Genomic DNA, 46,570 nt, shown 5'->3' with positions numbered 1-46,570 from the left:
AGCGCGGCCGTGGCGTGGCGGATGGCCGTGCCCATGCGGGTGGACCACTGCCCCTGCATGCCCGCCAGCCGGGCCTTGGCCAGCGCGTCGTAGGGCTGGTGGAAGTCCTTGAACCGCCAGTAACGCACGTCGTGCCGGCCGTCGGAGCAAAAGCCGTGCAGTGCGAAGGGGTCGCCCACCTTCTGGATGGCGTCGGCCAGCAGCGCGCAGGCCGAGCGCGTCAGGTCCAGCACCGTGGGGGCCGGGCCCACGTCTCGCCCGCTCGGCCGCTGCGGAGCGGACTCGGTCGGCCTGAGGAGCGGTGACCCACCAGGGGCTTGCACGGGCTCGTTGGTCGATTGCGACAGGTCCAGCAGCACCAGCACCGCGATGTCGCGCGTCTGGCGCACGCTGCGCTGCAGGATGCGCGGGTCGGGCGGGTGGCCCAGGCGCAGGTCGGTCAGCGCGGCGACGGCGGCGTTGAGGTCGATCTCGTCGCCGTCCTCCAGCCGGCGCACCCGCTGCACCCCCTGCGGCTGCAGCGCGTCGAGCACGACCTTCATGCGGCCGATCAGCGGGCGGTGTTCGGTCAGGATGCCGTCGATCACCGCCGGGTCGCCGACCGGGGGGCGGCGCTCCTGCACCGTGGCCCAGGCCGGGCGTTCCAGCTGGATCGCGTGGTCCCACTCGCCGTAGTGCACCGGCGGCAGCACCGGCTCGCGGCCTTCGCTGTCGTTGAAGGACACGCCTTGGTCTTCGTAAGGAAACAGCTCGGTGCCCAGCACCCAGATTTCCTGCGCGTCGTCGCCGGCGCCTTCCACCTCCAGTTCGTTGACGAATGCCATGAGGTCCACCTGCTTGCGCACCTGCCGGGGCGGCGCGTCGCCGGCGGCCAGGCCGCGCTCAAAGTCGAAACCGTCGAAGGCCCAGAAGTAGCGGTTGTCGTCGCGGTAGGGGGCGGTCTGCCCGTCGGTGCGGGGCTGGAAGGCCGGGCCCTGCGTGAGTTCGCTGTAGCGGTGTGCGAGCTGCACACCGATTTCCCAGGACACCGTGTGGTCGTGCGGGTCGGCCTGCAGGCGTGGCAGGGCCTCGGCCCACAAGGCGCGGCCCTGTGCGATCCAGGGGTGGGCGTCCTCGTGGGCCGGGTCGAGCAGCGCGCGCGCGAGGCGGCCCATCCAGTCGCCCGCCGTGGCCTGCTGCGTGGCGGGCGCGGTGTGCAGCGGCGCCCAGAGGGCCCGCAGACCGGGAAAGCGCGCCTGCGCCAGCGCCTCGACCCGTGCGTCCTCCACCAGGCCGATCAGCGCCCTTTGCCAGGGGCTCAGCGACTCGCCCGAGATCGGCCGGCGGGTGTAGACCAGGTGCGCCGCGGCGTGCGCGGCGGCGGCGCGGTACAGCTGCGTCGCATCCACGGCGCCGGCGTTGCCCGCCACCGCGTCGTACGCGTCGGGCAGGTGGATGACGTGGTCCTCGATGAACGGCCGGTAACCCGCGCGCGATTCGAAGTCCCCCGCCGTGGGCCGCATGAAGAAGTCGCGCCCCCACAGCGCGCGCAGATACATGTTCAGGCGCCGCTGCACGTCCACCAACAGCGTGCCCTTGCGTTCCTGCTGCAGCATGGCCAGCGCTTCCTTGGACTGCAGACCGAAGTAGGCGATCTGTTCCACGTGGTGGGTGCGGTGCGCCTGCGCGCCCCAGGTGGCCCAGCGGCGCAAGCCGCCCAGGGTCAACTGGCCCAACAGGGTGTCGAGCTGGTCCAGCATCGGCCGCAGGCCGCGCGGGGCCTGCGCCACCAGCGTGTTCAGAAACTGCAGGTACTGCCCGAACAGCGCCCCATCGGCCAGGCGCCGGGCGGCCGTGGGCGCGGTGGCCAGCACCCGTTCGATCACCGCGCCCGAAGTTTTGGACGCCAGCGCCAGCGCCGTGGTGGCCAGTTCGCCCACCGCGTCCTCGCCCACTTCCCTGGCCACCTGGGGGACACTGTCCAGCCACGCATGGACGAGCGCCTCCCCTCGGCCCAGCCCTTGCAGCGCGGCCGCGCCTTTCACGTAGTGGTCCAGCCCCCGCGCCGACAGCACCTTGGCCGCTTCGGCCCAGCCGTGTTCCAGCCGTTGGCGCAAGGCTGGCTCCAGTGGCTCGATCCACGCGGCCCGGTCGTGCAGGTGGGCGCTCATCGCCGGTCGACCCCTCGCGGTTCAGAAAAACGTCGCGACCGCGGCGTCCAGCGCGTCGCGCATGTCCGGGTCGTCGGTGATGGGGCGCACCAGCGCCACGCGGCAGGCGGCGGGCGCGGCCACGCCTTGGGCAATGAGACGGCCCGCGTGGATGAGCATGCGGGTGGAAATGCCCTCGTCCAGCCCGTGGCCCTTGAGGTTGCGCGCCCGCTCGCCCACGCCCACCAGCCGTCCCGCCACGTCTTCGCCCACCCCGGTTTCGTGCACCACGATTTCGGTCTCCACCGCCGCCTCGGGGTAGTCGAAGTCCAGCGCGCCAAAACGCTGCTTGGTGGACGGCTTCAGGTCCTTCATCAGGCTCTGGTAGCCGGGGTTGTAGGAGATGACGATCTGGAAATCCGGGTGCGCCCGCACCAGCTCGCCCTTTTTTTCCAGCGGCAGCACGCGGCGGCTGTCGGTCAGCGGGTGGATGACCACGGTGGTGTCCTGCCGGGCCTCCACCACCTCGTCCAGGTAGCAGATGGCGCCGTGCCGCGCGGCCAGGGCCAACGGGCCGTCCTGCCAGCGGGTGCCACTGGCGTCCAGCAGGAAGCGGCCCACCAGGTCGGACGCGGTCATGTCCTCGTTGCAGGCCACGGTGATGAGCGGCCTGTGCAGCCGCCACGCCATGTGCTCCACAAAGCGCGTCTTGCCGCAGCCGGTGGGGCCCTTGAGCATCATGGGCATGCGCACCGAGTAGGCGGCCTCGAACAGCGCCACCTCGTCGGCCACGGGGCGGTAGTAAGGCGGTTCGGCGACGCGGTAGGCGGTCAAAGGGTCACTCATGGGGTCTCCTGTCTTCGGCGGCGGCGCGGGGCTTACACCGTCTGGCCGCGGTACACCACCATGCTGGCCCCCTGCGACTGGCTGGCGTTGTCGTAACCGATCAGGCGCACGTGGTTGTCGGGGTTGGCCCGGTGGCAGGCGGCGCATTCGGCCAGGATGCGGTCCACATCGGTTTCGCCGAACATGGGCAGCTTCCACATGTACCAGTACGAATCCATCAGGTACTGCGGCTCGGTGTGTTCCACGGCCGGGTTCCAGCCCCGGCCCACGATGTACTGCACCTGCTGGCGGATCTCGTCCTGCGTCATCGCAGGCAAGTAGGAAAAGGTCTCGAACTTGCGGCTGGCCGGGTCGGACAGGCGGCTGTGGTAGTCCTGCATGGTCATGGTGGGGTCTCCTGCTGGGTGTGTGTGGGGGGGGTCACTGGTGGGCCAGGTCGAGCTTGTCGACCGTGTCGAACTCGAACTTGATCTCTTTCCAGGTTTCCATGGCCATGGCCAGTTCGGGCGAATGTCGGGCGGCGGCCTGCAGCACGGCCTTGCCCTCTTTTTCCACGGCCACGCCTTCGTTGCGGGCCTTGACGCAGGCCTCCAGCGCCACGCGGTTGGCGGCGGCGCCGGCGGCGTTGCCCCAGGGGTGGCCCAACGTGCCGCCGCCGAACTGCAGCACCGAGTCGTCGCCGAAAATATTGACCAGCGCCGGCATGTGCCACACATGGATGCCGCCCGAGGCCACCGGCATCACGCCGGGCATGGAGCCGAAGTCCTGGTCGAAGAAAATGCCGCGGCTGCGGTCCTCGCGGATGAAGCGGTCGCGCATCAGGTCGATCCAGCCCAGGGTGGAGGCGCGGTCGCCTTCGAGCTTGCCCACCACGGTGCCCGAGTGCAGGTGGTCGCCGCCCGACAGGCGCAGCACCTTGGTCAGCACGCGGAAGTGGATGCCGTGGTGCGGATTGCGGTCCAGCACGGCGTGCATGGCGCGGTGGATGTGCAGCAGCATGCCGTTGTCACGGCACCAGTTGGCCAGCCCGGTGTTGGCGCACAGGCCGCCGGTCAGGTAGTCGTGCATGATGATGGGCGCGCCCAGTTCCTTGGCGTATTCGGCGCGCTGGTACATCTCTTCGGGCGTGGGCGCGGTCACGTTCAGGTAGTGGCCTTTGCGTTCACCGGTTTCGCGCTCGGCCTTTTGAATGGCTTCCATCACGAAATCGAAACGCTGGCGCCAGCGCATGAAGGGCTGGCTGTTGACGTTCTCGTCGTCCTTGGTGAAGTCCAGACCACCGCGCAGGCATTCGTACACCGCGCGACCGTAGTTCTTGCCCGACAGGCCCAGCTTGGGCTTGATGGTGCAGCCCAGCAGCGGCCGGCCGTACTTGTTCATGATGTCGCGCTCGACCTGGATGCCGTGGGGCGGGCCGCCGCAGGTCTTGACGTAGGCAATGGGAAAGCGCACATCTTCCAGCCGCAGGGCGCGCAGCGCCTTGAAGCCGAACACGTTGCCCACCAGCGAGGTCAGCACGTTGACCACCGAGCCCTCTTCGAACAGGTCGATCGGATAAGCCACGAAGGCGTAGAAGCAGGTGTCGTCGCCGGGCACGTCCTCGATGCGGTAGGCGCGGCCCTTGTAGTAGTCCAGGTCGGTCAGCAGGTCGGTCCAGACCGTGGTCCAGGTGCCGGTGGACGATTCGGCGGCCACGGCGGCGGCCACTTCCTCGCGGTCCACGCCGGGCTGCGGGGTGATCTTGAAACAGGCCAGGATGTCCGTGTCCTTCGGGGTGTAGTGGGGTTCCCAGTAGGTGCTGCGGTATTCCTTGACACCGGCGTTGTAGGTTTTGACGGCCATGGGGTCTCCTCGTGTGGGTGGGTCGGGTGTCGGTCCGTGGGCTCAGTGCCCGGGGGGCAGGTGCTGAACTGGGATCGATTCTGGGCGCACACACCATTAAGTAAAAGTAAAATGTTTTTACGGTTATGTTTTACTTGAATAAATCTTTTAACCCATGAACCTGCGCCACGTCACCCTGCACCAGCTGCGCATCTTTGGGGCGGTGGCCCAGCACGGCAGCTTCGCCCGCGCGGCCGAGGCGATGCACCTGTCGCCGCCCACGCTGTCGCTGCAGGTCAAGCAGCTGGCCGGCACGGTGGGCCAGCCCCTGTTCGAGCAGCTGGGCAAGAAGATCTACCTGACCGCCGCCGGCCAGACGCTGGCCGAGGCCTGCCAGGACCTGGACCAGCGGCTGGAACGCCTGTCGCAGGACCTGGACGCGCTGCACGGGGTGGAGCGCGGCAGCCTGCGCGTGGCCATCCTGACCACGGTGAAGTACACCGTGCCCAAGCTGCTGGGCAGCTTCTGCGTGGCGCACCCGGGCATCGAGGTGGCGATGCAGGTGGGCAACCGCGAAAACCTGCTGCAGCGCCTGGCCGCCAACCAGGACGACCTCTACATCATGGGCCAGCCGCCGGAGCACATGGACGTGGTGTGCGAGCCCTTCGCCGACAACCCGCTGGTGCTGGTCGCCCCCCCGGGCCACCCGCTGGCGGGCCAGGCCAACCTGCCGCCGCAACGGCTGGCGCACGAACCCTTCGTGGTGCGCGAGGCCGGCTCAGGCACCCGGCTCACGGCCGAACGGTTTTTTGCCCAGCACGGGCTGCAGCCGCCCACGCGGCTGGAGGTCAGCAGCCACGAAGCCATCAAGCAGACCGTGGCCGGCGGGCTGGGGCTGGCGGTGGTGTCGGCCTCCACGGTGGTGGCCGAACTGGCGCTGGGCGAACTGGTGCAGCTCGACGTGCGGGGTTTTCCGCTGCTGCGGCACTGGTACGTGGTGACGCCGCGCGGCAAGCGGCTGTCGCCGGCCGCGCAGGCCTTCAAGGCGTGGTTGTTCGATCACCGCCCGCCAGCGGCCCCGCCGGTGCGTCCGGTGGCGGCGCGACCGGCACGTCGCCGTGCGGCCCGTCCGGCGGGGCCAACCGGCGGATGACCACCTGATCGATGCGGCGGCCGTCCAGCGCCAGCACCTCGAAGCGCCAGCCGGCCACCTCCACCGAGTCACCCACCTCCAGCAGCTCCCCGGCCACCGTCTGCATCAGGCCGGCCACGGTGTTGTAGCGGTCGCGGTCCTCGTCGGGCAGGCTGTCGATGTCCAGCCGGGCCTTCAATTCGTGCGCGGGCATGGCGCCGTCGAGCCGCCAGGACCCGTCGGGCAGCGGCGTGGCCCAGGCCTCCTGCGGGGTTTCGGGCGACAGTTCGCCGGTGATCGCCTCCAGCAGGTCCAGCGGGGTCAGCAGGCCCTGCACCACCCCGTACTCGTCCACCACAAACACCATGCGGCTGGCCTGGGCGCGGAACTGCTCCAGCAACTCCATGCCGCTCAGGGTTTCGGGCACGAACACCGGCGCCACCGCGTTGCGGTACCAGCCGTCGGCCGCGCCACTGGCCTGCAGTTCCAGCAGGCGCGGCAGGTGGATCACCCCGACCACCTCGTCCAGCCCGCCGCGGCACACCGGGTACCACGAGTGCCCGCCCTGCTGCGCCTTGGCCAGGGCTTGGTCGAGCGGGTCGGCCACGTCCAGCCACAGCACATCGGAGCGCGGCAGCATGATGCTGGCGAGCTGCCGGTCGTCGAGCAGGAACACGTTGCGCACCATGCGGTGTTCGTGCGCCTCGATGATGCCGGCGCCCACGCCCTCCTCCAGGCTGGCGTTGATTTCTTCCTCGGTCACGTGCTGCACCGCGTTGTTGTCGATGCGCATCAGCTTGAGCACCCCGTGGGTGGTCATCGACAGCAGCATCACAAACGGCTTGGCGCCCTGGGCCACCCCCGCCATCGGGCGCGACACCCAACGCGACACGGTTTCCGGGTACATCTGGCCAATGCGCTTGGGCACCAGCTCGCCGAAGACAATGGTGACGAAGGTGATCACGACCACCACGATGGCCGTCGCGGTGACGTTGGCCGTGGTGTCCGACAGGCCCCAGCCGCCCAGCCAGGCGGCCAGCCCGGCGCTGAAAGCGGCCTCGCCGACGATGCCGTTGAGCATGCCGATGGAGGTGATGCCCACCTGGACGGAGGACAGAAACTGGGTTGGGTTGTCCAGCAGCTTCAGGGCAGCAGCGGCCCCCTTGTCGCCGCTTTCTGCCATGGCACTCAGGCGCGCTTTGCGGCTGCCGGCCAGGGCCAGTTCAGACATGGCAAAAGCGCCGTTGAGGAGGGTCAGAAAGACGATTAAAAGGATATCCATAATGCGTGGATGGCACTTTACTTCATTGGCGATGTGCAGGGCTGCCACGGCCCTCTCGAACACCTGCTCCAGACCCTGGATTTCTCGCCCAGCCGCGACACCCTCTGCCTGCTGGGCGACGCGGTCAACCGCGGCCCCGGCTCGCTGGCCGTGCTGCGCCGGCTGATGGCACTGGGGAGCTCGGCTCAGTGCCTGCTGGGCAACCACGACCTGCACCTGCTGGCGGTGGCGCACGGGGTGCGCAAGCCGCACCGTTCCGACACGCTGGACGACATCCTGGCCGCGCCCGACCGCCTTGCGCTGCTGGACTGGGTGCGCCAGCGCCCGCTGGCGCTGGAAGCCGGTGGCTGGCTGCTGGTGCACGCCGGGGTGCTGCCCGGCTGGGACCGGGCGCGCACGCTGGCGCTGGCCGAAGAGGTGTCGCAGCACCTGCGCGGCCCCGACGGCGCCGACTGGCTGCACACCATGTACGGCAACCACCCCGACCGCTGGGACGACAGTCTGGCCGGCGCCGACCGCTGGCGCGTGGTGGTCAACGCCCTGACGCGCCTGCGCTTTTGCAACGCCCAGGGGGTGATGGAGTTTTCGACCAAGGACAACGCGGGCGCGGCCCCACCGGGTTACCTGCCGTGGTTCGAGGTCCCGGGCCGCCGCACCGCCGGCACGCCGGTGGCGTTCGGGCACTGGTCCACACTGGGGCTGGTGCAGCGCGCCGACTTGCTGGCGCTGGACACCGGCTGCGTCTGGGGCGGTTGCCTGAGCGCGGCGCGCATCACGCCGGCAACACCCGGCCAGCCGGGTTCGGTCGAGGTGCTGCAAGTGCCGTGCCCACAGGCGCAACGCCCGGGCCGGCACTGACGGCGAGGGCGCCCGCGCTCAATCGACGGTTTCGGGCGGGGGCGCGGCCTTGAACAAGGCGGCGGTTTTCTTGCGCGGCTTGATGAAGGGCGACAAGCCGCGTCCGGCGGCCGGCTTGGCCTGGGCCTCCCAGGCGGGTGGGGCCTCGGGCGCCGCGCTGGGCTCGTAAGGCTTGCTGAAGAACGGGTCCGCCGAGGCCGGTGCGCGGCCGCTGCGCTGCGGCGGGCGTTCGCTGCGTTCGCGCCGCACCTCGTCGCGGGCGCGCTCGTCGTGCCAGTGGCGCTGGCCGTCGTTGATGCGCCCCGTCGGGCCACCAAAGCGGCGGCGGTCGGCTTCCAGTTCGATCGGTTCGACCTCGGCCTTCTTGCCGAGGAGCTTTTCAATGTCGGCCAGGTTGCGCGCGTCCTTGCCACTGACAAACGACACCGCCAGGCCCGAGGCGCCGGCGCGACCGGTGCGGCCGATGCGGTGCACGTAGTCTTCGGCGTTGAACGGGATGTCCAGGTTGAACACCGCCGGCACGTCCTTGATGTCGAGGCCGCGGGCGGCCACGTCGGTGCAGATCAACAACTCGACTTCGCCCTTCTTGAACGCTTCCAGCGCCTTGAGGCGTTCGTCCTGGCTCTTGTCGCCGTGCAAGGCGGCGGCGTTGAGGCCGTCGCGCTCCAGCGCGCGCGCCATGCGGGCACAGCCCAGCTTGCTGTTGAGGAACACGAAAGCCTGCTTGATGCCCTTCTCGCGCAGGATCTGCTTGAGCGCCTGGCGCTTGTCGTCTTCTTCGACCCGGTAAAAGCGCTGCTCGATGGTGGACGCGGTGGCGTTGGAGCGCGCCACCTCGATGGTGACCGGGTCTTGGAGGTAGCTGCCGGCCAGGCGCTTGATTTCGGGCGAGAAAGTGGCCGAAAACAGCAGCGTGGTGCGCTGCTTGGGCAGGTAGCTGAGGATGCGCTGCAGGTCGGGCAGGAAGCCGATGTCCAGCATGCGGTCGGCCTCGTCCAGCACCACGTACTCGACCTGGTTGAGCACGCAGTTCTTGGCTTCAATGTGGTCCAGCAGCCGGCCCGGGGTGGCCACCAGCACTTCCACGCCTTTTTTCAGCTCGGCGGTCTGCGGCTTCATGTCCATGCCGCCAAACACCACGGTGCTGCGCAGTTGGGTGTACTTGGCGTACAGCGCGATCTGCTGGGCCACCTGGTCGGCCAGTTCGCGGGTGGGCAGCAGCACCAGGGCGCGCACCGGGTGGCGGGCGGGCGAGGTGGACGCGTTCTCGTGCTTGAGCATGCGCTGCAGCAGCGGCAGCGAGAACGCAGCGGTTTTGCCGGTGCCGGTCTGGGCCGCGCCCATCACGTCACGGCCCTGCAGCACCACCGGGATCGCCTGCGCCTGGATCGGCGTCATGGCGGCAAAGCCCATTTCGGTGATGGCGCGCTGCAGGGGCGCGGACAGGTTCAGTTCAGAAAAAGCTTGTGTCATGTAGCCGGTTATTGTCGCACCTTGGCGTGAAATGCACAGCAAAACGCCTGGCGACGCCACGCCAGGCGTTGTTTTGACACCGATAGTCCGGCCCGCTCAGGCGTAGGACGGGGCCGGCTCGCTGGTGGCACGGCCCTGGAAATCGGTCCAGCAGCGGCGCGAGAAGTCGTACAGCTTGCAGCGGCGCGCGGTGTTGAAGTACCAGCGCCAGCTGAAGCGCTGCACGATGATGCGGCCGGGCAGCATGTCTTCCAGCAGCTGCTGCGCCTGTTTGAGCTTGTACAGCGGCACGCTCATGTCCACGTGGTGGGCGGTGTGCTCCATGATGTGGTGCACCAGCGCGCCGATGCGCAGCGGAAAAATCAGGTGCACGGTGGTGGAGACGAAGGGCGCGGCCTTGGCCCAGGCGGTCTTGTTGTCGTGCCACTGCGAACGCACGTGGGTGTGGTGCACGTACACCACAAAGCCGATCATGCAGTTCCACACGAAGAAAGGCAGCACCACCGCGGTCAGCACCAGCGTCCAGACGCTTTGCCCGGTCAGGCCCGCCAGGGCCACCACCGCCCCCAGCCACAGCAGGCCAAAGGCCGAGGCCAGCAGGCTGTCGAGGGTGAAGATGGCGCGGCGCGTGGGCATGTGGCGGCGGTTGGGGAAGAACTCCCGCTTCCACCAGATTTCGATCATGTAATAAAAGCCCGGCCCCCAACCGCTGCGGTACAGGCGCTGCAGGGCGCGCTGGAACGGCCCGAGTGCCTGGTATTCGGCCGCCGTCAGCGGCTCCCAGACGAAATCCACGCCCTTGAGGTTGGTGTAGCCGTGGTGCACCACGTTGTGGCCCACGTCCCACAGGCTGTAGGGGGTCAGCGACGGCAAAAAGGCGATGCGCCCCAGCCACTTGTTCAGGGTGCGGTGCTCGGTCAGACTCTGGTGGCAGGCGTCGTGGCCGATGATGAACAGCCGCCCGATCACCAGCCCGGCCACCACCCCGCACAGGGCCTTGAGCCAGACGGCCTCGGCCAGCACCGCCCCGGCGATCAGCGCCAGCCACAGGGCGTAGTCCAGCGCCAGCAGGGCAAAGGCGCGCCAGGTTTGGCGCTGCACGATGGGCACCAGCCAGCCACGGATCACCTTGCGGTGGGGCATGGCATCGCCCGGGGCGATCGGGGTTCCCGGCAGGTGCGGGGTGCGGGCCGGCGAGGCGGCAGAAGCGTTCACGGGATTCGGCATAAAACGGTCCAGGCAATCCATCCAGCGGCACCGCGCGGCGCCGCATCACGAATGCAGGGGATGCTAGCGCCGACGCCCACCCCCGTCCTTGACCCACGTCAAAGCTTGGGCCCGGGGCGCATTTGCGCGACCGGGGTCGTCGGCATATAATCTTTGGCTTTGCTGGCAACATCCACAAACCCTTAAGGAAATTCCATCATGGCAACCAAGCCGAAGAAAAAGAACCCCCGCCTGGCGTCTGGCCGCAAACGCGCCCGCCAAGACGTCAAACTGAACGCCGCCAACAGCTCGCTGCGTTCCAAGTACCGCACCGCCGTCAAGAACGTGGAAAAGGCCGTCGTCGCTGGCGACAAGTCCAAAGCCACCGAACTGTTTGCCAAGATGCAGGCCGTGGTCGACACCATCGCCGACAAGGGCATCTTCCACAAGAACAAGGCCGCTCGCGACAAGAGCCGCCTGTCCGCCAAGGTCAAGGCCCTGGCCGTTGCAGCCTAAGCTGTAACCTCAAGCCCGGGCCCGGGCATCGCCCAGGCCCGCCGTTTGTACCGGGTGCGCTGCCAGCACATCGGCCTCACGGCCAAGAAAAAACCCACCGAGCGATCGGTGGGTTTTTTCTTGGCATCTGAAAGCAAGGCTTCAGCGCGGTGGTGGGTCGGGCAGCAGGCAAGCTTCGGCCACCTGCAGGTCGTTGTCTTTGGCGAAGTTCATGACGAAGTCCCAGGCCATCACGTCGTAGTCGCGCAAGGCGCGGTTGACAACCACGCACTTGACGCCGTTGAGCACCTGCGGAATGCACCAGGGCGAGTAGCTCAGGTGTGCGCCGGGCACCTTGCCGGCCGGGTGGAACTGGGCCATGACGCCCGCCAGGCGCTCGGCCCAGTCGCTGGGTCGAAAGGTCTTGCCCGCGTGGGTGATGCCCTGGATGAAGACTTCTTTGGCGTTGGGAGAGACCATCTGGTGGAGGCCCTGGGTGGGGGTGAAAGGCACGGGCCCGGAGGATCGCTCCGGCCCGCCACGACTCTTCACTATTGTATCTTATATAAGACTTGAGGCTGGTGTTTACCCTAGCCTGACGCAGGCCGCTGGCGGTCACAGGACCGACCCGGGACTGCGCCTAAAATGCATGTTCAACGGCCCGACTTGCGTTGGGCCGCCGTTATTTTGGCCCTGTCACCAGGCTTTGTTTTTTCGGGAACCGCCCATGTCCAACACCTCTGCCCCGGTTGAACCCCACGTCATGACCACCTACGGCCGCGTGCCGATCGCGCTGTCGCATGGCCGAGGCAGCCGCGTCTGGGACGTGAACGGCAAGTCCTACCTGGACGCGCTGGGCGGCATCGCGGTCAACACCCTGGGCCACGCCCACCCCAAGCTGGTGCCGGCGCTTCAGGACCAGATCGCCAAGCTGATCCACACCAGCAACTACTACTACAACCCGGCCACCGAAACCTTGGCGCGCCAGCTGGTGGAGCGCTCGGGCATGAGCAACGTGTTCTTCTGTTCCAGCGGGCTGGAGGCGAACGAGGCCGCGCTCAAGCTGGCGCGCAAGTTCGGCCACGACAAGGGCATTGAGCGGCCCGAGGTGGTGGTGTACGAGAAGGCCTTCCACGGCCGCTCCATCGCCACGCTGAGCGCCACCGGCAACCCCAAGGTGCATGCTGGCTTCGGCCCACTGGTGGAGGGTTTCATCCGCGTGCCCGCCAACGACATCGAGGCCATCCGCCGGGCCACCGCCGGCAACCCCAACGTGGTGGCGGTGTTCTTTGAAGCCATCCAGGGCGAAGGCGGCGTCCACCCCATGACGCCCGACTACATGCAGCAGGTGCGCGCCCTGTGCGACGCCAACGACTGGCTGCTGATGATCGACGAGGTGCAGTGCGGCATGGGCCGCACCGGCAAGTGGTTCGCCCACCAGTGGGCCGGCATCACCCCCGACGTGATGCCGCTGGCCAAGGGCCTGGGCTCGGGCGTGCCCATTGGCGCGGTGGTGGCCGGCCCCAAGGCCGCGCACATTTTCCAGCCGGGCAACCACGGCACCACCTTTGGCGGCAACCCGCTGGCGGTGCGGGCCGGGCTGGAAACCATCCGCATCATGGAAGAAGACGGCCTGCTGGACAACGCGGCCCAGGTCGGCTTCCAGCTGCTGACCGCGCTGACCACCCAATTGATGCAGGTGCCGGGCGTGAAAGAGGTGCGCGGCAAGGGCCTGATGATCGGCATCGAGCTGGACCGCCCCTGCGGCGTGCTGGTGCAGCGCTGCGCCGACGCCGGCCTGCTGCTGAGCGTCACCGCCGACAGCGTGGTGCGCATGGTGCCGCCGCTGATCCTGACCGGCGCCGAGGCGGACGAGATCGTCGCCCTCCTGGTGCCGCAAATCAAAGCCTTTCTGGCCGAAACCACCGCCTGACGCCCGCCATGCACGCCTCCATCACCCCGCCGGTGCCGGTCCAGCACTACCTGCAGTTCAAAGACCTGTCGGCCGACGACTACGGCTACCTGCTGACGCGCGCGGCCTACATCAAGCGCCAGTTCAAGACCTACCAGAAGCACCACACGCTGACCGACCGCACCCTGGCCATGATCTTCGAGAAGGCCAGCACCCGCACCCGCGTCAGCTTCGAGGCCGGCATGTACCAGCTCGGCGGCAACGTGGTGCACCTGACCACCGGCGACAGCCAGCTCGGCCGCTCCGAGCCGATCGAGGACAGCGCGCGCGTCATCAGCCGCATGACCGACATCGTCATGATCCGCACCTTCGGGCAGGAAAAGATCGAGCGCTTTGCCGCGCATTCGCGGGTACCGGTCATCAACGGCCTGACCAACGAATTCCACCCCTGCCAGATCCTGGCCGACCTGTTCACCTGGCTGGAACACCGGGGCCAGCGCGCCGACGGCACGCTGGACGTGAGCGCCCTCAAGGGCATCACCGTGGCCTGGGTGGGCGACGGCAACAACATGGCCAACACCTGGCTGCAGGCGGCCGAGATCCTGGGCTTCAAGGTGCACGTGAGCACGCCCAGCGGTTACGAGATCAACCCCGAAGTGGCGGGCGTGACCTGCCCCGACTGCTGGCAGGTGTTCAGCGACCCGATGGCCGCCTGCCGCGGCGCCGACCTGGTGACCACCGATGTGTGGACCAGCATGGGCTACGAGGCCGAAAACGAAGCCCGCATGAAGGCCTTTGCCGCCTGGTGCGTGTCGGCCGAGATGATGGCGCAGGCCAAGCCCGATGCGCTGTTCATGCACTGCCTGCCCGCCCACCGCGGCGAAGAAGTGACGGCCGAGGTGATCGACGGCCCACAGAGCGTGGTGTGGGACGAGGCCGAAAACCGCATGCACGTGCAGAAGGCCCTGATGGAGTACCTGCTGCTGGGCCGCCTGGCCTGACCCCGCCGCCCGCCATGAGCCATTGCCAGACCTGTGGTGCCTGTTGCGCCAGCTTTCGCGTGGACTTCTCGGTGTTCGAGACGCAGTCCGAAGGCGGCAGCGTGCCCGACGGTCTGTGGGTGCCGGTGACCGACCACACCGCCCGGCTGCGCGGCACCGACCACGGCCGACCGCGCTGCGCGGCCCTGTCTGGACCGGTGGGTGAGAAAGCCACCTGCGGCATCTACGAATGGCGACCCAGCCCCTGCCGCGAGTTCGAGGAAGGCAGCGTTGCCTGCGCGTCGGCACGCCGCCGCCACGGGCTGCCACCCCTGGTGGGCCACTGACGCCATGTCCGCCTGCACCACCTGCGGCGCCTGCTGCCACAGCTACCGGGTCGAGTTTTCGGTGTACGAACTCGACAGCCTGGGTGGCACCGTGCCCGAGGCGCTGACCGAAACGGTCAACGGCGCCACCTGCCGCATGCAGGGCACGGGCACCGTGCCGATCCGCTGCGTTGCGCTGGAGGGCGCGCTGGGCGAACGCGCGCTGTGCCGCATTTACCCGCAACGCCCACGCCCCTGCGCCGAACTCGACGAGGGCAGCTACGGCTGCAACAAGGCGCGCGTGCGCCACGGCCTGCCCCCGCTGGGCGAATGGCTGGGCGTTTGAAAGACACCATGCAAGCCCTGCTCGAAGCCATCGCCTGTGCGCACATGCCAACCGACGCGCAACGCCTGTTCCACGGGCGAGGCGGCCGGTACCCGGGCAGCGAAGCCTGGACGCTGGACGCCTACCCGCCGGTGTGGCTGGTCACCAAATTCGGTGACGCCACGCCCGAAGAGCACGCCACACTCGACGCCGCCTTTCGGGCCCGGCACGGCCAGCTCGGCGGGGACGGGCAGCTCAACGCCGTGCTGCAGGCCCGTGCCGACGGCCGCAGCCAGACCACGGTGCTGGCCGGCGCCGTGCCCGAATCGCACACGGTGACCGAAGACGGGGCGCGCTACCGCGTCAACCTGCTGCGCGGGCAAAACCACGGCCTGTTTCTGGACATGGCCGAAGGCCGGCGCTGGGTGCGTGCCCACGCCCGGGAACAAAAGGTGCTCAACCTGTTCGCCTACACCTGCGCGTTTTCCGTCGCGGCGCTGCAGGGTGGTGCCCGCGAGGTCGTGAACCTGGACATGGCCCAAGGGGCACTCACCACCGGGCAGCAGAACCACCAACTCAACGGCCTGCACAGTGGGGCCAAGTTCCTGGCACACGACCTGTTCAGTTCCTGGGGCAAGGTCACCCGCCTGGGCCCGTACGGGCTGGTGGTGGTCGACCCGCCCAGCTACCAGAAGGGCAGTTTCGTGGCGAACAAGGACTACGCCCGCCTGCTGCGCCGCCTGCCCGACCTGCTGCGACCCGGCGGCCACGCGCTGCTGTGCCTGAACGCGCCCGAAATTCCCGAGCAGTTTCTGCGCGACCTGCTGGCCACCGAAGCGCCCGAGCTGGCGGTGCTGGGCCGCCTGGACAACCCGGCCACCTTCGCCGACGTGTCGCCCGACCGGGCGCTCAAGGTGATGGTTTGCCAGGCCCCACCCCTCCCGAACCCATGACACCCTGTTTCGACGCCATCGTCATCGGCGCCGGTGCCGCCGGCCTGTTTTGCGCCGGTGTGGCCGGCCAACGCGGCCTGCGGGTGCTGTTGATCGACCACTCGCCCAAGGTGGCGGAAAAAATCCGCATCTCGGGCGGCGGCCGCGCCAACTTCACCAACCGCGACCTGGACCCGCGCCAGCCGCACAAGCACTACCTGGGCGAGAACCCGCACTTCTGCCGCTCGGCCCTGTCGCGCTACACCCCGACCGACTTCACCGACCTGCTGCAGCGCCACGGCGTGCCCTTCCACGAGAAACACAAGGGCCAGCTGTTCTGCGACCGTTCGGCGCAAGACCTGATCGACGTGCTGCTGCGGGAATGCGACGCCGGCGGCGTGACCCGCTGGCAGCCCTGCGGCGTCCACGGCGTGGCGTTTTCCGACGCCGACCCCGCCATCCGCTACACCCTGCAGACCGACCGGGGCGCGGTGAGCGGCCACTCGCTCGTGGTGGCCACCGGCGGCCTGTCCATCCCGAAAATCGGGGCCACCGACTTCGGCTTCCGCCTGGCGCGCCAGTTCGGCCTGAAGGTGGTGGAGCCGCGCCCGGCGCTGGTGCCGCTGACCTTCGACCCGCAGGCCTGGGCGCCGTTCGCCGACCTGTCGGGCCTGGCGCTGCCGGTGCGCATCGAAACCGGCGAGAAAAAACAGCGCCAGGCCTTCGACGAAAACCTGCTGTTCACCCACCGCGGCCTGAGCGGCCCGGGCGTGCTGCAGATTTCGAGCTACTGGCAGCCGGGCACGCCGCTGCGCATCGACCTGCACCCCGGCGCCGCGCTGGAGCCGCTGCTGCAAGACGCCAAGGCCCGCTCGCGCAAATTGCTGCCCAACGAACTGGCCCACCTGCTGCCCAGCCGACTGGCCGACACCTGGACCGCGCCCCGCACCGACTGGCAGCGCCCGGTCAACGAAACGCCGGACAAAGCGCTGGCCCAGCTGGCCGACAGCCTGCACCGCTGGATGCTCACCCCCACCGGCACCGAAGGCTACGCCAAAGCGGAAGTGACGGCGGGCGGGGTGGACACCAAGCAAGTATCGTCGCAGACCATGGCATCGACGCAGCCCGGGCTGCACTTCATTGGCGAGGTGGTGGACGTGACCGGCTGGCTCGGCGGCTACAACTTCCAGTGGGCCTGGGCCAGCGGCTTTGCCTGCGCCCAGGCGCTGGCCCAAGCCCCGGCCTGAACCACGCAAGCCCCGCCGGCCAGTGCTTGCACCGGGCCCCGGTCAAGCACCGGCCGGGTGGCCCAGCGCCGCCTCCAACCGCTCGCACAGGGTACGCAGCACCTCGATGCGTGCCCACAGCTTGTCGTCCGACGCCACCACGTGCCACGGCGCCACCTGGGTCGAGGTGCGGTCGATCATGTCGCCCACCGCCGGTTCGTACTGCGGCCACTTGTCGCGGTTGCGCCAGTCCTCGTCGGTGATTTTGTAGTGCTTGTGCGGCGTGTCCTGGCGCTCCTGGAAGCGGCGCAGCTGCTCCTCGGGCGTGATGGCCAGCCAGAACTTGACGATGACCACGCCGGCCTCGGTCAGTTCTTCTTCGTACTCGTTGATCTCGCCGTACGCGCGGCCCCAATCGGCCTCGCTGCAAAAACCCTCCACCCGCTCCACCAGCACGCGGCCGTACCAGGAGCGGTCGAACACCACCGCCCGGCCGTGGCGCGGGATGTAGCGCCAAAAGCGCCACAGGTAAGGCTGGGCACGCTCGTTCTCGTTCGGCGCGGCCACCGGCACCACGCGGTAAAAACGCGCGTCCAGCGCCTGGGTGATGCGCCGGATGGTGCTGCCCTTACCGGCGGCGTCCATGCCTTCGAACACCACCACCAGGGAACGGTCCTGCATGCGCGGGTCGCGGCTGAGCAGGTTCAGCCGGCCCTGCAGGGTTTCCAGTTCGTCCTCGTAGGGCTTGCGCGACAGGCGCCGGGTGTAGTCCTGCGCCGCCAGCAGGCTGCGCCGGTCCAGTGGCGCGTCCAGGGGGGCGCTCAAAGGGGGGCGCGGTTTCCGCCGGTCCACCGGCTGCTCGAAGTGCTGCTCCAGCACCCGCAGCAGGTGGCGCCCGGCGGTCAGGTAGCGGTAGTGGGCGTCGCTGCCCTCGATCACCACCCACGGCGCCTCGCCCAGGCTGGTCTTGCGCAGCGCCTCGTCGCTGACGCGGATGAAATCGTCGTAGTGCTTGAGGTCCTCCTTCTCCTGTGGCGTCACGCGCCAGGCGGTTTTGGGGTCGGCCTCCAGCTCCTTCATGCGCGCCTTGGCGGCCTTTTTGGACAGGTGGAACCACAGCTTGACCAGCACCACGCCCTCGGCCGCCAGCATGCGCTCGAACTGGCGGATGCGCTCCAGCCGGTGCACGAAACGGTCGTGGCCGTCGCGGTCGTGGGCGTAGGCCACAATGGGGTCGGTGTACCAGGACCCGAACAAAATGCCGATGTGCCCCTTGGGCGGCAATACGTTCCAGAAGCGCCACATCTCCGGGTGCTTGCGCTCGGCCTCGGTCATCGGGCCAAACGCTTCGGTGCGGATGTGGCGCGGGTCCATCCATTCGTTGAGCACGTTCACGGTCTCGCCGCGGCCGGCACCGTCCACCCCGTTGACCAGGATCACCACCGCGGTCTTGGCCTCGTGCAGCAGGCGGTACTGGGCCTCCAGCAAGGCCGCGCGCAGCACCGGCGCCTCGCGCTTGAAGGTTTTTTTGTCGATCTGGTGGCCAATTTCGGCGGATTCAAACATGCGCACATCTCCTGCGTCCCGGCGGTGCTGCCACTGTAGCGGCAAAAACCCCTGGGCAACACCCCAAGACCGGTCTATAATGCTGGACTTTGCTGGCAAACCCCCGTCGGCCGTGATCACCTTGTAGACGGGGAAAACTTGCCGCGGCGCGGTTTTGGGGCCCGATCTTCCCTGGACACCGGCGCGGCGCAAACTGGAAACCATTAGCTAATGACCACCATCCGCGTTAAAGACAACGAACCCTTCGACGTCGCCCTGCGCCGTTTCAAGCGCACCATCGAAAAACTGGGCCTGCTCAACGACCTGCGCGCCCGCGAGTTCTACGAAAAGCCGACCGCCGAGCGCAAGCGCAAGAAGGCCGCCGCCGTCAAGCGCCACTACAAGCGTGTGCGCTCCATGCAGCTGCCCAAGCGCCTGTACTGAGCCGTGGCGGCTTCGCCGCCCACCGTGTTCAGCACACACCAGCCCGCTCGAGGACGCTCCAGCGGGCTTTGTTGTTTCTTGCCCCACCACCCCACCCACTCCACGGAGCACCCCATGTCCCTCAAAGCCCAGATCACCGAAGACATGAAGGCCGCCATGCGCGCCAAGGACAGTGGCCGCCTCGGCACCGTTCGCCTGCTGCTGGCCGCCATCAAGCAAAAAGAGGTGGACGAGCGCATCGAGCTGGACGATGCGGGCGTGGTCGCCGTGGTGGACAAGCTGCTGAAGCAGCGCAAGGACTCCATCGCCGCCTTCGAGCAGGCCGGCCGCACCGACCTGGCCGACGTGGAAAAGGCCGAAGCCGCGGTGCTGCAGGTCTACCTGCCGGCCCGCCTGAGCGCCGAGGCAGTGGGCGCTGCGGTGCAGGCCCTGGTGGCCACGCTGGCGGCCGAACTGGGCCGCGCGCCCGGCGCCGCCGACATGGGCAAGCTGATGGGCGCCGCCAAGGCCCAACTGGCCGGCCAAGCCGACATGGCCCAGGTCTCGGCCGCCGTCAAGGCCGCCCTGGCCGGCTGAAACGGCGCCACCCCTTCGGCCTTTTTCGCCCCTGCCCCGCATGACGGCCCCCGCTGCCCCCGCGTCCGCCACCCCGGCCGGCGCCCCCATCGGGGTGTTCGACTCCGGGGTGGGCGGCCTGTCGGTGCTGCGCGAGATCCGCGCCCTGCTGCCGGGCGAAACGCTGCACTACCTGGCCGATTCCGGCCACGCACCCTACGGCGACAAAACCCCAGCCTACGTGCAAGCCCGCGCCGAAGCCTTGGTGCAGGCCCTGCTGGCCCAAGGCTGCAAAGCGGTGGTGGTGGCGTGCAACACGGTCACCGGCCTGTCCATCCGGCACCTGCGGGAACGCTTCCCGAACGTGCCCATCGTGGCCATCGAACCCGCTGTGAAGCCGGCCGCCGCGCAGACGCGCAGTGGCGTGGTGGGCGTGCTGGCCACCCGCAACACGGTGCACAGCCCCGGGCTGGCCCGGCTGGTGGCGGAACACGCCCACGGCGTGCGCGTGCTGGCCCAGGCCTGCCCGGGCTGGGTGGAACGTGTGGAGCGCGGCGAACTGGATGGCCCCGACACCGAAGCCGCGGTGGCCGAACACCTGGCGCCGCTGCTGGCCCAGCACGCCGACACCCTGGTGCTCGGCTGCACCCATTACCCGTTTTTGCGGCCGGTCATCGAACGGGTGGCGGGCCCGGGCGTGGCGGTGCTGGACCCCTCGGCGGCGGTCGCGCGCGAACTGGCGCGCCGGCTCGAGGCCCTGCGGCTGCGCAACCCGGCCGGCAGCGGGAGCGAACGTTTCTGGAGCAGTGGCGACCTGGCGCGCGCGGCCCAGGTGATGGGCGTGCTGTGGCCCCAGCCAGTGGCGGTGGAACGCCTGGCCGAGCCGACCGAAGCCTGAGGCCCGACGCGGCCCGGCCACACAGCCCAGGCCGCCGGCCCACTCCGCCGCTCGGTCAAAAGCGGCCCGTGTGCTTCAACTGCCGGCCAGCTTCATGCGGTCGATCAGGATGGAACCGACGTTCTTGGCCCCATAACCGTACACATCGGCCCCGATCGCCTGGATGCCCTGGAACATGTCCTTCAGGTTGCCAGCGATGGTGATTTCCTGCACCGGGTAGGCGATCTGGCCGTTTTCCACCCAGTAGCCGGCGGCGCCGCGCGAGTAATCGCCGGTCACGTAGTTCACGCCTTGGCCCATCAGCTCGGTCACGAACAGGCCGGTGCCCAGCTTGCGCAGCATGGCGTCCAGGTCGTCGCCGGCCTGGGTCTGGCGGCTGGTCAGGTACAGGTTGTGCGAACCGCCCGCGTTGCCGGTGGTGCGCATGCCCAGCTTGCGCGCCGAGTAGGTGCTGAGGAAATAGCCCTTGATGCAGCCGGCGCTGACCACCTGGCGCGCCACGGTCTTGACGCCTTCGTCGTCGAACGGGCTGCTGCCTTTGGCGCCCAGGATCAACGGGTCCTCGAACAGGTCGATGTGCTTCGGGAACACCTGGCGGCCCAGGCTGTCGACCAGAAAACTGGTCTTGCGGTAGAGCGCGCCGCCGCTGATGGCCTGCACAAAAGCGCCCAGCAGGCCGGCGGCCAGCGGCGCCTCGAACAGCACCGGGCATTCGGTGGTGGCCACCTTGCGCGGGTTCAGGCGCGCCAGCGCACGCTCGGCGGCGTAGCGGCCCACCGCCTCGGGGCTGGCCAGGTCGGCCGGCGCGCGGGTGGAGCTGAACCAGTAATCGCGCTGCATGTTCGCGCCCTTGCCGGCGATGGGGGCCACCGAAAAGCTGTGGCGCGAACTGGCGTAGCCACCGCGGAAAATGCCGGCGCGGCCGCGTTCACCGCCGCGCAGGTGCTCGGTGAAAAAGTGCGACTGCTGGGCCGACACGCCGGCACCTTCGCTGTTGGTGATCTTCTTGCTGGTGGCCAGGGCCGCGGCCTCGCAGCGCAGGGCGATCTGCACCGCCTCCTCGGCGCCGATGGCCCAGGGGTGGAACAGGTCCAGGTCGGGGTAGTCGTTGGCGATGTCCTGCTCGTCGGGCAGGCCGGCCACCGGGTCTTCGGCGGTGAAACGCGCGATGTCGTAGGCCGCCTGCACCGTCTGGCGGATGGCCGCCGGGGAAAAATCGGAGGTGGCCGCGTTGCCGCGGCGCTGGCCCAGGTACACGGTGATGCCCAGCGACTTGTCGCGGTTGCGCTCGACGTTTTCCAGCGCGCCCTTGCGCACCGACACGCTCAGGCCCGCGCCTTCGGACACCTCGACGCCCGCGTCGGACGCGCCCAGTTGCCGGGCGTGCGTCAGGGCCAGGTCGGCCAGCTCCTCGAAACGGCCGCGGCTGTACTGGAAGCCGGGCAGCGGCGCATCGGGGGCGGCAGGGGTGGCGGGCGTGGCCGGGGCACGGCGGGACGGTGCGGCCGCGCGCGGGGCGGCCGGGGTCGGGGTCTTTTTCATGTCGACGGCTATGATACTTGGATGGCACGCAAACCCACCAAAGGCTATTTCGTCAAAGGCCATTTCGTTGCAGAAGGCAGCGAGCTGGACCTGGAACTCAAGCGCGAACTCAAAGGCGACGTCGAGGTCAGCAAGACCGACCTCAAAAAACACAGCGACCACCTGCAACACCTGGGCGAGCAACTGCTGACCCTGCGCCAGGGCCTGATGCTCAAACTCGACCTGCCCGACAAGCTGCTGGAGGCGGTGGCCGAGGCCAAGCGCATCACCAACTTCGAGGGCAAGCGGCGGCAGATGCAGTTCATCGGCAAGCTGATGCGCAAGCTGGACGAGGCCACGGTGCAGACGATCGAGGCCGCGCTGGCGGTGCAGCACCAGGGCAGCGCGGCCGACACGCTGCGCCTGCACCTGGCCGAGCAGTGGCGCGACCGGCTGATCGCCGACGACACGGCCCTGACCGAGTGGCTGGCGCTGGACGCGGCGGCCGACCTGCAGCGGCTGCGTTCGCTGATCCGCCAGGCGCGCAAGGACGCGCAGGAACAGGCCGCCGCCGAGCGCCCGGGCGAGGCCGTGCGCCACGGCAAGAGCTACCGCGAAATTTTCCAGCTGGTGCGCGAGCGGCTGGACGCACAGGCCCGTGCCGAGGCCGGCGACACCCCCGAAGACACCGCACACTGAGCCCCGCCATGAGCACTTACGACCCCGTCAAGATCGGCATCGTTTCCATCAGCGACCGCGCCAGCAGCGGCGTTTACGAAGACAAGGGCCTGCCCGCGCTGCAGGACTGGCTGGGCCGCGCGCTGCGCAACCCGATCAGCTTCGAGCCGCGCCTGATTCCCGACGAGCAGGCCGTCATCAGCCAGACGCTGATCGAACTGGTGGACGCCGGCTGTGCCCTGGTGCTGACCACCGGCGGCACCGGCCCGGCGCGGCGCGACGTGACGCCCGAGGCCACGCTGGCCGTCGCCCACAAGGAAATGCCCGGCTTTGGCGAACAAATGCGCCAGATCGGCCTGGCCTTCGTGCCCACGGCCATCCTGTCGCGCCAGGTGGCGGTGGTCCGCGACCGCACGCTCATCATCAACCTGCCGGGCCAGCCCAAGAGCATCGCCGAGACGCTGGAAGGCCTGAAGGACGCCGACGGCCGGCCACGGGTGCACGGCATTTTTGCCGCCGTGCCTTACTGCATCGACCTCATCGGCGGGCCTTACCTGGAAACGCACGAGGCCGTGTGCCCGGCCTTCCGGCCGAAGAGCGCCCTCCGCCCGCCGCGCGCTTGAGGGCCACGCCCCACCCGCCGGCCTCGGCGGGCCCACGGCTCACTTGCCGACCAGGTCGTTGAGCTTTTGCGCCTCGAAGTGTTCGGTGGTGGCGGCGTCGGCCGGCATTTCTTTGCGCGGGCAACTGAGCTTTTCCAGCGCCTGCCACAACAGCGCGATCTGGTGCTCGTGGCCGGCGGCGTTGTCGATCAGGCCGCGCAGGGCCTGGCTCAGCGGGTCGTCGTTCTGGGTCACGCCATAGGCGGAAAACCCCATTTTCTCGGCCGCTGCCTCGCGCTTGGCGTCGGCCTCGGCCTGGATGATGCGCGCCGGGTTGCCCACCGCGGTGGCGCCGGCCGGCACCGGCTTGGTCACCACCGCGTTGCTGCCGACCTTGGCGCCGTCGCCCACGGTGAAGCCGCCCAGCACCTTGGCGCCGGCCCCCACCACCACGTTCTGGCCCAGGGTGGGGTGGCGCTTGGTGCCCTTGTAAAGCGAGGTGCCACCCAGTGTGACGCCGTGGTAGATGGTGCAGCCGTCGCCGATTTCGGCGGTTTCACCGATGACCACGCCCATGCCGTGGTCGATGAAGACGCGCTGGCCGAGCCGCGCGCCGGGGTGGATTTCGATGCCGGTGAGCCAGCGGTTCCAGTGCGACACCCAGCGCCCCAGCCACTTGAAACCGCCGTGCCAGCAGGCGTGCGCCAGCCGGTGCAGGACCACCGCGTGCAAACCCGGGTAACACGTCAGCACCTCCCAGCGCGAACGGGCGGCAGGGTCGCGTTCGAGGATGCAGTCGATGTCGGACTTGAGGCGGGCGAACATGCGTGGTGTGTGTCGGAGTGGGCCAGACAGTCTAGCGCTTTGCCCGGCCCGCGGTCTGCTGCATGGCGCGCGCCACCCCGCGCAGGATGTGGACTTCCTCGGCCGTGGGCTGGGCCCGGTTGAACAGCTGGTTGAGCCGGGGCAGGAGTTTTTTCGGCGCGGCGGGGTCGAGGAAACCGACCGCGACCAGCGCCTCCTGCCAATGCGCCAGCAGGCCGGCGATGGCCTGGGCATCGGCCGGCGCCGCACCATCGGCCAGGGGCGCCGGGTTGGACGCAGGCACCGCCCCGTCGAACCCGCCCAGCGCCTGGCGCCATTCGTAGGCGATCAGTTGCACCGCGGCGGCGATGTTCAGGGAACCGTACCCGGCCGCGGTGGGGATGCGCAGGCAGGCGTGGCAGCGGTACACGTCTTCGTTTTTCATGCCATAGCGCTCGCTGCCGAACAGCAGGGCCAAGCCTTGGGCCGCGACCGGGGCAGCAGCACCCGGCGCCAGCCAGTCAGCCGCCAGGGCCCCGAGGTGTTCGCGCGGTGCCCGGGTCGGCGGGCCGAAGTCGCGCGGCGTCATCGCAGTGGCACACAGGTGGGTCATGCCATCCAGGGCGGCGTCCAGCGTGTCCACCACCCGGGCGCGGGCCAGCACGTCGGCCGCGCCGCTGGCGCGGTCCACCGCTTCGTCGCGCTGCAGCACATCGGGCCAGCGTGGGCGCACCAGCACCAGGTCGTCAAAGCCCATCACCTTCATGGCGCGCGCCACCGCGCCCACGTTGCCGGCGTGGCTGGTTTCGATCAGGACGAAGCGGGTGGCGGGAAAAACAGGGTTCACGTTGCGCTGGGGTGGTGCCCCAAGTAAAATGGCGCTATTGTCGCTGTCATCGCGCAGCCCTACCCCGTTCCTCGCACAATCCATGTCCTCCCATCTGCACCCCATGCTCAACGTGGCCATCAAGGCTGCGCGCACCGCTGGCAACATCATCAACCGCGCGGCGCTCGACGTCGAATCGGTCCGCGTCTCGGCCAAGCAAACCAACGATTTCGTCACCGAAATCGACCACGCGGCCGAGCGTGCCATCATCGACACGCTGCTGGGGGCTTACCCCGACCACGGCATCTGGGCCGAAGAGTCGGGCCGCCGGGAGGGCAAGGGCCAGGGCCGCAAGCACACCTGGATCATCGATCCGCTGGACGGCACCACCAATTTCATCCACGGCTTCCCGGTCTATTGCGTCAGCATCGCGCTGATGTACGACGGCAAGATCGAGCAGGCCGTGGTCTACGACCCCACCCGCAACGACCTGTTCTGCGCCACCAAGGGGCGCGGCGCCTACCTGAACGACCGCCGCATCCGCGTGGCCAAGCGCACCGTGCTGCGCGACTGCCTGGTCAGCACCGGCTTCCCCTTCCGCCCGGGCGACCAGTTCCAGACCTACATGCAGATGCTGCAGGACGTGATGCCCAAGGTGGCCGGCGTGCGCCGCCCCGGTGCCGCCGCGCTGGACCTGGCTTACATCGCCGCGGGCTTTGCCGACGGCTTTTTTGAAACCGGCCTGAGTCCCTGGGACGTGGCCGCCGGCTCGCTGCTGGTGACCGAGGCCGGCGGCCTGATCGGCAACTTCACCGGCGAGGCCGACTTCCTGGAACAGAAAGAGTGCCTGGCCGGCAACCCGCGCATTTATGGCCAGCTGGTGGGCCTGCTGGGCAAGTACAGCAAGTTCGCCAGCGCCGGCGACAAGGCCGCCGTGCGCCAGGCCACCGCACCGGCCGCCGCCGACGCCCCCGCGGCGGCCGAGGCCCCGGACGCCGCGGGCGACGACGCCCCGTTCTGAATGAGCGCGGGCGACCACCCCCTGCGCCTGCCGGGTGAGCACAGCCCTTTCTGGATACGCTACCCGCTGGACATCCGGCAACAACTGCGCGCCCTGGCCAAGCAGCGCGAACGGGTGCTGCTGTGGCACGGCCCGGAGGCGTCCATCGTCTCCAGCGTGCTGGCGGTGGGCAACCAGGGCGACCTGCTGCTGGACGTCGGGCCCGACGCGCGCACCAACGAACGCCTGCTGGGCCAGGCCGAAGTGCTGCTGACCGCCAACCTGGACGGGGTGGACCTGCAGGCGCCCATCGGCCCGCTGCAGCGGGCCACCCACGACGGCCTGCCGGCCTTCGCTTGTGCCGCGCCAGTGCGCCTGCACCGCCTGCAGCGGCGCGAGTTCCACCGCATGTCCCTGCCGGCCGGCCACAAGGTGCGCTGCACCCTGCCGGTGGGCACGCCGCCGCAGCCGGTGTCGGTTGAACTGATCGACCTGTCGCTGGGTGGCCTGTGCCTGGTCGATCCGGGTTGGCCCGGCCTGCTGCTGCACAATGGCGCTGTGGTGCACGGTTGCACCCTGACGCTGGACGCCTTGGGCGAGTTCACGACCGAGCTGGAAGTGCGCCACGTGGAAACCCAGACCAGCCGCAGCGGCCAGGTGCGGCACAAGGTGGGCTGCCGCTTTGGCCGGCTGACGGCACGCGCCGAACAGCTGCTGCAGCGCTGCATCACCCAACTGGAGCTGGACCGCCGCGCCCTGAGCGGCTGACCCCGCCCCTGGAACAGGAGCGAAGATGACGATGCGATGGAAAGCCGGCGGTGGGGTGCTGGCGCTGCTCGCGGCGCTGGCCCTGGCGCTGTGGCGGCCGTGGCTCGGGGTCGGCACGGACCACGGGCTGGTCAGCGGCAACGGCCGCATCGAGGCCACCGAGATTGCGGTGGCCGCCAAGTACGCCGGCCGGCTGCAGACCCTGCTGGTGCGCGAAGGCGACTTCGTGGAAGCCGGCCAGCCCCTGGCCCGGCTGCAGAGCGACAGCCTGCAGGCCCAGCACGACGAGGCCCGCGCACGGCTGCAACAGGCCGAGCAGGCCATCCAGACGGCGCAGGTGCAGGTGGCCCAGGCCGAGAGCAACCACCAGGCCGCGCTGGCGGTGGTGGCGCAGCGGGAAAGCGACCTGGACACCGCCCGGCGCCGCCTGCCGCGGTCGGAGCAACTGGCGCGCGATGGCTTTTTCTCGGAACAGTTGCTGGACGACGACCGCGCCAAGGTGCGCACCCTGACCGCCGCGCTCACCGCCGCGCAGGCGCAGGCGCGGGCGGCCCAGGCCGGCGTGGCCGCCGCCCGCACCCAGGTGCCGGCCGCCGAGGCCAACGTGCAGGCCCTGCAAGCCACGCTGCACCGCATCGAGGTGGAGCTGGCCGACAACCAGCTGACCGCCCCCCGCGCCGGCCGGGTGCAGTTCCTCATCGCCCACCCCGGTGAGATCGTGGCCAGCGGCGGGCGCGTGCTCAGCCTGGTGGACCTGAGCGACGTGTACATGACCTTCTTCCTGCCGGAAACCGTGGCCGGGCGCGTGGCGCTGGGCAGCGAGGTGCGCATCGTGCTCGACGCGGCCCCCGACTTCGTGGTGCCGGCCCGGGTCTCCTTCGTGGCCAGCACCGCGCAGTTCACGCCCAAAACCGTGGAAACCGCCAGCGAACGGCAGAAGCTGATGTTCCGGGTGCGCGCCCAGGTGGACCCCGAGTTGCTGCGCCGCCACCGCGACCAGGTGAAAACCGGCCTGCCCGGCGTGGCCTGGCTCCAGCTCGACCCGGCCGCGCCCTGGCCCGACCGCCTGACCCTGCCAGCCCCACCATGACGGCCGCACCGCCCGAGCCCGTGGCCCGGCTCCGGGGCGTGGGCTTGCGCTACAAAACCACCACCGCGCTGGACGGCATCACGCTGGACCTGCCCGCCGGCCGCATGGTCGGCCTGATCGGTCCCGACGGGGTGGGCAAGTCCAGCCTGCTGGCGCTGCTGGCGGGCGCGCGGGCGCTGCAAACCGGCCAGCTGACCGTGCTGGGCGGCGACATGGGGCAGTCCCGGCACCGTCGGGCGGTGTGTCCGCGCATCGCCTACATGCCGCAGGGCCTGGGCAAAAACCTCTACCCCACCCTGTCGGTGGAGGAAAACCTGCAGTTCTTCGCCCGCCTGTTCGGCCACGGCGCGGCGGAGCGGCGCCAGCGCATCGACCGGCTCACCGCCGCCACCGGGCTGCGGCCTTTTCTGGCGCGCCCGGCGGGGCAGCTGTCGGGCGGCATGAAGCAAAAACTCGGGCTGTGCTGCGCCCTGGTGCACGATCCGGACCTGCTGGTGCTGGACGAACCCACCACCGGGGTGGACCCGCTGGCCCGCGTGCAGTTCTGGCGCCTGATCGACGGGCTGCGTGCCCAGCACCCGCGCATGAGCGTGGTGGTGGCCACCGCCTACATGGACGAGGCCCAGCGCTTCGACTGGCTGGTGGCGATGGACGCCGGCCGCGTGCTGGCCGAGGGCGCGCCCGCCGACCTGCTGCGGCGCACCGGCACGGCCACGCTGGAGGCCGCCTTCATCGCCCTGCTGCCCGAGGCCCGGCGGCGCGACCACCGGCCGGTGGAGATCCCGCCGCTGCGGGGCAATGGCCAGGGCGACACCGCCATCGAGGCCGAGGGCCTGACCATGCGCTTTGGCGACTTCGTGGCGGTGGACGGGGTGAGCTTTCGCATCCAGCGCGGCGAGATTTTCGGCTTCCTCGGCTCCAACGGCTGCGGCAAATCCACCACCATGAAGATGCTGACCGGGCTGCTGCCCGCCAGCGAAGGGCAGGCCCGGCTGTTCGGCCACCCGGTGGACCCCCGGGACATGGCCACGCGCCAGCGGGTGGGCTACATGTCGCAGGGGTTTTCGCTCTACGGCGAACTGACGGTGGCGCAAAACCTGGTGCTGCACGCCCGCCTGTTCCAGGTGCCCGAGGCCGAGGTGCCGGCGCGCGTGGCCGAGATGGTGGCCCGCTTCGGCCTGGCCGACGCGGTGGACGAACTGCCCGAACGCCTGCCCCTGGGCCTGCGCCAGCGCCTGTCGCTGGCGGTGGCCATGGTGCACCGGCCGGAGCTGCTGATCCTGGACGAGCCGACCTCGGGCGTGGACCCGATCGCGCGCGACCAGTTCTGGCGCTTGATGATCGAGCTGGCGCGGCGCGACCGGGTCACGCTGTTCATCTCCACCCACTTCATGCACGAGGCCGAGCGCTGCGACCGCATCTCGCTGATGCACGCCGGGCGCGTGCTGGTGAGCGACACCCCGGCGGCCATCGCGGCGGCGTGCGGTGCCGCGACCCTGGAGGAGGCTTTCATCCACCACCTGGTGCAGGCGAGCGGCACCGGGGCAGCGGCCCCTGGAGAGGCTGGCGGGGCCATGTCGGCACCGGCGGCAACGGACGCGAACGCGGACGTGCACAGCCCGGCTGACGCAGCGCCAGCGCCCCGCGCGCCGGGCGGACCGCCTCCCCGAACGCCGCACGAACCCGCGCGCCCGGAGCTCGCCCGGCGCCTGCGCCAGAGCCTGCGCCGCATCTACAGCTACACCTGGCGCGAGGCGCTGGAGCTGCAGCGCGACCCGGTGCGCGGCGCCCTGGCCCTGCTCGGCTCGCTGCTGCTGATGTTCGTGATGGGCTACGGCATCAGCATGGACGTGGAGGACCTGCGCTACGCCGTGCTCGACCGCGACCAGACCACGCTCAGCCGCGACTACACGCTGCACCTGTCGGGCTCGGGCTATTTCGTCGAACGCCCGCCGCCGGCCGACCACGCCGAGATCGACCGCCGGCTGCGCAACGGCGACCTGGCGCTGGCACTGGAAATTCCCGCAGGCTTTGCCCGCGACCTGGCCCGGGGCCAGCCGGTGGAAATTGGTGCCTGGGTGGACGGTGCCATGCCGCAGCGCGCCGAAACCGTCAGCGGCTACCTGCAAGGCCTGCACGGGCACTGGCTGGCGCAGCAAAGCCGCCAGCGCACCGGCCAGGATGCCGTCGGCCTGGTGAACGTGGAAACCCGCTTCCGCTACAACCCCGATGTGAAAAGCCTGCCGGCCATGGTGCCGGCCGTCATCCCACTGCTGTTGCTGATGCTGCCGGCCATGCTCACCGCGCTGGCGGTGGTGCGCGAAAAAGAGCTGGGCTCCATCGTCAACCTCTACGTCACCCCCACCAGCCGCACCGAATTCCTGCTGGGCAAGCAACTGCCCTACGTCGCCCTGGCCCTGCTCAACTTTGGCCTGATGACGCTGGCCGCGGTCACCGTGCTCGGCGTGCCGCTGACCGGCAGCTTCCCCGCGCTGGCGCTGGCCGCCCTGCTCTACGCCTTCAGCGCCACCGGCATGGGGCTGCTGGCCTCCACCCTGGTGCGCAGCCAGATCGCGGCCATGTTCTTCGCCATGGTCGGCACGCTGATCCCGGCGGTGCAGTTCGCCGGCCTGATCCACCCGGTGTCGTCGCTGGAAGGCGTGGGCCGCTGGATCGGCGAGGTGCACCCGGCCAGCCACATGTTCGTCGTCAGCCGTGGCGTGTTCAACAAGGCGCTGGGCTTCCAGGACCTGGCGGCGGCCTTCTGGCCGCTGGCCGTGGCGGCGCCGGTCATCCTGGGCCTGGCGGTGCTGCTGCTGAAAAAGCAAGAGGCCTGAATGCGCCGCCACCTCGCCCACATCTACCGCCTCGGCGTCAAGGAGCTGTGGAGCCTGTGGCGCGACCCGACCATGCTGTTCCTCATCGTCTACACCTTCACGGTGGCGGTGTACACCGCGGGCACGGCCATGCCCGAAACGCTGCACCGCACGCCCATCGCCATCGTGGACGAAGACGACTCCGCGCTGTCCGCGCGCATCGCCAGCGCCTTTTACCCGCCGGCCTTCAAGGCGCCCGAGCGCATCGAACACCCGGCGGTGGACCCCGGGCTGGACGCCGGCCGCTACACCCTGGTGCTGGTGATTCCGCCGCACTTCCAGCGCGACGTGCTGGCCGGCCGCGCCCCGGCGCTGCAGCTCAACGTGGACGCCACCCGCATGAGCCAGGCCTTCGCCGGCAGCGGCTTTGCCCAGCAGATCGTGCAGGGCGAGGTAGCCGAGTTCGTGCAGCGCCACCGCGGCAGCGCCGCCCTACCGGTGGAACTGGTCACGCGCATGCGCTTCAACCCCACGCTGTCCAACGTCTGGTTCGGCTCGCTCATGGAACTGGTCAACCTGGTCACCATGCTGTCCATCATCCTGACCGGGGCGGCGCTGATCCGCGAACGCGAACACGGCACGGTGGAACACCTGCTGGTGATGCCGGTGACCCCGACCGAGATCATGTTGGCCAAGGTCTGGGCCATGGCGCTGGTGGTGCTGGTCGCGACGGCGCTGTCGCTACACGGCGTCATCCGCTGGGCGCTGCAGGTGCCCATCGAAGGCTCGCTGGCCCTGTTCTTCACCGGGGTGGCGCTGCACCTGTTCGCCACCACCTCCATGGGCATCTTCATGGCCACCGTGGCGCGCAGCATGCCGCAGTTCGGCCTGCTGATGGTGCTGGTGATGATGCCGCTGCAGATGCTCTCCGGCGGCGTCACCCCGCGCGAAAGCATGCCCGACTGGGTGCAGTGGCTCATGTCGCTGGCGCCCACCACCCACTTCACCGAGATGAGCCAGGCCATCCTCTACCGCGGCGCCGGACTGGCGGTGGTCTGGCCGTCCTTCGTGGCCCTGGCCCTGATTGGTGCGGCGTTGTTCGCCCTGTCGCTGCGGCGCTTCCGCCGCACCATCGCGCAACTGGCCTGACGCCCCCCGACCCGGTCCACGGCAGCGCGTGCAAGTGATCCTATGATCACGCCCTGGACGCCGCCCGCCCCTGGGCCGGTGCAACGCTTTGAGTGATCGATGACCCCCGACCGTTTGGCCCCCGGTGCGGCCCTTGCCGGCCACACCCCCATGATGCAGCAGTACCTCCAGCTCAAGGCGGGGCACCCGAACACCTTGCTGTTCTACCGCATGGGCGACTTTTACGAACTGTTCTGGGAAGACGCCGAAAAAGCCGCCCGCCTGCTCGACATCACCCTGACTCGCCGCGGCCAGTCCGCCGGCCAGCCGGTGGTGATGGCGGGCGTGCCCTTCCACTCCATGGAAACCTACCTGGCGCGGCTCATCAAGCTGGGCGAATCGGTCGCCATCTGCGAACAGGTGGGCGACCCGGCCACCAGCAAGGGGCCGGTGGAGCGCCAGGTGGTGCGGGTCGTCACCCCGGGCACCCTGACCGACAGCGAACTGCTGGGCGACAAGACCGAATCGCTGCTGCTGGCGGTGCACCCCGGTGCGCGCGCCACCTGCGGCCTGGCCTGGCTGAGCGTGACGCAGGGCGTGGTGCACCTGGCCCAGTGCCGCGCCGACGAGTTGCGCGCCTGGATCGTGCGCATCGGCCCGAGCGAGGTGCTGCACAGCGCCGAGGTCACGCCCGCCTTCGAGCAACAGCTGCAGGAACTGCAGCGCCAGTGGCCGGCGCTGGCGCCCGGCGCCGGCCAGCCGCGCCTGACACTGGCGGTGCGGCCCGCCTGGGCCTTCGACGCCACGCTGGGCGAACGCAAGCTGCGCGAGCAGTTGCAGAGCGCCAGCCTGGCCGGCTGGGGCGCGCAGGAACTGCCCGAAGCGCACGCCGCCGCCTCGGCCCTGCTGGACTACGCCGAACACACCCAGGGCCGGGCCCTCGCCCACGTGCGCCACCTGCAGGTGGCGCGGCCGAACGAGGTCATCGACCTGCCCGCCACCACCCGCCGCAACCTGGAGCTGACGCAGACCCTGCGCGGCGAGGCGGCGCCCACGCTGTTTTCCCTGCTGGATACCTGCCAGACCGGCATGGGCAGCCGCGAACTGAAACGCTGGCTGCTGGAGCCGCCACGCCAGCGCGACACGGTCACGCGCCGGCTGCAGGCGCTGGCCGCGCTGCGCGCCGGCCTGCTGGAGCCGCTGCGCCGCGCGCTCAAGGGCGCGACCGATGTGGAGCGCGTCACCGCCCGGGTGGCGCTGCGCCAGGTGCGTCCGCGCGAACTGGTGGGCCTGGGCGCCACCCTGCAGCAGGCGGCCGACCTGGCCGGTGGCCTGCAACAGGCCCTGGCCCAACAGATCGCCCCGGCCGAGTTGCTGCAGCACCTGGCCACCGACCTGCAACCGCCCGGCGAATGCCCCGCCCTGCTGCACCGCGCCCTGCTGCCCGAGCCGGCCGCGCTGGTGCGCGACGGCGGCGTCATCGCCCACGGTTTTGACGCCGAACTGGACGAACTGCGCGCCATCCAGACCAATTGCGACGGCTTTCTGCTCGACCTCGAAACGCGCGAACGCGCCCGCACGGGCATTGCCAACCTGCGGGTGCAGTTCAACAAGGTGCACGGCTTCTACATCGAAGTCACGCAGGGCCAGATCGACAAGGTGCCCGACGACTACCGCCGGCGCCAGACGCTGAAGAACGCCGAGCGCTACATCACGCCCGAGCTCAAGGCCTTCGAGGACAAGGCCCTGAGCGCCCAGGAACGCGCCCTGGCCCGCGAAAAGTGGCTGTACGAGGGCCTGCTGGACGCGCTGCAGCCCTTCGTGCCCGCGCTGGGCCGGGTGGCGCGCGCGCTGGCCAGCCTGGACGCGCTGTGCGCCCTGGCCGAACGCTCGCTCACGCTGGACTGGACCGCGCCCGAGTTCGTCAAGGAGCCGTGCATCGAAATCCGCGGCGGGCGGCACCCGGTGGTCGAGGCGCGGCTGAACGAAACCGGCGGCGGCCCCTTCGTGCCCAACGACACCGTGCTCGGCCCCAAGGCGCGGCTGCAGGTCATCACCGGCCCCAACATGGGCGGCAAATCGACCTACATGCGCCAGGTCGCGGTCATCGCGCTGCTGGCCAGCATCGGCAGTTACGTGCCGGCGCGCCACTGCCGCCTGGGCCCGCTGGACGCCATCCACACCCGCATCGGCGCGGCCGACGACCTGGCCAACGCCCAGTCCACCTTCATGCTGGAGATGACCGAGGCCGCGCAAATTTTGCACAGCGCCACGCCGCACAGCCTGGTGCTGATGGACGAGATCGGGCGCGGCACCTCCACCTTCGACGGGCTGGCGCTGGCCTCGGCCATTGCCACCCACCTGCACGACAAGGTCAAGGCCTTCACCCTGTTCGCCACCCACTACTTCGAGCTGACCGAATTCCCGGCCGCGCACCACGCCGCGCTGAACGTGCATGTGAGCGCGGTGGAAAGCCAGGGCCGCGACATCGTCTTCCTGCACCAGATCGAGCCCGGCCCCGCCAGCCGCAGCTACGGCGTGCAGGTGGCGCGCCTGGCGGGCGTGCCCGGCGCCGTGGTGCAGCACGCCCGCCACGCGCTGGAGGCGCTGGAGAGCCACAGCGCCCACGCCCAGGCGCAGGTGGACCTGTTCGCCCCGCCGCCCGCCGCGGCCACGCCCGAGCCGAGCGCGGTGGACCGGGCGCTGGCCCAGATCGACCCCGATGCCTTGAGCCCGCGCGAGGCGCTGGACGCACTGTACCGCCTGAAACAGTTGCAGGCCCCACACTGAGGCCCCGGGCGCGGGCTTGGGGTATAGTTAATAACCCATTGGTCAGTAATGCACGCCCCAAGCCTCCCCCCCACCGCCCCCAGGCGCAGCCGCCGCAAGGACGCCCGCCCGGGCGAACTGCTGGACGCCGCGCTCGACCTGTTCGTCGAGCACGGCTACGCCGCCACCCGGGTGGAGGCCGTGGCCCAGCGTGCCGGGGTGTCCAAAGGCACCCTGTTCCGCTACTTCCCCAGCAAGGAAGACCTGTTCAAGGCGGTGGTGCGCCAGCACCTGGCCGGGCGCATCCCCGAATGGCACGAGGAATTCGCCGCCTTCGAGGGCTCCAGCGCCGACATGGTGCGCCACTGCCTGCAACAGTGGTGGGCCCGGCTCGGGGCCACCCGCCTGTCGGGGCTGACCAAGCTGGTCATGACCGAGTCGGCGCACTTCCCCGAAATCGCCCGCTTCTACCAGGCCGAGGTGATCGCACCGGCCAACGCCCTGCTGCGCCAGATCCTGGAACGGGGCGTGGCCCGGGGCGAATTCCGCCCGATCGACCCCGACTACGGCATTTACAGCCTGATCGCCCCGATGATCTTCCTGCTACTGTGGAAGCACGCGATGGCCCCGTGCATCGGCCCCGACCAGCAGATCGACCCCGAAGCCTTTCTGCGCAGCCAGACCGACGCCCTGCTGCACGGCCTGCTGGCGCAACCGCCGGCGCCCGACAGCGCGGCGACAGCCGCCTTCGGTAAAATGGATCAGATTTAGCCAATATACCCCTTGGAGTATCAAATGAGCAGCGCGACCCCGGCCTTCGATTTCGAAAAAGCCCGCTTCAACATGATCGAGCAGCAAATCCGGCCTTGGGAGGTGCTCGACGCCCAGGTGCTGGACCTGCTGGGGCAGCTGCAGCGCGAGCAGTTCGTGCCCGCAGCGCACCAGGCGCTGGCCCTGGCCGACATGGAAATTCCGCTGGGCCACCCCGCCGTGGAAGGCGAATGCCTGCTGGCCCCCAAGGTGGAGGCCCGGGCGCTGCAGGACCTGGCCCTGCAACCGACCGACCGGGTGCTGGAAATCGGCACCGGCTCGGGCTACATGGCGGCCCTCCTGGGCAAGCTGTGCGCCCAGGTTCTGACGCTGGAAATCAACCCCACCCTGGCCGAGCAGGCCCGCGCCCGCCTGGCCCAGGCGGGCTTGACCAATGTGGACGTCAAAACCGCCGACGCCGCGGCCCAGGGCTTTGCCGCCTGCGCCAGCGGCGCGCCCTACGACGCCATCGTCCTCAGCGGCTCGGTGGCCGAGGTGCCCAGCGCCCTGCTCGACCTGCTCAAGGTCGGTGGCCGCCTGTTCGCTGTGGTCGGCCAGGAACCGGTGATGCGCGCCACCCTGGTGCGTCGCACCGGCCCCGCCGCCTTCCACACCGCCCAGCCCTGGGACACCGTGGCCCCGCGGCTCAAGCACTTCCCCGAGCCGTCGCGTTTCCAGTTCTGACGCCGGTGATCACCCACATCCGCCCCGCCCAGCTGGCCGATTGGCTGGCCGAGGTCACCCCCGACGGCGGCCCGCTGCCGCTGGTGCTGGACGTGCGCGAACCCTGGGAGGTGCAAACCGCCCGGGTCGCCGCCGCCGGCTTCGAGCTGCGGCACCTGCCCATGGCCAGCATCCCGCTGCGCCTGGCCGAACTGCCGGCCGACCGCCCCATCGCCTGCCTCTGCCACCACGGTGCGCGCAGCGCGCAGGTCGCGCATTTCCTGCTCAGCCGTGGCTACCCGGAGGTGGTCAACATCCAGGGCGGCATCGACCTGTGGAGCGACGAGCTGGACCCCACCGTGCCCCGTTACTGAGCACCCCCGCCGCCCGAAAGCCCCGCCGCATGAGCCCCATGACCCACCGCACCGCCCGTTCTGCTGCCTCGCTGCCCACCGCCCTGCGGCGCCACTGGCGCCCTGCGGTGGCCGGCGCCGGCCTGTTGTGGGCGCTCGCCAGCGGCCCGGCCCAGGCCCAGAACCTGCAGACCCTGTTCGAGGCCGCGCGCGGCTACGACGCGGTGTACCTGTCGGCGCTGTCGCAGTTCCAGGCCAGCCAGGCGCGGGCCGAACAGGCCAAGGCCGGGGTGCGGCCCAACGTCGGCCTGTCGGCCGGCGCCAGCTGGACGAACACCGACACCAACCTCCCCGGCGGCGACCGCACCACCAACGGCCAGACCGCCGCGCTGGCCGCCAGCCAACCGCTGTTCCGCCCGGTCAACCGGCTGGCGGTGGAGCAGGCCGAAGCGTCGCTGCGCGCCGCCGAAGCCCAGCTGCGCGCCGCGGAACAGGACCTGATCGTGCGCAGCGCGCAGGCCTACTTCGACGTGCTGGCGGCACAAGACACCCTGACCTTTGTGCGCGCCCAGAAAGCCGCCGTGGCCGAACAACTCGCCGCGGCCCAGCGCAACTTCGAGGTCGGCACCGCCACCATCACCGACACGCGCGAGGCCCAGGCCCGCTTCGACCTGGTCACCGCCCAGGAAATCGCTGCCGACAACGACCGCCGAGTCAAACACCTGGCGCTGGACCAGCTCGTCGGACAGGCCCAGACCACCCCCTGGCGGCTGGACACCCGCGCCCCGCTGCCGGCCCTGGCCCCGGCCGAACTGGCGCCCTGGGTGGAGCAGGCCGAAACCGGCCACCCGCAGGTGCAGCAGGCGCTGGCCGGGCAAACCGTAGCCCAGCTGGAAACCCGCAAGGCCGAGGCCACCCGCCTGCCCACGCTGGACGCCACCGCCCAGTACCAGGTGGGCCGTGGCCCCACCACCGGCGTGCCTTACAGTTACGTGCGCAGCCACAACGCCACCGTGGGCCTGCAGTTCAACCTGCCGCTGTACACCGGGGGCGCGGTGCAGAACCGCATCGCCGAAACCCTGGCCCTGGAAAACAAAGCCCGCACCGACCTGGACGCCGCCCGCCGGGGCGTGGCCCAGGCCACCCGGGCGGCCTACTTCGGCGTGGTGTCCGGCCAGGGGCAGGTGCGCGCCCTGGAGGCCGCCGAAGCCTCCAGCCAGAGCGCCCTGGAAGCCAACCAGCTCGGCTACCAGGTGGGGGTGCGCATCAACATCGACGTGCTCAACGCCCAAAGCCAGCTGTTCCAGACCAAAGCCAGCCTGGCCAAGGCGCGTTACGACGTGCTGGTGGGCGGGCTGCGCCTGCGCCAGGCCAGCGGCGGCCTGCAGCCCGGCGACCTGGCCCCGATCAACGCCCTGCTGGCGCCCTGAACCAGACCGACACCGCCTGCGCGCAGCGCTCGGCGGCGCCACTGCCCTGCGCGATCAGGGTCTGGCAAGCGGCCTCGGCCGCCAAGCGCGAGGACCCGTCGGCGACCCAGGCTTGCAGCTGGCGCAGGGCAGCCTCCAGGTCGGCCACCCGCACCGCCGCGCCCAGCCGCACCGCGGCCTCCGCCGCCTCGGCGAAATTGAAGGTGTGTGGCCCCAACACCAAAGGGCAGCCGCAGGCCGCGGCCTCGATCAGGTTCTGCCCGCCCAGGGGCAGGTAGCTGCCCCCCAGCAGGCCCATGTGGGCCAGGCCCAGGTAGAGCGGCATCTCGCCCAGCGTGTCGCCCAGCCACACGTCGGCGGCCAGGGCGGCCTCGGGCAGCGCCGCCGCCGGCGACGCCAGGGCGCTGCGGCGCCAGACCGCCCAGCCGTGGTCGGCCAGCAGCGCGGCCACGCCGTTGAAACGCTGCGGGTGGCGCGGCACCACCACCCACAGCGGCCGCTGCGGGCCGGTCCAGGGGTGCTGGCGCAGGGTCTCCAGCCACAACGCTTCCTCGCCCTCGCGGGCGCTGGCCCAGACGATGACCGGGCGCTCGGCCGGCAGCTGCGCCCGCCAGGCGCGCCCGGTGGCCCAAGGGTCGGGGTGCCAGGGCACGTCGAACTTGAGGTTGCCGTGCACCCCGCGCACCACCGCGCCCAGGCTGCGCAGCCGCGCCGCGTCGTCTTCGGTCTGGGCATAGACCCCGGTCAGGCCGCGGTAGGCCGGGCCCGACAGCCACGCCAGCCGCTGGGCCCGCCGCTGCGAACGCGCGTTCAGGCGGGCGTTCACCAGCAGCAGCGGCACGCCGGCGTGGCGCGCCCCACGGACCAGTTGGGGCCACACCTCAGTTTCCATCAACACCCCCACGCAGGGCCGGAAGTGGGCGTAAAAACGGCGCACCGCCCCCGGCGTGTCCCAGGGCAGCCAGACCTGGGTGTCGCCCGGGCGCAGCAGTTTTTCGCCTTCGGTGCGGCCGGTGGCGGTGCTGTGGGTCAGCAGCAGGCGCAGGTCCGGCCAGCGCTGGCGCAGGCGCTCCAGCAACAGGGCCGCGGCGCGGGTTTCGCCCAGCGACACCGCGTGCACCCACAGCCAGCCGACCTCGGGGGCCGGGGGCACGTGGTAGCGGCCAAAGCGCTCTTCCACCGCCACCCCGTAACCCGGCTCCTGCCGGGCACGGCGGCGCAGCTTGCGCCGCAGCAGCGGCTGCATGGCCCAGACGGCGGCGCTGTACAGCGCCAGGGCCAGGGTTTCCAGACAGGACACGCTCAGCCCGCGTCGAACAGCCGCTGGTACACGCGGCCGATGCCGGCGGCCTCCTGGGCCAGCGAGAAGTGGGCGGTCACCCGCGCCCGCGCCGCCTCGCCCATGCGCAGGGCGGCTTCTGGGTCGGCCAGCACCCGGCGCACCGCGTCGGCCAGCCCGACGGCGTCGCCGGTGTCCACCAGCTCGCCGTTCTCGCCGGGGCGCACCAGCTCTTCAAAAGCGCCGGTGCGGGAACACACCAGGGCGCAGCCGGTGGCGGCGGCCTCAAACGGGGTCAGGCCGAAAGGTTCGTAGCGTGGGCAAGCCACGCACAGCAGGCAGCGCTGGTACCAACGGTGCACCTCGCCGGCGGGCACCTCGCCCAAGAAGACGATGCGCTCGCTCAGGCCGGCGGCGGCGATCTTGTCTTTCAGCGCCTGCTGGTAGGCCTGGTGCTTGGGCTGCGCCAGCCCGGCGATCACCGCGGTGGCGCCGGGCAGGTGCGGCAGGGCCGCGATCATCGCGTCCACGAACACGTCGGTGCCCTTGTCGTCGCGCACCCGCCCGAACACGCCAATACCGTATTGGCCGGGCAAGCCGCTGTCGGCCCAGGCATGGCGCTTGTCGGGCGGCGGCGCAAAGCGCGACAGGTCGATGCCGTGCGGCACCACCGCGGTGGTGTTGGGCACGCAGCTGGCGGCCTTGGGCGTGGTGGCAATCACCGCGTCCATGCGGCTGATGAGCCAGCGCGGGAACCAGCCGTGGCGGTGCTGCGCCGCCGAGGTGAACACCAGCTTGATCGGCAGGCGCAGCACGTCGCGCGCCCACAGGCCGGCCACCATCTCGTGGTCGCGGCGCACGTGCCAGAGGCGAAACGGCCGGCCCGCCGCCGGCCGGCGAGACAGGCGGACCGCCTCTTTCAGGGTCATGCCCGGCACGCCGTTGGACAGCGGCGTGCCGCAGTAGCCCAGGCGCCACTGGCCCAGTTGCAGCGGCACCAGCGCGTTGACCGTGGCCGACACCCCGGTGTAGCGCTGCTTCAGGTTGAAAACGATGACTTCGGGATCGGCGCTGGGGGTCATGGGCGGGGGCGTGTGCGGTCGGGATTGATCGGATCAGTGCGCCGATTGTTCCAGATGTGCATCGGGCTTGACGCGTCGCAGCAGCGCCATCATGTCGGCGCGGATGCGTTCCAGCGCCTCGGGCGTCTGGCCCTCGAAGCGCAACACCAGCACCGGCGTGGTGTTGGAGGCGCGCACCAGGCCAAAACCGTCCGGCCAGTCCACCCGCACGCCGTCGATGGTGTGGACCTCGGCCGGGGCGTCGAAGCGCGCCAGGGCCTGCATCTCGGCCACCAGGCGGTGCGGCTCGCCCTCGGCACAGGGCACGTTGAGCTCGGGGGTGGAATGGCTGGTGGGCAAGCCTTCCAGCACCGCGCCGGGGTGGTCGTGGCGGCTCAGAATCTCCAGCAGCCGGGCGCCGGCGTAGCTGCCGTCGTCAAAGCCGTACCAGCGTTCCTTGAAGAAGATGTGGCCGCTCATCTCGCCGCCCAGCGGCGAATCGACGGCTTTCATCTGGGCCTTGATCAGCGAGTGCCCGGTCTTGAACATCAGCGGCACACCGCCGGCGGCGCGGATGGCCGGTGCCAGCCGCTGGCTGCATTTCACATCGAACACGATGGTGCCACCGGGCACGCGGCTGAGCACGTCCTGCGCAAACAGCAGCATCTGGCGGTCGGGGAAAATGTTTTCGCCGCTGGGCGTGACGATGCCCAGGCGGTCGCCGTCGCCGTCGAAGGCCAGGCCGAGGTCGGCACCGGTGCGGGCCAGCGCGTCGATCAGGTCGCGCAGGTTCTCGGGTTTGGACGGGTCCGGGTGGTGGTGGGGAAAGTTCCCGTCCACCTCGCTGAACAGTTCCACCACCTCGCAGCCCAGCGCGCGGAACAGGGCCGGTGCGGTCGCCCCGGCCACGCCGTTGCCGCAGTCCACCACCACCTTGAGCGGTCGGGCCAGCCGCACGTCGTCCACGATGCGCTGCCGGTAGGCCGGCCACACGTCCTGGGCGGTCACGCCGCCCCCGGCGTGCAGCGCACCGTCGTCGGCCAGCATGGCGCTGCGCAGCGCCTGGATCTCGTCGCCGTAGATGGCGCGGCCGGCCAGCACCATCTTGAAGCCGTTGTGGTGCTTGGGGTTGTGGCTGCCGGTGACCTGGATGCCGCTGCGGCACAGGGTGTGGGCCGCGAAGTAGAGCATGGGCGTGGTGACCATGCCCACGTCAATGACCTGCACCCCCACCGACACCAGCCCGTCGACCAGGGCCTCGGTCAGGGCCGGACCGCTGAGACGACCGTCGCGGCCCACGGCCACGGTGGTTTCGCCCAAGGCCCGGGCACGGGCGCCAAAGGCGCGGCCCAGGGCACGGGCAAAGTCGGTGTTGAGGGCGTCGGGCACGACGCCGCGGATGTCGTAGGCCTTGAAGGCGCTGGCGGGGTAGGCGGAGGAGGAAACAGACATGGTCAGGCCGGTGTGTGACGAAGCCCCGATTGTAGAAACTGGCGGCGTCGCCCACTGGCCCCGGCCGGCGCCGCGCCTTAGAATGGTCCATTCATCCTAGCCGGCCATGCGCACCCCACCCCAACCCTTGCACGCCTGCCGCTGGCACAGCCCGGTGGGCGAACTGCTGTTGTTGGCCCACGACCAGGCCCTGTGCGGCCTGTGGTTCAGCGACCAGTCGGGCATCCCGCCCTGGGCCGAGCGCGCGCCCCTGCAGCCCACCCACCCCCTGCTGCTGCAGGCCGTGGCCGAGTTGCAGGACTACTTTGTGGGCGGTCGCCACGCTTTCGATCTGCCGCTGGACACCTCGGCAGGCACCGATTTCCAGCGTGCCGTCTGGGCTGCGCTGGCACAGATCCCTTACGGCCGGACCGTGAGCTACCGCGACCTCGCCCAGGCGGTGGGACGCCCGGCGGCGGTGCGCGCGGTGGGCGGGGCGATCGGGCGCAACCCCTTGGGCATCGTGCTGCCCTGTCACCGCGTACTGGGGGCGAACGGCGCCCTGACCGGCTACACCGGCGGCCTGGAACGCAAAGTGGCCCTGTTGCGGCTCGAATCGGCCTGACCCCTTGACTGCGGTGCCACGCGCCCCCGTGGCGGAATTCCTGCTGCTGGCCGCCCTGTGGGGCGCGTCGTTCCTGTTCATGCGCCTGGGGGCGCAGGAATTCGGTGCCTGGGCCACGGCCGGCACCCGGGTGGCGGTGGCCAGCCTGGCCCTGGCGCCGGCGCTGTGGTTCAGCGGGCAGTGGGGCGCGTTGCGGCGCCACGCCGGCCCCATCCTGTTGGTCGGCTTGCTGAATTCGGCCCTGCCCTTCGCCCTGTACGCCTACGCCTTGCTGTCCATCACCACGGGCCTGTCGGCCATCCTGAACGCCACCGCGCCGCTGTTCGGGGCGCTGGTGGCGTGGGGCTGGCTGGGCGAACGCCCGGGCCGCTGGCGCGCCGTGGGCCTGGCGCTGGGTTTTGTGGGCGTGGCCCTGCTGTCGTGGGACCAGGCGAGCTTCCAGCCCGGAGGCACTGGCTGGGCGGTGCTGGCCTGCCTGGGCGCGACCCTGTGTTATGGCCTGGCCGCCAGCTTCACCCAGAAACACCTGACCGGCGTACCGCCCCTGGCCACGGCCACCGGCAGCCAGTTCGGCGCCACCCTGGGCCTGGCTGTGCCCACGCTGTGGTACTGGCCGAGCCAGACGCCCAGCCTGCGGGCCTGGGCCGCCCTCGCCGCCGTCGGGGTGCTGTGCACCGCGCTGGCCTACCTGCTGTTTTTCCGGCTGATCGCCCGCGCCGGCCCCAGCAAGACGCTCACCGTGACCTTCCTGATCCCGCTGTTCGCCCTGGCCTACGGCGCCGGTCTGCTGGGCGAAACCGTCAGCCCCGGCATGCTGGCCGGCGGCGCGGTCGTCCTGCTCGGGGTGGCCCTGGCTACAGGCGGGTGGGTGCCTCGCTGGCGCCGACCCCGCTCTGGACCGACTCTTTGAGCTTGGGGCTGGCGTGGAAGGTGACCACGCGCCGCGCCTCGATGGCCACCGGCTCGCCGGTGCGCGGGTTGCGCCCCGGCCGCGGCGCCTTGGTGCGGATCTGGAAGTTGCCGAAACCGGAAATCTTCACGTCCTCGCCGGCCACCAGGCTGTCGCCGATGAGGTCGAAGAAGGCGTCGACCATGTCTTTGGACTCGCGCTTGTTCAGGCCGATCTGCTCGTAGAGCAGCTCGGCCAGCTGGGCCTTGGTCAGGGCCGAGGCGTCTGCCTCGGGGGCGTCGGTGTCGGGGGCGTGGACGGTCATGGCGGGCTCCTGGGCGGGGTCAGCGCAAACGGGCCTGCACCCGCTCGGCCAGCGACGCGAGCACCGCATGCACGGTGGCGTCGATCTCGGCGTCGGTCAGGTTGGCGTCCCCGCGCTCCAGCGTCAGGCGCACGGCCAGGCTCTTTTCGTCGGGCGCCAGGCCACCGGTCTGCGCCGCCCCCGGCTTGGGCCGGTACACGTCGAACAGCACAGCCTGCTTCAGCCAGCCCTGGGTGGGCGCGGCGTGCACCGCGGCCATCAGTTCGGCGTGGCCCACCGCCTCGCGCACCACCACCGCAATGTCGCGCTGCACCGGCTGGTGCCGCGCCACCGGCTGCGCCAGCGGCACATCGCGGCCCAGCACGGCCGGCAGGTCCAGCTCGAACAGCACCGGGGCCTGCTGCCAGCCTTCCAGCTGGCGCCAGCGCGGGTGCAGCTCGCCCACAAAACCGATGGCCTGGCCGTCCAGCCGCACGCGGGCGCAACGGCCGGGGTGCAGGGCCGGGTGTTCGGCCGGCTCGAAGGTGGGTACGCGCGGCGCCAGCAGGGCCTGCACATCGCCCTTGACGTCGAAAAAGTCCACCGCGCGGGCCGGCACGCCCCACTGGTGGGCGGACTCGTCGCCGTAGGCCACGCCAGCCACGCGCATCGGCTGGTCGAAGCCGGCCACCGTGGTGTCGCTGTCGGCCACGGCGGCGTCTTTGCGGAACACGCGTCCCAGTTCGAACACGCGCACGCGCTCGGCCTTGCGGTCGGTGTTGAACTTGAGCACCGCCAACAAGCTGCCCAGCAGCGAGGAACGCATCACGTTCATCTGGCTGGCGATGGGGTTGAGCAGGCGGATCGGGTCGGTGTTGCCGGCGTAATCGCGCTCCCAGCGCTCTTCCACAAAGCTGTAGTTGATGGTTTCCTGGTAGCCCAGTTGCGCCAGTTGGCGGCGCAGCGTGAAGGGCCCGCGGCGGTTTTCGGGGCGGATCTTGGCCGTCACCGGCGCCAGTGGCGGGGTGTGCGGCAACTGCTCGTAACCGATGACGCGCGCCACCTCTTCGATCAGGTCTTCCTCGATCTGCAGGTCGAAACGGAAGGAAGGCGGCGTGACGGTGACCGTGCCCTCACCTTCGCTCACCGGCAGGCTGAGGCGGCGCAGCGCGTCGGCGCACTGCTGCTGCGTGACCGGCATGCCAATGACCTTGGCCGCCCGCGCCACGCGCAGCGTCACCGGCTGGGCTGGCGGCATGCGGACGATGTGGTCGTCGATGGGGCCGGCCTGGCCGCCACAGATTTGCAGGATGAGGTCGGTGATGCGTTCGACGTGTTCCACGGTGAGCTGGGGGTCCACCCCGCGCTCGAAGCGGTGGCCCGCGTCGGTGCTGAAGTTGTAGCGGCGCGAACGGCCCGCGATCGCCTTGGGCCACCAGAACGCCGCTTCCACGAACACGTTGCGGGTGTCGTCGCCCACGGCGGTGGCGTCACCGCCCATGATGCCGGCCAGCGATTCCACCGCCTGCTCGTCGGCGATCACGCCCACGGTCTCGTCCACCGCCACGGTGTTGCCGTTGAGCAGCTTCAAAGTTTCACCGGCCTTGCCCCAACGCACCTGCAAGCCGCCGTGGATCTTGTCCAGGTCGAAGATGTGCGAGGGGCGGCCCAGCTCGAACATCACGTAGTTGGAGATGTCCACCAGCGCCGACACGCTGCGCTGGCCACAGCGGGCCAGGCGCTCCACCATCCAGGCGGGCGTGGGCGCCTGCGGGTTGATGCCGCGCACGATGCGCCCGGTGAAGCGGCCACACAGGTCGGGCGACTGCACTTGCACCGGCAGCTTGTCGTTGTGAGTGGTGGGCAGCGTGGGGAACACGGGTTCGTTCAGCGGGGCACCGGTCAGGGCGGCCACCTCGCGCGCAATGCCGTACACGCTCAGGCAGTGCGCCAGGTTGGGCGTGAGCTTGAGGGTGAACAGGCGGTCGTCGAGCTTGAGGTGCGCGCGGATGTCCTGCCCCACCGGGGCGTTGCCAGCCAGCTCCAGCAGGCCGCCGTGGTCCTCGGACAGGCCCAGCTCGCGGGCAGAGCACAGCATGCCGAAGCTTTCCACGCCGCGCAGCTTGCCCACCTTGATCAGGAAGGGTTTGCCATCTTCGCCCGGCGGCAACTCGGCCCCCACCTGGGCACAGGGCACCTTGATGCCCACACGGGCGTTGGGCGCACCGCAGACGATCTGCAGCAGCTCGCCGGTACCGGCGTCCACTTGGCACACGCGCAGGCGGTCGGCGTTGGGGTGCTGTTCGGCCTCGACGATGGCGCCGACCACGATCTTGGAAAACGGCGGCGCCACCGGCACGCACTCCTCCACCTCCAGACCGGCCATGGTCAGGGTGTCGGCCAGCTGCTGGCTGGTCAGGGGCGGGTTGCAGAATTCGCGCAGCCAGGACTCGGGGAATTGCATGTTCTCTACTCTCGAATTGCGGGGCGCGGGTTCAGCGGAATTGGCTCAGGAAACGGACATCGCCGTCGAAGAACAGGCGCAGGTCGTTGACGCCGTAGCGCAGCATGGTCAGGCGGTCCGGGCCCATGCCGAAGGCAAAGCCGATGTACTTTTCGGGGTCCAGCCCCATGTTGCGCACCACGTTCGGGTGCACCTGGCCGCTGCCGGCCACTTCCAGCCAGCGCCCGGCCAGCGGTCCGGTCTGGAACTGGATGTCGATCTCGGCGCTGGGCTCGGTGAAGGGGAAAAAGCTCGGACGGAAGCGCAGCACCAGATCGTCCGACTCGAAGAAGGTACGGCAGAAATCGGTGAACACGAACTTCAGGTCCTTGAAGCTCACGTTCTCGCCGATCCACAGGCCTTCGCACTGGTGGAACATGGGCGAGTGGGTGGCGTCGCTGTCCACCCGGTAGGTGCGGCCCGGCGCGATGACGCGGATCTCGGGCATGTCACCACTGAACAGCCCATCCGTCGGGGCGCCAGCCAGCGCTTTGTGACGCTTGACGTGCTGCACCGCGTGGCGAATCTGCATCGGGCTGGTGTGGGTGCGCAGCAGGTTGGGCGCCTGGTCGGAGCCGCCTTCCACGTAGAAGGTGTCGTGCATGGAACGCGCCGGGTGGTCTTCGGGCGTGTTCAACGCGGTGAAGTTGAACCAGTCGGACTCGATTTCGGGGCCGTCGGCCACCTCGAAGCCCATGGAGCCGAAGATCGCCTCGATGCGCTCCAGCGTCAGGCTCACCGGGTGCAGCCCGCCGGTGCCGCGCTGGCGGCCGGGCAAGGTCACGTCCAGCGCCTCGGCCTGCAACTGGCGCTGCAGCTCGGCCTCGGCCAGGGC

The 46,570-nt window shown here is 70.0% G+C and carries 44 protein-coding genes; 26 read left to right on the top strand and 18 right to left on the bottom strand.

Translation table 11 applies throughout. The features are described from left to right. The 4 genes from HA630_RS18860 to HA630_RS18845 form a co-directional block, all read right to left on the bottom strand. On the bottom strand, nt 1–2,150 hold a 2,150-nt coding region (locus HA630_RS18860; protein ID WP_166836772.1), incomplete at its 3' end, for a nitric oxide reductase activation protein NorD. Nucleotides 2,151–2,171: 21 nt separating this feature from the next. After that, on the bottom strand, nt 2,172–2,975 hold the full coding sequence (locus tag HA630_RS18855; RefSeq protein WP_166836770.1) for a CbbQ/NirQ/NorQ/GpvN family protein: 804 nt from the start codon (nt 2,973–2,975) through the stop codon (nt 2,172–2,174). A gap of 32 nt (nt 2,976–3,007) precedes the next feature. Then, on the bottom strand, nt 3,008–3,355 hold the full coding sequence (locus HA630_RS18850; protein WP_371809291.1) for a ribulose bisphosphate carboxylase small subunit: 348 nt from the start codon (nt 3,353–3,355) through the stop codon (nt 3,008–3,010). Nucleotides 3,356–3,395: 40 nt separating this feature from the next. After that, nucleotides 3,396–4,817 (bottom strand): form I ribulose bisphosphate carboxylase large subunit, encoded by a 1,422-nt coding sequence (locus tag HA630_RS18845; RefSeq protein WP_166836767.1) that lies wholly within the window; start codon nt 4,815–4,817, stop codon nt 3,396–3,398. 154 nt (nt 4,818–4,971) lie between these two features. Here HA630_RS18845 and HA630_RS18840 point away from each other — a divergent pair, with 154 nt between their 5' ends. Beyond that, a complete protein-coding gene (locus HA630_RS18840; protein WP_166836765.1) occupies nt 4,972–5,949 on the top strand; it encodes a LysR family transcriptional regulator in 978 nt (325 codons plus the stop codon). Here HA630_RS18840 and HA630_RS18835 read toward each other — a convergent pair. Beyond that, the gene (locus tag HA630_RS18835; protein ID WP_166836763.1) at nt 5,837–7,210 is read right to left on the bottom strand and encodes a hemolysin family protein; all 1,374 of its coding nucleotides are present in this window, start codon (nt 7,208–7,210) and stop codon (nt 5,837–5,839) included. The genes HA630_RS18840 and HA630_RS18835 overlap by 113 nt on opposite strands. Nucleotides 7,211–7,219: 9 nt before the next feature. On the opposite strand from HA630_RS18835, the gene HA630_RS18830 reads away from it, so the two are divergent. Beyond that, entirely contained in the window at nt 7,220–8,068 is an 849-nt protein-coding gene (locus HA630_RS18830; RefSeq protein WP_166836761.1) for a symmetrical bis(5'-nucleosyl)-tetraphosphatase, read from the top strand. Nucleotides 8,069–8,086: 18 nt separating this feature from the next. Here HA630_RS18830 and HA630_RS18825 read toward each other — a convergent pair whose 3' ends face one another. Both HA630_RS18825 and HA630_RS18820 read right to left on the bottom strand, forming a co-directional pair. Next, the gene (locus HA630_RS18825) at nt 8,087–9,541 is read right to left on the bottom strand and encodes a DEAD/DEAH box helicase (protein ID WP_166836759.1); all 1,455 of its coding nucleotides are present in this window, start codon (nt 9,539–9,541) and stop codon (nt 8,087–8,089) included. A 96-nt stretch (nt 9,542–9,637) separates the two neighbouring features. Beyond that, complete coding sequence (locus HA630_RS18820) at nt 9,638–10,768, bottom strand: fatty acid desaturase (protein ID WP_166836757.1); 1,131 nt, start codon at nt 10,766–10,768, stop codon at nt 9,638–9,640. Between the two features lie 195 nt (nt 10,769–10,963). Here HA630_RS18820 and rpsT point away from each other — a divergent pair, with 195 nt between their 5' ends. After that, nucleotides 10,964–11,263, top strand: a complete 300-nt coding sequence (gene rpsT, locus HA630_RS18815; protein WP_101047014.1) for a 30S ribosomal protein S20 — start codon at nt 10,964–10,966, stop codon at nt 11,261–11,263. A gap of 141 nt (nt 11,264–11,404) precedes the next feature. Here rpsT and HA630_RS18810 read toward each other — a convergent pair whose 3' ends face one another. Next, nucleotides 11,405–11,722: a DUF3579 domain-containing protein gene (locus HA630_RS18810; RefSeq protein ID WP_166836755.1), complete on the bottom strand. Its 318-nt coding sequence runs from the start codon at nt 11,720–11,722 to the stop codon at nt 11,405–11,407. Nucleotides 11,723–11,969: 247 nt separating this feature from the next. On the opposite strand from HA630_RS18810, the gene HA630_RS18805 reads away from it, so the two are divergent. From HA630_RS18805 to HA630_RS18780, 6 genes are read left to right on the top strand one after another with little or no spacing between them, the layout of a single operon-like run. Continuing rightward, nucleotides 11,970–13,175 (top strand): aspartate aminotransferase family protein, encoded by a 1,206-nt coding sequence (locus HA630_RS18805; RefSeq protein ID WP_166836753.1) that lies wholly within the window; start codon nt 11,970–11,972, stop codon nt 13,173–13,175. 8 nt (nt 13,176–13,183) lie between these two features. Beyond that, nucleotides 13,184–14,155 (top strand): ornithine carbamoyltransferase, encoded by a 972-nt coding sequence (gene argF, locus HA630_RS18800; RefSeq protein WP_166836751.1) that lies wholly within the window; start codon nt 13,184–13,186, stop codon nt 14,153–14,155. Nucleotides 14,156–14,169: 14 nt separating this feature from the next. Continuing rightward, entirely contained in the window at nt 14,170–14,481 is a 312-nt protein-coding gene (locus HA630_RS18795; RefSeq protein WP_166836749.1) for a YkgJ family cysteine cluster protein, read from the top strand. Nucleotides 14,482–14,485: 4 nt separating this feature from the next. Continuing rightward, entirely contained in the window at nt 14,486–14,806 is a 321-nt protein-coding gene (locus HA630_RS18790; protein ID WP_166836747.1) for a YkgJ family cysteine cluster protein, read from the top strand. Between the two features lie 8 nt (nt 14,807–14,814). After that, nucleotides 14,815–15,738: a class I SAM-dependent methyltransferase gene (locus HA630_RS18785; protein ID WP_166836745.1), complete on the top strand. Its 924-nt coding sequence runs from the start codon at nt 14,815–14,817 to the stop codon at nt 15,736–15,738. After that, on the top strand, nt 15,735–16,964 hold the full coding sequence (locus tag HA630_RS18780) for an NAD(P)/FAD-dependent oxidoreductase (RefSeq protein WP_166836743.1): 1,230 nt from the start codon (nt 15,735–15,737) through the stop codon (nt 16,962–16,964). Before HA630_RS18785 ends, HA630_RS18780 begins: the two co-directional genes overlap by 4 nt. A gap of 42 nt (nt 16,965–17,006) precedes the next feature. Here HA630_RS18780 and pap read toward each other — a convergent pair whose 3' ends face one another. Beyond that, nucleotides 17,007–18,509 carry a polyphosphate:AMP phosphotransferase gene (pap, locus tag HA630_RS18775; RefSeq protein WP_166836741.1) on the bottom strand — a complete coding sequence of 501 codons (1,503 nt, stop codon included), beginning with the start codon at nt 18,507–18,509 and terminating at the stop codon, nt 17,007–17,009. A 210-nt stretch (nt 18,510–18,719) separates the two neighbouring features. Between pap and rpsU the strand changes: the two genes are divergently transcribed. From rpsU to murI, 3 genes are all read left to right on the top strand, one after another. Continuing rightward, entirely contained in the window at nt 18,720–18,932 is a 213-nt protein-coding gene (gene rpsU, locus HA630_RS18770) for a 30S ribosomal protein S21 (RefSeq protein ID WP_101047008.1), read from the top strand. Between the two features lie 114 nt (nt 18,933–19,046). Beyond that, the gene (locus tag HA630_RS18765; protein ID WP_166836739.1) at nt 19,047–19,508 is read left to right on the top strand and encodes a GatB/YqeY domain-containing protein; all 462 of its coding nucleotides are present in this window, start codon (nt 19,047–19,049) and stop codon (nt 19,506–19,508) included. 40 nt (nt 19,509–19,548) lie between these two features. Beyond that, nucleotides 19,549–20,385: a glutamate racemase gene (gene murI / locus HA630_RS18760; protein ID WP_166836737.1), complete on the top strand. Its 837-nt coding sequence runs from the start codon at nt 19,549–19,551 to the stop codon at nt 20,383–20,385. Between the two features lie 75 nt (nt 20,386–20,460). Here murI and pmbA read toward each other — a convergent pair whose 3' ends face one another. Then, nucleotides 20,461–21,927: a metalloprotease PmbA gene (pmbA, locus tag HA630_RS18755; RefSeq protein WP_166836735.1), complete on the bottom strand. Its 1,467-nt coding sequence runs from the start codon at nt 21,925–21,927 to the stop codon at nt 20,461–20,463. 21 nt (nt 21,928–21,948) lie between these two features. Here pmbA and yjgA point away from each other — a divergent pair, with 21 nt between their 5' ends. Both yjgA and mog read left to right on the top strand, forming a co-directional pair. Continuing rightward, nucleotides 21,949–22,605 carry a ribosome biogenesis factor YjgA gene (gene yjgA, locus HA630_RS18750; protein WP_166836733.1) on the top strand — a complete coding sequence of 219 codons (657 nt, stop codon included), beginning with the start codon at nt 21,949–21,951 and terminating at the stop codon, nt 22,603–22,605. A gap of 8 nt (nt 22,606–22,613) precedes the next feature. Next, nucleotides 22,614–23,207 carry a molybdopterin adenylyltransferase gene (gene mog / locus HA630_RS18745; RefSeq protein WP_166836731.1) on the top strand — a complete coding sequence of 198 codons (594 nt, stop codon included), beginning with the start codon at nt 22,614–22,616 and terminating at the stop codon, nt 23,205–23,207. Nucleotides 23,208–23,246: 39 nt separating this feature from the next. On the opposite strand, the gene cysE is transcribed toward mog, so the two are convergent. Then, nucleotides 23,247–24,011 (bottom strand): serine O-acetyltransferase, encoded by a 765-nt coding sequence (gene cysE, locus HA630_RS18740; protein WP_166836729.1) that lies wholly within the window; start codon nt 24,009–24,011, stop codon nt 23,247–23,249. Nucleotides 24,012–24,042: 31 nt separating this feature from the next. Beyond that, a complete protein-coding gene (locus HA630_RS18735; protein WP_371809289.1) occupies nt 24,043–24,837 on the bottom strand; it encodes an RNA methyltransferase in 795 nt (264 codons plus the stop codon). Between the two features lie 82 nt (nt 24,838–24,919). On the opposite strand from HA630_RS18735, the gene HA630_RS18730 reads away from it, so the two are divergent. From HA630_RS18730 to HA630_RS18685, 10 genes are all read left to right on the top strand, one after another. Next, nucleotides 24,920–25,837, top strand: a complete 918-nt coding sequence (locus tag HA630_RS18730) for an inositol monophosphatase family protein (RefSeq protein ID WP_166836725.1) — start codon at nt 24,920–24,922, stop codon at nt 25,835–25,837. Beyond that, complete coding sequence (locus tag HA630_RS18725; RefSeq protein WP_166836723.1) at nt 25,838–26,584, top strand: flagellar brake protein; 747 nt, start codon at nt 25,838–25,840, stop codon at nt 26,582–26,584. A 25-nt stretch (nt 26,585–26,609) separates the two neighbouring features. Then, nucleotides 26,610–27,674 (top strand): HlyD family secretion protein, encoded by a 1,065-nt coding sequence (locus HA630_RS18720; RefSeq protein ID WP_166836721.1) that lies wholly within the window; start codon nt 26,610–26,612, stop codon nt 27,672–27,674. After that, the gene (gene rbbA / locus HA630_RS18715; protein WP_166836719.1) at nt 27,671–30,511 is read left to right on the top strand and encodes a ribosome-associated ATPase/putative transporter RbbA; all 2,841 of its coding nucleotides are present in this window, start codon (nt 27,671–27,673) and stop codon (nt 30,509–30,511) included. The genes HA630_RS18720 and rbbA overlap by 4 nt, the downstream gene beginning before the upstream one ends. Next, nucleotides 30,512–31,639, top strand: a complete 1,128-nt coding sequence (locus tag HA630_RS18710) for an ABC transporter permease (protein ID WP_166836717.1) — start codon at nt 30,512–30,514, stop codon at nt 31,637–31,639. 99 nt (nt 31,640–31,738) lie between these two features. Then, nucleotides 31,739–34,408, top strand: coding sequence for a DNA mismatch repair protein MutS (gene mutS / locus HA630_RS18705; RefSeq protein WP_243855525.1), 2,670 nt, complete (start codon nt 31,739–31,741; stop codon nt 34,406–34,408). Nucleotides 34,409–34,456: 48 nt separating this feature from the next. Continuing rightward, nucleotides 34,457–35,158 carry a TetR/AcrR family transcriptional regulator gene (locus tag HA630_RS18700; RefSeq protein ID WP_166836715.1) on the top strand — a complete coding sequence of 234 codons (702 nt, stop codon included), beginning with the start codon at nt 34,457–34,459 and terminating at the stop codon, nt 35,156–35,158. Between the two features lie 24 nt (nt 35,159–35,182). After that, on the top strand, nt 35,183–35,881 hold the full coding sequence (locus HA630_RS18695; protein ID WP_166836713.1) for a protein-L-isoaspartate O-methyltransferase: 699 nt from the start codon (nt 35,183–35,185) through the stop codon (nt 35,879–35,881). Nucleotides 35,882–35,886: 5 nt separating this feature from the next. Next, nucleotides 35,887–36,234, top strand: coding sequence for a rhodanese-like domain-containing protein (locus HA630_RS18690; protein ID WP_166836711.1), 348 nt, complete (start codon nt 35,887–35,889; stop codon nt 36,232–36,234). A 38-nt stretch (nt 36,235–36,272) separates the two neighbouring features. After that, nucleotides 36,273–37,643: a TolC family outer membrane protein gene (locus HA630_RS18685; RefSeq protein ID WP_166836778.1), complete on the top strand. Its 1,371-nt coding sequence runs from the start codon at nt 36,273–36,275 to the stop codon at nt 37,641–37,643. Here HA630_RS18685 and HA630_RS18680 read toward each other — a convergent pair. Genes HA630_RS18680 through HA630_RS18670 form a run of 3 tightly spaced genes read right to left on the bottom strand, consistent with a single transcriptional unit; the run spans nt 37,621 to nt 41,435 of the window. Next, on the bottom strand, nt 37,621–38,934 hold the full coding sequence (locus HA630_RS18680; protein ID WP_166836776.1) for a 3-deoxy-D-manno-octulosonic acid transferase: 1,314 nt from the start codon (nt 38,932–38,934) through the stop codon (nt 37,621–37,623). The two genes, HA630_RS18685 and HA630_RS18680, sit on opposite strands and share 23 nt — an antisense overlap. A gap of 11 nt (nt 38,935–38,945) precedes the next feature. Continuing rightward, on the bottom strand, nt 38,946–40,004 hold the full coding sequence (locus HA630_RS18675) for a glycosyltransferase family 4 protein (RefSeq protein WP_166836709.1): 1,059 nt from the start codon (nt 40,002–40,004) through the stop codon (nt 38,946–38,948). A gap of 33 nt (nt 40,005–40,037) precedes the next feature. Then, a complete protein-coding gene (locus tag HA630_RS18670; protein ID WP_166836707.1) occupies nt 40,038–41,435 on the bottom strand; it encodes a phosphomannomutase/phosphoglucomutase in 1,398 nt (465 codons plus the stop codon). 106 nt (nt 41,436–41,541) lie between these two features. On the opposite strand from HA630_RS18670, the gene HA630_RS18665 reads away from it, so the two are divergent. Both HA630_RS18665 and HA630_RS18660 read left to right on the top strand, forming a co-directional pair. Beyond that, on the top strand, nt 41,542–42,039 hold the full coding sequence (locus HA630_RS18665) for a methylated-DNA--[protein]-cysteine S-methyltransferase (RefSeq protein ID WP_166836705.1): 498 nt from the start codon (nt 41,542–41,544) through the stop codon (nt 42,037–42,039). A gap of 13 nt (nt 42,040–42,052) precedes the next feature. Continuing rightward, nucleotides 42,053–42,949 carry a DMT family transporter gene (locus HA630_RS18660; RefSeq protein WP_166836703.1) on the top strand — a complete coding sequence of 299 codons (897 nt, stop codon included), beginning with the start codon at nt 42,053–42,055 and terminating at the stop codon, nt 42,947–42,949. On the opposite strand, the gene HA630_RS18655 is transcribed toward HA630_RS18660, so the two are convergent. From HA630_RS18655 to pheS, 3 genes are all read right to left on the bottom strand, one after another. Next, the gene (locus HA630_RS18655) at nt 42,894–43,253 is read right to left on the bottom strand and encodes an integration host factor subunit alpha (protein ID WP_166836701.1); all 360 of its coding nucleotides are present in this window, start codon (nt 43,251–43,253) and stop codon (nt 42,894–42,896) included. The two genes, HA630_RS18660 and HA630_RS18655, sit on opposite strands and share 56 nt — an antisense overlap. Before the next feature lie 19 nt (nt 43,254–43,272). Beyond that, the gene (gene pheT / locus HA630_RS18650; RefSeq protein WP_166836699.1) at nt 43,273–45,696 is read right to left on the bottom strand and encodes a phenylalanine--tRNA ligase subunit beta; all 2,424 of its coding nucleotides are present in this window, start codon (nt 45,694–45,696) and stop codon (nt 43,273–43,275) included. A gap of 31 nt (nt 45,697–45,727) precedes the next feature. Next, nucleotides 45,728–46,570, bottom strand: an 843-nt coding sequence (gene pheS, locus HA630_RS18645; protein ID WP_243855523.1) for a phenylalanine--tRNA ligase subunit alpha, incomplete at its 5' end; no start/stop codon positions are given.

It is taken from the genome of Aquabacterium sp. A08, assembly GCF_011742065.1.
This window is presented reverse-complemented; position numbering and strand designations above follow the sequence as displayed.

Excerpts from the sequence above, each read along its gene's own strand:
- HA630_RS18855 (WP_166836770.1), bottom strand. The coding sequence starts at position 2,975 with ATGAGTGACCCTTTGACCGCCTACCGCGTCGCCGAACCGCCTTACTAC.
- HA630_RS18850 (WP_371809291.1), bottom strand. The coding sequence starts at position 3,355 with ATGCAGGACTACCACAGCCGCCTGTCCGACCCGGCCAGCCGCAAGTTC.
- HA630_RS18845 (WP_166836767.1), bottom strand. The coding sequence starts at position 4,817 with ATGGCCGTCAAAACCTACAACGCCGGTGTCAAGGAATACCGCAGCACC.
- HA630_RS18840 (WP_166836765.1), top strand. The coding sequence starts at position 4,972 with ATGAACCTGCGCCACGTCACCCTGCACCAGCTGCGCATCTTTGGGGCG.
- HA630_RS18835 (WP_166836763.1), bottom strand. The coding sequence starts at position 7,210 with ATGGATATCCTTTTAATCGTCTTTCTGACCCTCCTCAACGGCGCTTTT.
- HA630_RS18830 (WP_166836761.1), top strand. The coding sequence starts at position 7,220 with ATGGCACTTTACTTCATTGGCGATGTGCAGGGCTGCCACGGCCCTCTC.
- HA630_RS18825 (WP_166836759.1), bottom strand. The coding sequence starts at position 9,541 with ATGACACAAGCTTTTTCTGAACTGAACCTGTCCGCGCCCCTGCAGCGC.
- HA630_RS18820 (WP_166836757.1), bottom strand. The coding sequence starts at position 10,768 with ATGCCGAATCCCGTGAACGCTTCTGCCGCCTCGCCGGCCCGCACCCCG.
- HA630_RS18810 (WP_166836755.1), bottom strand. The coding sequence starts at position 11,722 with ATGGTCTCTCCCAACGCCAAAGAAGTCTTCATCCAGGGCATCACCCAC.
- HA630_RS18805 (WP_166836753.1), top strand. The coding sequence starts at position 11,970 with ATGTCCAACACCTCTGCCCCGGTTGAACCCCACGTCATGACCACCTAC.
- argF (WP_166836751.1), top strand. The coding sequence starts at position 13,184 with ATGCACGCCTCCATCACCCCGCCGGTGCCGGTCCAGCACTACCTGCAG.
- HA630_RS18795 (WP_166836749.1), top strand. The coding sequence starts at position 14,170 with ATGAGCCATTGCCAGACCTGTGGTGCCTGTTGCGCCAGCTTTCGCGTG.
- HA630_RS18790 (WP_166836747.1), top strand. The coding sequence starts at position 14,486 with ATGTCCGCCTGCACCACCTGCGGCGCCTGCTGCCACAGCTACCGGGTC.
- HA630_RS18785 (WP_166836745.1), top strand. The coding sequence starts at position 14,815 with ATGCAAGCCCTGCTCGAAGCCATCGCCTGTGCGCACATGCCAACCGAC.
- HA630_RS18780 (WP_166836743.1), top strand. The coding sequence starts at position 15,735 with ATGACACCCTGTTTCGACGCCATCGTCATCGGCGCCGGTGCCGCCGGC.
- pap (WP_166836741.1), bottom strand. The coding sequence starts at position 18,509 with ATGTTTGAATCCGCCGAAATTGGCCACCAGATCGACAAAAAAACCTTC.
- rpsU (WP_101047008.1), top strand. The coding sequence starts at position 18,720 with ATGACCACCATCCGCGTTAAAGACAACGAACCCTTCGACGTCGCCCTG.
- HA630_RS18765 (WP_166836739.1), top strand. The coding sequence starts at position 19,047 with ATGTCCCTCAAAGCCCAGATCACCGAAGACATGAAGGCCGCCATGCGC.
- murI (WP_166836737.1), top strand. The coding sequence starts at position 19,549 with ATGACGGCCCCCGCTGCCCCCGCGTCCGCCACCCCGGCCGGCGCCCCC.
- pmbA (WP_166836735.1), bottom strand. The coding sequence starts at position 21,927 with ATGAAAAAGACCCCGACCCCGGCCGCCCCGCGCGCGGCCGCACCGTCC.
- yjgA (WP_166836733.1), top strand. The coding sequence starts at position 21,949 with ATGGCACGCAAACCCACCAAAGGCTATTTCGTCAAAGGCCATTTCGTT.
- mog (WP_166836731.1), top strand. The coding sequence starts at position 22,614 with ATGAGCACTTACGACCCCGTCAAGATCGGCATCGTTTCCATCAGCGAC.
- cysE (WP_166836729.1), bottom strand. The coding sequence starts at position 24,011 with ATGTTCGCCCGCCTCAAGTCCGACATCGACTGCATCCTCGAACGCGAC.
- HA630_RS18730 (WP_166836725.1), top strand. The coding sequence starts at position 24,920 with ATGTCCTCCCATCTGCACCCCATGCTCAACGTGGCCATCAAGGCTGCG.
- HA630_RS18725 (WP_166836723.1), top strand. The coding sequence starts at position 25,838 with ATGAGCGCGGGCGACCACCCCCTGCGCCTGCCGGGTGAGCACAGCCCT.
- HA630_RS18720 (WP_166836721.1), top strand. The coding sequence starts at position 26,610 with ATGACGATGCGATGGAAAGCCGGCGGTGGGGTGCTGGCGCTGCTCGCG.
- rbbA (WP_166836719.1), top strand. The coding sequence starts at position 27,671 with ATGACGGCCGCACCGCCCGAGCCCGTGGCCCGGCTCCGGGGCGTGGGC.
- HA630_RS18710 (WP_166836717.1), top strand. The coding sequence starts at position 30,512 with ATGCGCCGCCACCTCGCCCACATCTACCGCCTCGGCGTCAAGGAGCTG.
- mutS (WP_243855525.1), top strand. The coding sequence starts at position 31,739 with ATGACCCCCGACCGTTTGGCCCCCGGTGCGGCCCTTGCCGGCCACACC.
- HA630_RS18700 (WP_166836715.1), top strand. The coding sequence starts at position 34,457 with ATGCACGCCCCAAGCCTCCCCCCCACCGCCCCCAGGCGCAGCCGCCGC.
- HA630_RS18695 (WP_166836713.1), top strand. The coding sequence starts at position 35,183 with ATGAGCAGCGCGACCCCGGCCTTCGATTTCGAAAAAGCCCGCTTCAAC.
- HA630_RS18685 (WP_166836778.1), top strand. The coding sequence starts at position 36,273 with ATGACCCACCGCACCGCCCGTTCTGCTGCCTCGCTGCCCACCGCCCTG.
- HA630_RS18675 (WP_166836709.1), bottom strand. The coding sequence starts at position 40,004 with ATGACCCCCAGCGCCGATCCCGAAGTCATCGTTTTCAACCTGAAGCAG.
- HA630_RS18670 (WP_166836707.1), bottom strand. The coding sequence starts at position 41,435 with ATGTCTGTTTCCTCCTCCGCCTACCCCGCCAGCGCCTTCAAGGCCTAC.
- HA630_RS18665 (WP_166836705.1), top strand. The coding sequence starts at position 41,542 with ATGCGCACCCCACCCCAACCCTTGCACGCCTGCCGCTGGCACAGCCCG.
- HA630_RS18655 (WP_166836701.1), bottom strand. The coding sequence starts at position 43,253 with ATGACCGTCCACGCCCCCGACACCGACGCCCCCGAGGCAGACGCCTCG.
- pheT (WP_166836699.1), bottom strand. The coding sequence starts at position 45,696 with ATGCAATTCCCCGAGTCCTGGCTGCGCGAATTCTGCAACCCGCCCCTG.